Raw genomic sequence first — 56,178 nt, forward strand, 5'->3', positions numbered from 1 at the left:
ACTCGCATTCTCCGGCCCATTATGGGCCAGACTCAGCGTGTCCACCACTCAGGGTTCATCCCCCCCGCAAGGAATGACGAGAAGGCGAACCCGAACATCCCCGCGATCCCGATCTGCATGCAGTTGTACGCAATCACGGCGACCAGGGAAGCACCCACCCCGGTGGGCCGCCCGAGGCCTTTGGCGATGTAAGCGAAGAAGGCTCCGGCGTTGTGCACATGCTGCGACATCGCTCCGTAGCCGATCGAGAACAGCAGCAGGAGGACGCCGAGGACCACGAAGGACAGCGGAATGCCCAGCAGGCCGGTCACGGCGATATTGCTCGGGACCCCGCCGGCCATGACCGTCAACGGGGCCGAGGCGGCGACGATCGTGAAGACGAGCCCGGGGATGCCGATGCTGCGGGCGACCAGCGACTCTTCGGCGCTCGGCTCGCCCCGAGCGCCCCTGGTAGGGATGAGAGTAGCCATGGGATAGGTCCTCACTTCGGCATGTGATCTGTCCCATGGATTGTCCGCGTCGCCCGCCATCGCCGATTGCCCCTGAGCGAACAGGGCTTGACCGCGGGTGCACCCTCATCCGGCCTCCCGCCGCAGCCTGCCAGGGGCCACGCCGTAGCGGGCGCGGAAGACGCGTGAGAAGTGCGCCGGGTCCGCGAACCCCCATCGCGCGCCGATGACAGCCACGGGGCGATCCGCGCACCGTGCGTCCAGGAGCTCTTCGCGGCAGCGGGCGAGCCGTCGTTCCCGGATCAGCGCAGCCACAGTCTCCCCAGTGCCCTCGAACAGCAGATGCAGGGCACGCACAGAGATGAAGTGTGCTGCCGCGATACTCGCCGGCGTGAGGTCCGGATCCGTCAGATGCCGCTCGATGTGCTCGACGATCGCAGCTCTCTGCTTGGCGCGCACAGCCTCGCCGTGAACCGCATGCGTCGACCCCGTCCGACTCGCCTCAACCCCGAGAACGTCGCTGACGAGAGTGCCGAGCAGGTCAACCGCGTTGCGCGCCAGCCGCGCCTCCAGCGAGCCGGACAGGCCCGGCGCCAGATCCATGGCCTGGCGCAGAAAGGACGCGACTGCCGGCCCGAGGTGATGCTCTCCCTCCAATGCCGTGGCTGTCAGCTGGCGCGCCGACTCGGGAGCGACCCCCAGCCCGGAATGCGGGAGCATCAGCACGTGGGTTGAGAACTCGCCATCGAAGCTGAGCGTGTACGGGATCGAGGTGTCGTAGAGGGCCAGGCTCCCTGGCCCCAGCATGATCTCCCTGCCGTCCTGGATCAGCAGCCCGGTTCCGCTGCGCTGGAGGCTGAGCTTGAACCTGCCGAGCTCCTCCTTCCGGATCAGTTCAGGGGTCCTCAGCACGGTGTGCGGACCCGCCGTGACCGTGGCCATCTCGTTGGTCCGATCGCCGCACACCCCCACCGCGCCCCTGAACCCCGCCCCGCCCCTGCCGCCGGCTTCGATCTCGAGGGGCACGAACGCCTCGGACACCAGCCGGCGCCACGAATCGAAGTCCCGGACGACTTCACGTCGCTGCATGGTTGCCTCCGCCCTGGTTCAGGACTGTGACGCGCATCTCGATTCCGGACACTCTAGCGCTCACGCCATCCGCAGGAGGGGGCGGAACGTACGTGACGCGGCCACACCGGGGTGGATTGACGATCGGCGCACGATCCGACACCGATGCACGGATGACATATGACGTCCGTCACAGCCATTCCTAGAGTTGAGGGACCGTTCAGGGCCGAGGCCCTCACCGTTCTGCCCTCCCCGAAGAGCAATGAGCACGAGGAATGAGGACACCATGACCTCCCGAGACAAGACCACGGACAGCCGGATCGACGAGGGAGACTTCTCCCTGGCCAGCCGCGAGGAGATCGATGTGGTGGTGCAGGCGATGCGTGATGCAGCGTTGCTGCCCGAGAGCTCGCGGATCACCTATCTGGGCCTGCTCGACCCGCCTCGTGGAGAGCTTCGCGCCGAGATCTCGCACGATCGTCGTTTCCGTGCCTACATCCTGGACACCGAAGGCGGCCCCACGCTCGACGTGACCATCTCGGCCGCCCGCGGAGAGATCCTGCGAAGCGTGCAGGTGGATTCCAGCGAGAGCGGGGAGCAGCCCATCATGGAGGAGGAGTTCGAGGTCGTCGAAGCCGTCCTGGCACAGGACGAGCGCTGGCTGGCCGCCCTGGCCGCTCGGGGCCTTCCGGTCGAGGAGGTCAGGGTCGCACCCCTGTCAGCAGGTGTCTTCGAGTACGAGGAGGAGAAGGGCCGGCGGATCCTTCGCGGCCTGGCCTTCCATCAGCAGCACGAGACGGATTCGGCCTGGGCCCACCCGATCGACGGTCTCGTCGCCTACGTCGACGTCACGAACCGGTCCGTGGACCAGGTCCTCGACTTCGGGCCGGTTCCGATCCCCGAAGAGCACGGGAACTACACCGATCCCGAACTCACAGGCCCGGTCAGAACTTCCCAGAAGCCGATCCGGATCACTCAGCCGGAGGGTCCCTCTTTCACCGTTGAGGGAGGCAATCACGTCGAATGGGAGAAGTGGTCCCTCGACATCGGGTTCGACATGCGCGAGGGCCTCGTCCTCCAGAACATCGCTTTCGATGACGCACAGGGGCGTCGGCGCATTCTCGATCGGGCCTCGATCGCGGAGATGGTGGTGCCCTACGGCGATCCCTCCCCTGTGCGGTCGTGGCAGAACTACTTCGACACCGGTGAATACCTGGTCGGCCAGTGGGCGAACTCGCTCGAGCTCGGCTGCGACTGCCTGGGCGACATCACCTACCTCTCCCCATGGGTCGTGAACAACCGAGGAGAGGCGCGTCAGATCAAGAACGGCATCTGCATGCACGAGGAGGACTGGTCGATCCTCTCCAAGCACACCGACCTGTGGTCGGGGATCGCCTACACCCGGCGCAATCGTCGGCTCGTGATCTCCTTCTTCACCACGGTGGGCAATTACGACTACGGCTTCTACTGGTACCTCTACCTCGACGGGGCGATCGAGTTCGAGGCGAAAGCCACCGGCATCGTGTTCACCTCTGCGGTCCCCGACGGCACCACGGACTACGCCTCCGAACTGGCCCCCGGGCTCGGGGCCCCGTACCACCAGCACCTTTTCGGCGCGCGCCTGGACTTCGCGCTGGACGGCGGCACGTCCCGAGTCCTCGAGGAAGAAGCGGTGCGCCTCCCGTTCTCCGATGAGAACCCCCGTGGCAATGCCTTCACCCGCCGACGGACCGTCCTCGCCTCCGAACTCCAGGCTCAGCGCGATACGGACCAGTCGGCCGGGCGGAGCTGGGTCGTTCAGAGCGCCCAGCACACCAACCGCCTCGGCCACCCCGTCGGCTACCGACTGCTGCCTGCCGGACTGCCGACCCTGCTCGCGGCCGAAGGCTCCTCGATCCACCGGCGAGCGACCTTCGCGGCCAAGGCGCTGTGGGTCTCGCAGTATCACGAGGAGGAGCGCTACCCCACCGGGGACTTTCCGAATCAGCACTCCGGCGGCGCCGGGCTGCCGGAATGGACCCAGGCGGACCGCCCGCTGGACGGCGAGGACCTGGTCGTGTGGCACTCGTTCGGCCTGACGCACTTCCCCCGCCCGGAGGACTGGCCGATCATGCCCGTGGACCGTGTGGGCTTCCGCCTCCTTCCCGACGGGTTCTTCGACCGCTCGCCGGTGCTGGACGTCCCATCCCCGGAACCGGGATCGTGCCACGTCGGCGACGGGTCCGAGGCTTCGGAGTCCGATGATGGCTGCGGCTGTCAGCACTGAGTCGACCGCCCAGGGGATGACTCTGCCCTGGGCGTCCGGTGCCGCCGGTCTCAGCTTCGCCTCAGCGCCGGTGCATGTGTGGCTGCTGTTCACCCACCGGCACTCAGCCGTGATGGCCGCCGCCCTGTGCCTGATGACCGCGGCCTGCGCTCTGTGCGCCGTGCACAGCCTCAGAAGCAGGGCCGGCAATAAGACCCCCGGCCTGCGAGGTCTGCTGGTGATGGCAGATGCCATGGCCATCACGCATTCCCTCATGCTGTTCTCCCCCGGTGGAGCGGGACACGGACACCACGGCAGTCACGGGCCCCTCGTCTTATCGGCCTCGCCGAACACCGAATCCACCGGGGTCTCGCTCCTGCTCCTGGTCGGCCTGGAGCTGGCCGCAGCCATGTGCGCGGCGCTCGCGCTGCGGTCGCGTCGCCGCACCCTCGCTTGATCCCGGGAGTCGGCAGACCCGCCGGATCATCCCGACCCCATATCCCGATACGGAGAATCGCCATGAACACCGACACCTCGACCCGCCCATCCTCGGACTTCCTGGTGATCGGGGCCGGCTCCGCAGGGTGTGTGCTGACCCGACGACTGCTCGATGCAGGACATTCCGTCACTCTGGTCGAGGCGGGGGATCAGGACATCAATCCGGATATCGACGATGTATCACGGCTCGGGCTTCTCTGGGGATCCCCGGTCGACTGGAACTACTACACCGAGCCCCAGCCCGGTCTGGACGGCCGCCGTGTGCACCTCCCGCGGGGCAAGGTCCTCGGGGGGTCGCATGCGCTCAACGCAGCCATCTGGGTCCGAGGCGACCGCAAGGACTACGACGGCTGGGCAGACAACGGCTGCCCAGGGTGGGGGTGGAGCCAGGTCGAGCCGTACTTCAGGGCCATAGAGGCGTATCCGGACGGAGACCCCGATTCCCGGGGCCACGACGGCCCACTGGACATCACCACGCAGTACCCGCACCACCCGATCCAGCAAGCCATGTTCGACGCGACGGTTCAGGAAGGCATCCCCGAGAATCCCGACTACAACTCCGGAACAGTCGACGGGGTCGGATGGATGCAGCTCAATGTCCGCGACGGCAAGCGGTTCAACACCTGGCGCGCCAACCTGAAGCCGGTCGCAGATCACCCCCAGCTCAAGCTGGTCACCGGGGGCCATGTCCGCCGACTCATCGTCGAGGGCATGACGGTCACCGGTGTGCAGGTGACCGTCGAGGGCCAGGACATCGAGTGCTCAGCCGAGGAAGTCGTGCTCTGCGCAGGAGCCATCGGGTCACCGGAGCTCCTCCTGCGCTCGGGCATCGGCCCGGCAGCGCATCTCCGCGAGGTGGGCATCGATGCCGAAGGGGTCGGTCAGAACCTCCAGGATCATCTGCTGACGCCCGTCGTCTGCACCACGGCGCACCCGATGCCGACGCCGGAGGTGGCCGCTGCCCAGGTCCACTACTGGGCCAAGTCGGACGCGTCTCTGCCGACCCCCGACACCCAGCCCATCTTCTTCTCGGTGCCCATGTACACGACAACTGCCGGAGACCCGATGGCGGGCCCCGAGGAGGGCTTCTCCCTGCTCGCCGGCATCGTCCGCCCGGTTTCGCGAGGACGGCTCACCCTCTCCGGCCCGGGACGCGAAGACCCCGTGCGGATCGACCTCGGCGCCTTCGCAGCGGAGGAGGACATGCGGTCGATGCTGTTCTCGCTCCGGCAGTGCCGTTCGATCGTCCGCCAGCCTGCACTGGCGGAGCTGGGCGCGGCCGAGATCCATCCAGGCCCCTCGGTGGGTGATTCAGATGAGGAGCTCATGGCCTACATCCGAAGCACGACGACCACCTATCACCACCAGGTAGGGACCTGCGCCATGGGGCCCAGCGGCGGCGAGGCCGTCGTCGATCCGGAGTCCTTCCGCGTCCATGGTCTGCAGGGGCTGCGAGTGGCAGATGCCTCGATCATGCCGCGCGTCCCGACGGGCAACACCAATGCACCCTCGGTCCTCATCGGAGAGAAGGCCGCCGCCTCGATCACCGGCTCCGTGCCGTTCTGACGCGTCGCCAGACCCCGGCCTGACCTCATCCGAGGCGCCGGGGCCGCCGATCTTCTCCGCTCAGCGGGCTCGCAGGCCGCCCATCGCGATCTTCACGAGGGTGTCGGCGAGCTCGTCGGGGGTCCCGATGCCCTCGGGGCTGTACCAGTCCACGACGGAGTTGAGCATCCCCAGGACCAGGCGAGGGGCGGCCACGCCGCTGATGTCCGTCCGAAGGTCCCCGTCCTCCTGGGCGCGGACGATGAGCTCGCCGAGCTGCCGGGTGAAGACGCGGCGGCGCTTCATGGCCGCGAGCTCGACCTCCGAGTTGCCGCGCAGCCGCAGCAGCAGCGTCACATAGGGCATCTGCTCGACGAGCACGTGCACGGACCCGCGCAGGACGGCCTCGATGCGCTCCACGGCGGGCAGGCCGCCGCCCTGCACCTCCTCGAACATCGCCTCCAGGGCCCCCAGGGCGCGCTCGAGGGCGAGCTCGAGCAGCTCCTCCTTGGAGGAGACGTGGTGGTAGATCGCGGACTTGGTCACACCGAGCCGGTCGGCGAGGGCGCCCATGGACGTCGCGTCGTAGCCGTTCTCGTTGAAGACCTCCACGCACACGGACAGCAGCTGATCGCGGTCGTAGCCGGGCCGTCCGCGCTTGGCGGGACGCTGCGAGGACTCTGACATGGGGCCGCTTTCGACGGGGAGGACGACGACTGCCGCCCGTCGCCGGAGCGAGGAGCAGCGGGCGACCAGCTTACCGAGCCCCGGGCGAGCGGTACTCGGCCCGCGGCCCTGCGCTGCGGCCCGGAGGAGAGTGTGCCCCCTGCGCGTCTCAGCCCCGGTCGGTCGGCTTGGGGCGCTCGTCGTAGATGCGGCGGATCTTGCCCGAGGAGCGCTCCAGCGCCCCGGGCTCCTCGACGACGATCTCGGCCGAAGACCCGATCTGCGTCTTGATCTCGTGCTGCAGCGTGTGGGCGGCCTCCTGCGCGGTCTCGACGGAGACCGTCTCGCGGCGCTCGATGTGCACCGACATCCGGTCCATGCGCTCCGGGCGGGTGAGGCGCAGCTGGAAGTGCGGCGACAGCTCCGGGATCTTCAGCGCGAGCTCCTCGATCTGCGATGGGAACAGGTTCACCCCGCGCAGGATGATCATGTCGTCGGAGCGCCCGGTGATCCGGCCCATGCGGCGGTGGCCGGGTCGAGCCGTGCCGGGCAGCAGGCGGGTCAGATCGTGGGTGCGGTAGCGGATGATCGGCAGCGCCTCCTTGGTCAGTGCCGTGAACACCAGCTCCCCCGGGCGCCCCATCTCCAGGACCTCGTCGGTGAAGGGGTCGATGATCTCGGGGCGGAAGTGGTCCTCCCAGATGTGGGAGCCGTCCTTGGACTCCGCGGACTCGCCTGCCACGCCGGGGCCCATGACCTCGGAGAGGCCGTAGATGTCGGTGGCGGTCATGCCGCCGAAGGTCCGCTCGATCTCGCGGCGCATCTCCTCGGTCCAGGGCTCGGCGCCCAGCACGGCATGCCGGAGCGAGGTCTCGGCAGGATCCAGGCCGGCCCTCGTGAAGCCGTCGGCCACGGTGAGCAGGTAGGTGGGCGTCGAGAGGATGGCCTGCGGCTCGAAGTCGCGGATCATCTGGACCTGCTTCTCGGTCTGCCCGCCGGACATGGGGATCACGGTGCAGCCGAGGCGCTCGGCGCCGTAGTGGGCGCCGAGGCCCCCGGTGAACAGGCCGTAGCCGTAGAGGTTGTGCACCTTGTCGCCGGGACGGAGTCCGCTGAGCCGGAAGCAGCGGGCCACGAGCGTTCCCCAGGTCTGCAGGTCGTTCTCGGTGTAGGCCACCACGGTGGGCTGGCCGGTGGTCCCGGACGAGGCGTGGATGCGGCGGATCTGCTCCATGGGCACGGCGAAGCCCTTGAAGGGATAGGACCTCCGCAGGAACTCCTTGTCGGTGTACGGGAACAGCTTCAGGTCCTCGAGCTCTCGGAGGTCCTCCGGATGGACGCCGGCTTCGTCGTAGAGCTCGCGGTAGGCGGGGACGCTGTCGTACGCGTGGTGCAGTGTCCACCGCAGGCGCTCGAGCTGCAGCGACTCGATCTGATCCCGGCTCATGGTCTCCTCGGGATCCGGCGCGGTGCGGTCGTCGGGGATCGGGGCGGGCGCGTACGGGTTGCGGAGGCTCTCAGCGGCCATGGCGGACTCCTGTGCGGTCGGCGGGACGGGTACGGGGCAGGGCCGGGCCTTCAGCGCCGGTCGATGCGGCGGCAGCGCCCGCGGAACTCCGCGATGGTGCGCTCGCCGCTGCGCACGGTGATGTCGCAGAGGCCGCTGCGGCCGGCCTGGGAGATCAGGCGCCCCTCGGCCTCGAGGACCTCGCCCTCCCGGCTCTGCGCGAGGAAGTTGATGTCCACGCCGGTGGCGACGGTCATGGTGCCGTCGTCCTCCGTGGGGTGATTGCACGTCAGCGCGAAGCAGGTGTCCGCCATGGCGAACACCATCCCGCCGTGGGTGATCGCGAAGCCGTTGAGCATCTCCCGCTTCACGGTCATCCGGAGGATGCAGTGCCCCGGATCGGCACGGACCACCTCGATGCCCATCCACTGCGTCGCGTGGTCCTCGGCCAGAATGCGGTGCTCTGCCACCGTTCCTCCTTCGCTGCCGCCGGGCGTGCGCCCGGCGCGGACTGCGGACGGCGGAATTACCGAACGCATGGTCAGGAATCACAGCGAACCAGCCGGGCGGACCGCGTGTCAAGGGTCACATCCGGCCGGCTCGAGCCGTTGACCGCCCCGCCCCGCCGATCTATCCTGACCAAACGGTCAGTAATTGAGACGGACCCCGGCCGCCAGGCTCCGGGCCACGGAAGGACCCACCATGACCCAGCAGGAACCCCGCATCCACTCGGTCCCCGCGGGCTCCGACGTCGCAGAGGCCGCGGATCGCGAGGGCCAGGAGCACTTCGATCACCTCATCGGCCAGGACGCCCGCGTCGAGCCCCGGGACTGGATGCCCGCCGCGTACCGCAGGACGCTGACGCGCCAGATGTCGCAGCACGCGCACTCCGAGATCATCGGCATGCAGCCGGAGGCCAACTGGATCACGCGCGCCCCGTCGCTCAAGCGCAAGGCCATCCTCATGGCCAAGGTCCAGGACGAGGCCGGTCACGGGCTCTACCTGTACTCCTCCACCGAGACCCTGGGCACCCCGCGCTCCGAGCTCAACCAGCAGCTGCTCGACGGCCGCGCCAAGTACTCCTCGATCTTCAACTACCCGGCGCGCACCTGGGCCGACATCGGGGCGATCGGCTGGCTCGTGGACGGCGCGGCGATCTGCAACCAGGTCCCGCTGTGCCGCGCCTCCTACGGCCCGTACGGACGCGCCATGGTGCGGATCTGCAAGGAGGAGTCCTTCCATCAGCGCCAGGGCTGGGAGATCCTCTGGGAGCTCTCGCACGGCACCCCGGCGCAGAAGCAGATGGCGCAGGACGCGGTGGACCGCTTCTACGGCCCCGCGCTGCAGATGTTCGGCCCGCCGGACGCCGACTCCCCGAACTCGCAGCAGTCGATGGCCTGGAAGATCAAGCGCTTCTCCAACGACGAGCTGCGCCAGCGCTTCGTCGACATGATCGTCCCCCAGGCCGAGGCCCTCGGGCTCACCCTCCCGGATCCGGACCTGGAGTGGAACGAGCAGCGGCAGCACTACGACTACGGCGAGCTGGACTGGGACGAGTTCTTCGCCGTCGTCAAGGGCCGCGGTCCGTGCAACGTCCAGCGCATGCAGCGGCGCCGCCGGGCCCACGAGGAGGGCGCCTGGGTCCGCGAGGCCGCGGCCGCCTACGCCGAGAAGTCCACCCGCACGACCGCCGAGCTGAGGGGAGCCTGAGATGGCCGAGCAGAACGAGGGGCAGCAGCCGGGCAGCCCGCAGGCCCGCGACCAGTGGCCGCTGTGGGAGGTGTTCGTGCGCTCGTCGCGCGGGCTGTCCCACGTGCATGCCGGATCGCTGCATGCCCCGGACGCCACCATGGCCGTGCGCAACGCCCGCGATCTCTACACCCGCCGCAACGAGGGCACCTCGGTGTGGGTCGTCCCGTCCGAGGCGGTCACCGCCTCCGACCCCGATTCGAAGGGCGGCTACTTCGAGTCCCCGGCCGGCAAGGCCTATCGCCACGCCACCTACTACACCCGCAGCGAGGGGGTGAAGCACCTGTGAGCTTCGCATCCACCGACTCCGCGACCGTCCAGTCCGCCGGCGACGCCATCACCCCGGAGGACGTCGCCGCGCAGGACCGCCGCGCCGACGAGGGCATCGCCCGCTATGCCCTGATGCTCGGCGACGACGCCCTGATCCTGGCCCAGCGCCTGGGCCACTGGATCTCGCGGGCCCCCGAGCTCGAGGAGGACGTCGCCCTGGGCAACATCGCCCTCGACCTCCTCGGCCACGCCCGCTTCCTCCTGACCTACGCCGGCAGCGCCTGGGGGGAGACCGAGGACGATCTGGCCTACTTCCGCGACGAGGAGCAGTTCCGCTCGTGCCGCCTGGTCGAGCAGGAGAACGGCGACTTCGGGCAGACCATCGCCCGGCAGCTGATCTTCAGCGCGTACCAGAACGAGCTCTACCGCGGCCTGAGCGCGTCGACGGATCCGACGCTGGCCGCCGTGGCCGCCAAGGCGGCCAAGGAGGTCGAGTACCACCTGGATCACGCGATCCAGTGGACGCTGCGCCTGGGACTGGGCACGGAGGAGTCCGCCCGCCGCATGCAGGCCGGCCTGTGGGCCCTGTGGCCCTATGTCGACGAGCTCTTCCTGGACGTCGAGGCCGCGACCGGGCTCGGCGACCGGGCCGTGCTGCCGTCGACGCTGCGCGAGCCCGCCATGGCCCGCATCACCGCGGTCCTCGACGACGCCGGGCTGCAGATCCCGCAGGTCGAGCCGGCCTTCGGCTCCGATCGCACCGGGCGGTTCTCGGAGCAGCGCGGCTACATCCTCGCGGAGATGCAGGTGCTGGCGCGCCGACACCCCGGCGCGACCTGGTGACGGAGCCGTCGTCGACGGACCCCCCGATCGGCGGTCGGCATTTCGAAGGAGGCGAGCAGACCATGACCACCGCACCCCGCGACGAGCTCTTCCCGCCCGTCGTCGACCTGATCCAGGACCCCGACGCCCTCCCGCGCCCCACGGGCGACGACATCCCCGTGCGCAGCGACGGCCTGCGCCCGGAGGACGCCGAGTCCGCACGGGTCTGGGACGTCGCCGCCACGGTCGCGGATCCGGAGATCCCGGTGCTGTCGATCGCCGATCTGGGCATCCTGCGGGCGGCCCGGATCGACGACGGCGCGGCCGTCGTCGTCATCACGCCGACGTACTCCGGCTGCCCGGCCATGGACACGATCTCCGCGGACGTCCGCGAGGCCCTGGCCCGGGACGGCTTCGAGCGCGTGCGGCTCGAGACCGTCCTGGAGCCCGCGTGGACCACCGACTGGATGACCGACGAGGGCCGGGCGCGGCTCGAGGCCTACGGCATCGCCCCGCCGACCGGGCGCAGCGCGGCCGGCGGGAAGGTCGGGCTGTCGCTGTCCGTGCGCTGCCCGCACTGCGGGTCGCCCTCCACCCGGGAGCTGACCCGCTTCGGCTCCACGTCCTGCAAGGCCCTGTGGGTCTGCCGGTCCTGCCACGAACCCTTCGACCACTTCAAGGTGCACTGATGAGCGAGAACACCACGACCGCGCAGGACGCCCCCGACCAGGCCGCCGCGGCTCCCGGCCGCCGCCGCGCGACGTTCAACACCCTCCCCGTCTCGGAGATCCGCCGGCTGACGGCCGACGCCGTCGAGGTCGCCTTCGCGGTGCCCGAGCACCTCCAGGACGACTACGACTACGCCCCGGGCCAGTACGTGGCCCTGCGCCGCGAGATCGACGGCCGGGAGGTCCGGCGCTCGTACTCGATCTGCTCGGCCCCCCGGCGCGGCGAGGTCCGCGTGGCCATCAAGAAGAGCCTCGGCGGCCTGTTCTCGACCTGGGCGAACGAGCAGCTGCAGGTGGGCGACGAGCTCGAGGTCATGAACCCGCAGGGCGCCTTCACCTCCCGGGCGGCCTCGGGGACGACCATCACCTCGATGAACGACGCCGAGCGCGTGGCCGCCGAGGAGGTCGCCCGCAAGCAGGACGTGCACCTCGTGGCCTTCGCCGCCGGCTCGGGCATCACCCCGATCATGGCGATCGCCCGGGCCGTGCTCAGCGCCTCGGACACCTCGACGGTGGACCTGGTCTACGCCAACCGCTCGTCCGCCGACGTCATGTTCGCCGAGGAGATCGGCGACCTGAAGGACCGCTCGCCGGCACGGTTCGCGGTCCACCACATCCTCTCGCGCGAGCAGCGCATCAATCCGCTGCACTCCGGGCGGGTGGACCAGCAGCGCCTCGACAGCCTGCTCGACGAGGTCCTGCAGGCCGAGCGCACCGACGAGTGGTTCCTGTGCGGGCCGTTCGAGCTCGTGCAGATGTGCCGCGACGCCCTGGCCGCGCGCGGGGTGCCCGAGGAGAACGTGCGGTTCGAGCTGTTCACCACCGGGACCCCCGAGAACCCGCAGGGCCAGGCCGGACGCGCCGTGATCGCGGATCCGTCGGGCAAGCAGGTCTCGATCACCTTCACCCTGGACGGGCTGACCTCGGAGGTCGACTCCCCCGCCGCTGCCCACGAGACCGTGCTCAACGCGGCGCTGCGGGCTCGTCCCGACGTCCCGTTCGCGTGCGCCGGCGGCGTGTGCGGCACGTGCCGCGCCCAGGTCACCGACGGCGGGTTCGAGATGGCCGAGAACTACGCGCTGGAGAAGGACGAGATCGAGGCCGGCTACGTCCTGACCTGCCAGACCCGCCCCACGGGCGAGGCGCTGAGCCTCACCTTCGACGCCTGAGCCCGCCGCTGCCGAGCACCGCCGACCCAGGAGGACCCATGATCGAGCTGAGCATCCAGGACGACGTCGCCGAGGTCGTGCTGAGCGCGCCGCAGAAGATGAACGCCCTGGATCCCTCGGCCCTGGCCGAGCTCTCGGAGGCCTACCGGGAGGCCGCGGACGCGGGAGTCCGCGCCCTGCTGCTGCGCGGCGAGGGCCGGGGGTTCTGCGCCGGGCGCGACATCTCGGACATCGACCCGGCCACGGACGACGCCCTGGGCTATCTCGAGGGCCGGGTGACGCCGCTGCTGCGGCAGATGGCGGAATTCCCCGCGCCCACGTTCGCGGCGGTGCAGGGAGCCTGCCTGGGGGTCGGCCTGGGTCTGGCGATCGCGACCGATGTCGTCTACGTCGCCGACGAGGCCCGGATCGGCTCGCCGTTCGCGAACCTCGGGGCCACGCTGGACTCCGGCGGCCACGCGCTGTTCACCGAGCGGCTCGGCGCGCACCGGACCCTGGATCTGATCTACACCGCCGAGCTGATGTCGGGGGCCGAGGCGGTGCGCTCGGGGCTGTTCTCCCGCTCGGTCCCGCAGGACGAGCTGCTCGGCTTCACCCGCGAGCGCGTCCGGAGCGCGGCCGCCGGGGCCACGGGCGCCTTCCTCGCCTCGCGGCGCCTGGTGGCGCAGATCCGCGACGAGCGGATCGGGCTGTGGGCGTCGATGGCCCAGGAGAACCGGGCCCAGGACGAGCTGTGCCGCACCGCCGACTACGCCGAGGGCTTCGCGGCCTTCCAGCAGAAGCGCAAGCCCGAGTTCACCGGACGAGGCTGATCCGGCCGCTCCGACGGCGCGCTGCGCACCGGCGCCCCGCTCCCCCTGTGCCGAGCACGGGAGGAGCGGGGCGCCGTCGTTCACGGCCCCTCGCATGGCCGTCCGCTGTGACCTTCGCCGGTAAATGGCGGTGTTCTGTCGATGCTCCGTGGCGGCTTTAGTTGGTGGTACCGATGACAAGCGTGGTCTGGCCGTCCGTGGTCGAGAGTCCTGCCGCCGATGCGAGGGCGGCAGTGTCATCGTCAGCAGCTGAGGTGTCCTCGTCGACGTAGCCAGATCTCCAGGGGAATGGTCGTCAGTGGCGGTACCGCGGCGATGATCGAGAGAGCTGTGACCCGCCATGGCCACCGCAGGGTGATGGCGGTGATGAGCGCTATGGCGAGGTAGATGAGGAACATGCCGCCGTGCAGGGCGCCGAAGATGCTGACACCGACGTCGGTTGTGCCCGTCACGTACTTGAGGAACATCCCCGCGAGCAGACCAGCCCAGGTGAAGGCTTCGAGAAAGGCCGCGACGATGGAGACTCTTGCCACAAGCGGAAGTCCATAACGCTGCTGGGTGCTTACGCTCATTGGTTCGCCTCGTTGCTCGGGAGTTCGTCTGCGTCCGCGACGGAGCGGGCGAGGTGCTCTGCCAGCGCGGCGCGCAGCTTGTGGTGTAGTGGGATCGCGCCGACGGATTCGCTGAGCCAAAGACCGTCGGCAGCGAGGTAGGCGACCATCTTCTGCAGTGCCCGAGGGTCGGTCGGGTCGATGCTGGCGGGGTCGGGGACCCAGCGAGTGATGACTCGTTTCCACGGCTTGCTGAGCTCGCTGTCGGTGCTCGCTTCGAGCATAAGCAGTAACTCCGCGCCGGTGGCGCCGCGGGCGCTGACTCGGGCATAGGCGGCGAGTCGCTCATCCTGCGATGCCTCATCCGGGTCCTTGCCCAGTGCGTGGATCATCTCCTCGTCCCAGTGCTGGGCTTGATGTTCGTGCAGCGCGAGCATCATGGCGTCCTTCGAGGGGAAGTGGTAGAGCAGCCCGCCTTTGGTGAGTCCGGAGGCGGCGGCGACGGATTCGTACGTGAGCGCCGTGACGCCGTCGGTCTCGACAACGCTGAGGGCGGCCTTGAGGATCGTGTCCCGTTTACTGGTCCGCATGGGCGGTCCTTTTTCGGTCAGTGCTCGGAGTGCAGCTGTGACTGGGTGCCAGGCAGGTACCGGCGCAGAAGCACTCCGGTGATGACTGCGCCCACCGCGAGAACGACTGCGACGACCAGCATCACAACGAGGTAGGCGGAGTCGAAAGCCGTCGCCGCCGCCTGGAGGATCTCTGCGTCACCCTGCGCAGCAGCCTGTGCCTCAGCGATGCTGTTGCCAGCCGCGTCCGGGGCGCCGTCGGGTAGAACGACGCGGGCGCTGTAGATAGCCGTGAGCAGGCTCCCGAGCACGGACACTGCAATGAGGCTGCCGAACTCGTAGGAGACTTCTTCGATCGAGGCGGCCATGCCTGCTCGGCGCACCGGCACGTTCCCGATAATCGCGGTGGAGGCGACCGCCACGGCGGCTCCGATACCAGCTCCGGTCAACAGCAGTCCGAGGATCAGCACGCCGAAGGACGACTGGAATCCGATGACCGTCACCACGACGCCGCCGGTGGCGAAGGCGAGACCGCCGGTGATGAGCGCGAGCAGTCCGGTGCGGTGCAGGAACGCGCCCCCCAGGAGCGCTGTCGGCAACGCGCCCACGGCGATCGCGGCGACCAAGAGCCCAGCTTCCAGCGGGCTGAATCCGGCGACCTGCTGGAATCGCTGCGTGGTGACGAGCTGGATGCCCCCGATCGCGAACATCGCGAACGACGCGGCCAGCACTCCGGCAGTGAACGCCGGGTTGCCGAAGATGGAGAACTCCAACAGAGGTTGCTCCATACCTCGCTGACGGCGCACGAACAGCCAGAACCCGATGGCAGCAACGAGCAGCGCAACAATGATGGTCGTTGCCGAAGGCGGCGCGTGGCCGATCTCTTTGATGGCCATCACCGTTCCGACAAGCCCGATCATCACCAAGATCGAGGAGATGGCATCCCATCGCTTCGAGGGATCCGGGTCGTTGGCCGGGCGGATCAGCCAGGTAGCGACCAGCGCCAGCACCACAACGGGCACGTTGATCAAGAACACCGAGCCCCACCAGAAGAACTCAAGGAGTGTGCCGCCAATAATCGGGCCGAGGGCGAACCCGATGACCGACATACTTCCCCAGACCGCGATGGCGATATTGCGCTCACGCTCGACCGTGAAAGTGGTGCGGATCAGCGCCAGGGTGGCCGGCATCATCGCTGCCGCACCGACAGCGAGCACAGCACGCGCAGCGATCATGACCTCGGGTGACGGAGCGAACGCTGCCAGCAGGGAAGCCAGTCCGAAGATCACCAGACCGACAACAAACATCCGCGTGTGGCCGATGCGATCCCCCAGGGTTCCGCTGCCCAGCAACAGCCCCGCCATCACCAGGGGGTAGGCATTGATGATCCAGAGGTTCTGTGTGTTCGAAGCCTGCAGTTCCTCAGTCAGCGTCGGCAGGGCCGTGTAGAGAATCGAGTTATCCAAGGTGATCAGCAGCAGACCTGCTCCAACCGTCACCAGCAGCGACCAGCGTCGCCTCTTCGTCATCGCGGACATGCGCGTCTTCCCCTCGTCGTGAACGACATAACTGTACCAGATGGATGGTGTAGTTAAGTCGACGGAGGGAGAGACTCACGGCGCGCGCTATGCATGGCGTGCGGGCGGCGAAGCTTGGAAGGTTTTAGAGCGAAGGCGCGGCACTTCGATGCAGGCAAAACCGGACGAGCTGGTGCCTCAGTTGAGTACAGGTTTATGAGACTTTCAGCGGGTGGTCGGCCTCAGGTTCGCTTCCTGCGTGAACGCGCTCTCGGGATTGTCTTGCGAAGTCGTCTCGACGGAAAGTGCCTCAAGGCGGTGACTTCCAGGACTTTCTGCACCATGCTGGGGGTATGAGGCTTCTGGGATATACGCGGGTGAGCACGGCGACGCAGGACGCGCAGCTGCAAGTCGATGCGCTGGTGGAGGGCGGGGTGCAGAAGCGGGACGTGTTCTCCGATGTGACCTCGGGTAGCCGGACCGCGATCGAGCGACCGGGGATGAAACGTCTGCTGGACTACGCCGAGGACGGCGACACGGTGGTGGTGTGGCGCATCGACCGGCTGGGCCGGTCCCTGCTCGACGTCCTGAATACGGTCACGCTGCTGCGCGGCCAGGGCGTGAAGATCAGATCGGTCTCGGACGGGATCGACCCGGAGACGACGTCGGGCCGGATGATGCTGGGCATGCTCGCGACCCTGGCCGAGTACGAGCGCGAGCTGATCACCGAACGGGTCAATGCCGGGATCGCCGCGGCGAAGCAGAACGGCACCCGCTTCGGCCGACCCCCGGTCGACCCGGCCGTGATCGCGGAGAAGCTCGAAATCGCGGGCGATGCCCGCGCGAAGGGCCGCACCGCCGAGGACGCCGCCCGACTCGTCGGCTGGTCCCGGGCGACGCTCTATCGCCATCGGCAGGCGGCCCGTGCCCGCGAGGCCGTCGCCGAGCAGGTGTGAGGTGGACGGGCCGGCGCGGTGGCGCATCCTGCGGCTGCACGTCGAGGACGGTATCCCGCTGAGCGCCCTGGCCCGGGAGACCGGGATCAGCCTGCGCACCCTGGAGCGCTGGCACGCCCGCTACCGTGCCGACGGGTACGCGGGCCTGGAGACAGGCCAGCGCTCGGACGCCGGCGCCCACCATCTGCCCAGGGAGCTCGTGCGGTTGATCGAGGGCCTGGCGCTCAGCAAGCCCCGGCCTGCGATCGCCACGATCCACCGCAAGGTCACCGACATCTGCGGTACCCGAGGGTGGCCGGTGCCCTCCTACGGGGTGGTCCGCTCGATCGCGGGTGCCCTCGATCCGGGCATGGTCACCCTCGCCCTGGAGGGCGCGGCGTCCTACTGGGACAAGCACGAACTGGTGCTGCGCCGGCACGCCGAGCAACCGAATGCGATGTGGCAAAGTGACCACACGCTGCTCGACATTCTCGTGGTGGGCGCCGACGGCAAACCAGTCCGCCCCTGGCTGACGACGATCCTCGATGACTGCTCCCGCGCGATCTGCGGCTACACCGTCTTCCTGGGTGCGCCGTCCGCGATGAACACCGCCCTGGCGCTGCGGCAGGCTATCTGGCACAAGAGCGACCCCGCGTGGCCGATGTGCGGGCTGCCGGACGTGCTCTATGTCGACCACGGCAGTGACTTCATCAGCCGCCACCTCGCCGGCACCGCTGTTGACCTGCACATCCGGCTGATCCACTCCACCGTCGCCCGTCCCCAGGGCCGGGGCAAGATCGAGCGGTTCTTCGGCACCGTCAACACCGAGCTTCTCGCTGACCTGCCCGGCCACATCACCGAGGGCCATCCCGCGCCGACGCCGAAGCTGTCCCTGGCCGAGCTCGACAGCGCGGTGGAGGGGTTCGTGGCCACCTACAACGACCGGATCCACAGCGAAATCGGCACCTCGCCGCGCACCGCGTGGATCGCCGAGGGCTGGCTGCCGCGCATGCCCGAGAGCCTGGAAGACCTCGACGGGCTGCTGCTCACGGTCGCCCAGTCCCGGGTGGTGCGCCGTGATGGCATCCGCTTCCAGGGGCTGCGCTACGTCTCCCCGACGCTGGCCGGCTACGTCGGACGGTCAGTAGTGATCCGCTACGACCCGCGCGATATCACTGAGATCCGCGTGTTCGACCACGACGAGTTCCTGTGCAAGGCCGTCAACCAGGACCATCACGACGAGAAGATCAGTCTCAAGGAGATCCAGGCTGCCCGCAACGCGCGCCGTCGCGCCCTGCGCCAAGGCATCAATGAACGGATCGCCGTCGTCGCCGCGCACACCACTGAGACGCCATCGACAGCCGAGCCGCCGGCGCCGCGGCGGAAGTTGAAGGTCTACAAGGAGGACTTGAGGTGAGCCAGCGCTTCATCGTGACCAAAGAGCACCGCCGCTTCACCGAGTTCGCCGACGCTGTCCGCCGCGGCCACACCATCGGTCTGTGCTTCGGACCGGCCGGGGTGGGCAAGACGCTGTCCGCGCGCCGCTACGCCCACTGGGAGAAGGCCTATGACCTGCTGACCTATTGGGGTCCGCGCGCCGACAGCGACGCCAAGATCTACGCCGCCCTCGCTCGGAGTCGTACCGTGCTCTACACCCCCAGCGTGCTCACCACCCCACGGGTGCTGAAGGATGAACTCGACCAGGCGATCACCCGCACCAATATCTGCATCGAGCAGCATCTGGAGGCAGTCGGTCAGATCACCCCGCAGACGTGGGGCCGACGGCACGGCAGGAACCACGTGCAGCTGGTCATCGTCGATGAGTCCGAACGGCTCCGCCCCACCGCGCTGGAGCTGCTGCGCGATCGCTACGACCGCGACAACATCGCCTTGATCCTGATCGGCATGCCCGGGCTGGAGAAGCAGTTCAGCCACTACCCGCAGTTCTACAGTCGTGTCGGCTTCGCCCACCAATACCGGCCCCTGGGCACGGACGAGCTGCTGTTCGTCCTCCAGCGCCACTGGCGCTCCCTGGGCAAGACCCTCGACCCCGAGGACTTCACCGACGCGCAAGCCATCGCTTCCATCACCCGCATCACCCGCGGGAACTTCCGACTGCTGGAGCGGCTCTTCCCGCAGATCGAGCGCGTCCTGAAGATCAACGAGCTCGACACCATCACCAACGACGTCATCGAAGCCGCCGCCAGCACCCTCGTCATCGGCACCACCTGAACAAAGACCGCCACTGAGCATCGACAGAACACCGCCATTTAACAGCGAAAGTCACAGCCGTCCGCCGCGCCCGCATTTCGTACACGAAATCAGCGGCCATGCACGTGCTTCTTGCCGCGATCCGGCAGAGGGGTGTTCCGCATCACATAGAATCGTATATGGTTCGGGACATCGCTCCCGACCCCCGGCCCGTCCACGAGCTCGGCATCCCATCCGTCGTGGCCCGCACGGCCGGCACGACCCCAGGAGACACCATGTCCCACACCCCCGGAGCAGACTCCGCCGCGCCGCCCCCGCAGGACGCCGAGCGCTCGCCGGACCAGCGGCGCGAGGAGCGCAAGGTCCTGGCGGGGACCATGGTCGGCACCACGATCGAGTGGTACGACTTCTTCATCTACGCCCAGGCCGCCGCGCTCATCCTCGGGCCGCTGTTCTTCGAGCCGCTCGGCACCACCGGCGCCCAGATCGCCTCATGGCTCTCGCTGGGCATCTCGTTCCTGGTCCGCCCGATCGGCGCGATCGTCGCCGGCCACGTCGGGGACCGCTACGGCCGCAAGGTCGTCCTCGTCATGACCCTCGTGGGCATGGGCGCGGCCACCGTGCTCATCGGCCTGCTGCCCACGTACGCGCAGATCGGCGCCGCGGCCCCGATCCTGCTCGTGCTGCTGCGCCTGGTCCAGGGCTTCTCGGCCGGCGGCGAATGGGGCGGGGCGGCCCTGATGTCCGTGGAGCACGCGCCCTCGCACCGCCGCGGCTGGTTCTCCGGCTTCCCGCAGATCGGCGTCCCCGCCGGGATGGTGCTCGCCTCCCTCATGACCTTCGGCCTCTCCACGGTCATCTCGGAGGAGGCCTACTTCTCCTGGGGCTGGCGGGTCCCGTTCCTCATCTCCTTCGTGCTGATCCTCATCGGCCACATCATCCGCAGCACCGTGCAGGAGTCGCCGGTGTACACCGAGATGCAGAAGCTGAAGAAGGACGCCTCCGCCCCGCTGTCCACGCTCTTCCGCTGCCACTGGAGGACCGTGCTGCAGGCGGCGCTGATCTTCGCCGGCAACAACGCGGCCGGCTACCTCGTGATCTCCTACCTCTCGCGCTACGGCACGACCCACCTGGGCATGGAGCGCACGGACACGCTGATCGCCTCGCTCGTGGGCGGCATCCTGTGGCTCGTGTTCACCCTGTGGGGCGCTCGGATCACGGACCGGATCGGCCGCGTGCTGACCTTCCAGCTCGGCTACGTCCTGCTGATCCTGTGGGCAGTGCCCATGTGGTTCCTGCTGGACACCGGGGCGCTGCCGGTCTTCATCCTGGCGATCGTCGTCCTGACGCTGGCCCTCGGCCCCACGCAGGGCGCCCTCCCGGCCCTGTTCGCCGAGATGTTCCCGGCCGGCGTGCGCCTGTCCGGGCTGTCCATCGGCTACGCCCTGGGCTCCGTGATCGGCGGCGCGTTCGCGCCGCTCATCGCGGATCTGATCCTCGGCTCGACCGGCCAGGGCTGGCCGATCGGCCTCTACATCGCCGGCGTCAGCCTCATCTCGCTCATCGCCGTCTCGCTGGTCCCCAGGTCGCTCCAGGGACGCGACCTGCAGGCCGAGCGGGCCGACGAGTCGCCCCTCCACGACGGCTGACCCGCTCCCTCCACGTGCCGCGCGGAAGGCAGGGGCGGTGCGGGGGGGTCAGACCTCCTTCAGGAAGCATGTGACCCGGATCGTGGAGATCCGGCGCTGGTCCCTCTGCGCGCGCACCGTCACCTCGTAGGTGGCCACGGACCGCCCGAGCTGGAGGGCCTCGGCCGTCGCCACGACCCAGCCGCTGCGGGCCGAGGAGTGATGCGTGGCGCTGACCTCCAGCCCCACGGCCACCCGCCCCAGGGCGGCCCCGTGGATGAAGGAGCCCATGGAGCCCAGCGACTCGGCCAGCGAGATCGTGGCCCCGCCGTGCAGCAGGCCGACCGGCTGGCGATTGCCCTCGACCGGCATGCGCGCGATCACTCGCTCGGCCGAGGCCTCGAGGTACTCGATCCCGAGCTTCTCGCTGAGCTCCCCGCCGTGCGCATTCAGCGCGGCCGCCTTGTCCTCGGCCTGGGCGAGCCGGGCGAGCGCCTCGGGGATGCCCGCCTCCGCGAGCGCCCGCGCACCGGCCTCGGCCCCGCCGGCGCCCCTCGGGGAGACCCTGCGGGCATCCGGCGGGGTCGGATCCTCGTGGGCGACGGGCGCGGACTGCACGGGCTCGGCGGACGAGTGCGGCGCGGGCTCGGTCATGGCGGCTCCTCTGGGACGGGTCGGCGACGGGCGCCGAACGTGATCTGCTCCACACGGTACCGCCCGACTCGCCCCGGGCGCAGGGCCGGCGCCCGCGGATCGGCGACCGGCCGGACGTGCGCCATGTCATATCCGACGCGCTGGACAGCCGCTCCGGTCGCAATAGATGATGTATCACGTATAGTTGGCCGGGGACGGCCGGGAGACCTGAGGAGGCAGCAGTGAGGATCGGCATCATCGTGGGAAGCGTCCGGGACGAGCAGAACGGCGCGGCCGTGGGCCGGTGGGTCCTCGAGCACGCCCGCGCGAAGGGCGGCGCGGAGTTCGAGCTCGTCTCCCTCAAGGACTACGAGCTGCCCGTGCTCACGTCGGCGACGCTGCCCGCGATGGCCGGCAAGTCCTACGACTCGCAGCAGGTCCAGGCCTGGTCGGACGCGATCGACGCCCTCGACGGCTACATCTTCGTCACCCCGGAGTACAACCACGGCGTCCCCGGCGGGTTCAAGAACGCGGTGGACTCCCTGGGCCCCGAGTGGAACGGCAAGGTCCTGGGCCTGGTCGGCTACGGCGCCGTGGGCGGCGTCCGCGCGGTCGAGCAGTGGCGGCTGATCATGGCCAACTTCTCCCAGACCGTCGTGCGCGCGGCCGTGGACCTCAGCCTCTTCGTCGACTTCGCCGACGGGGCGGTCGTCGACTCGGACCCCAAGGTCGCGACCCTGCACGGCATGATCGACGAGATGACCGCCGCCCGCGCATGAGCCCCGCGGCGCGCGTTACGCGCACGGCGATGGCGGCGCCTGCGCCGTCGGCCCCGCACTAGCCTGGCGGTATGACCGACAGCACCGCCACGCCCGGACACGAGCCCGCCGATCCGCCGGAGGAGGCGCTGACCTCCCTCGACGCCACGACCTTCGACCGCACGGCCCGCCCGCAGGACGACCTCTTCCGCTTCGTCAACGGGCCGTGGCTGCGGGAGGCGCAGATCCCCGAGGACAAGGCGCTGATCGGCGCCTTCGTCGTGCTGCGCGACCGCGCCGAGGAGGCCGTGCGCGAGATCGTGACCGAGGAGCCCGGCGAGGACCCGGACCCGATCCGCGCCAAGATCGCGGATCTCTATGCGTCCTACATGGACGAGGACCGCCTCGAGGCCCTGGGCGCGCAGCCGCTGGCCGAGGACCTCGAGGCCGTGGACGCGGTCGAGGACGTCGAGGGGCTGAGCCGCCTGTTCGGCCGGCTGCTCTCCCGCGGCGTCTCGTCGATCCTCGGCGTGGACACCGATGCCGACCCGGGCGATCCCACCCGCTCCCTCGTGTTCGTGGGGCAGTCCGGACTGGGCCTGCCGGACGAGGAGTACTACCGCGAGGCCCAGCACACCGAGATCCGCGAGAAGTACCGCGAGCACATCGCGCGCATGCTCGAGCTCGCCGGGCGCAGCCGCGCCCACGACGAGGCCGAGCGGATCTTCGGGCTCGAGACCGAGATCGCGCAGCGGCACTGGGACAAGGTCGAGGTCCGCGATCTCACCAAGATGTACAACCCGAAGTCCATGGACCAGCTCCAGGAGCTCGGCAGGCGGCTCGACTGGCGGGCCATGCTCCAGGAGGGCCTGGGGCTGCCCGACTCCGCGGTCGAGACCGTCGTGAACCAGCAGCCCTCGTTCTTCTCCGAGCTCGATCCGCTGATCCACGAGGCGCGCCTGGAGGACTGGAAGTCCTGGGCCCGCTGGCGGGTCATCGACTCCCGCGCGGCCCATCTGTCGTCGGACTTCGTGGAGGCGGACTTCGCGTTCTACGGCACGGTGCTCTCGGGCACCCCCGAGCTCAAGGAGCGCTGGAAGCGCGGCGTCGGACTGGTCAACGGCGTGCTGGGCGAGGCCGTGGGCCGCGTCTACGTTCAGCGCCACTTCTCCCCGACCGCCAAGTCCCGCATGGACGAGCTGGTCCAGAACCTCCTGTCCGCCTACCGCCAGTCGATCGAGACCCTGGACTGGATGACGGAGCCCACGCGCGCGGAGGCGCTGCGCAAGCTCGCATCGTTCACGCCCAAGATCGGCTACCCGGAGCAGTGGAAGGACTACTCCCAGCTCGAGATCCGCGCCGACGACCTCGTGGGCAACATCGTGCGCACCTCCGAGTTCGAGCGCGCCGAGCTGATCCGCAAGGCCGGGAGGCCGATCGAGAAGCACGAGTGGCTGATGACCCCGCAGACGGTCAACGCCTACTACCACCCGCTGCGCAACGAGATCGTCTTCCCGGCGGCCATCCTGCAGCCGCCGTTCTTCGACGAGGAGGCCGAGGACGCCGTGAACTACGGCGGCATCGGCGCGGTGATCGGCCACGAGATCGGCCACGGGTTCGACGACAAGGGCTCGACGGCCGACGGCGAGGGCCGCCTGCGCAACTGGTGGACCGACGAGGACCGCGCGGCCTTCGAGGAGCGCACCGAGCGCCTGGTCAGCCAGTACGACGGGCTCGTCCCGGACCAGCTCGCCGACCGCCCGGAGCCCCCGACGGTCAACGGCCGCATGACCCTGGGCGAGAACATCGGCGACCTGGGCGGGCTGTCCATCGCCTACAAGGCCTGGGCGCTCTCCCGCGGCATCGTCGAGGCGGCCGACGACCCCGACGAGGCGCGCGACCACGTCTCCGCCGACCCGCAGGCCTTCGACGAGCAGGACGACGACGGCTTCACCCCCGCGCAGAAGCTGTTCCTGTCCTGGTCCTTCGTCTGGCAGCAGAAGGCCCGCGACGAGACCACGGCCCAGCGCCTGGCCATCGACGTGCACTCCCCCAACGAGTTCCGCGCCAATCAGACGGCGCGCAACGTGGATGCCTTCCACGAGGCCTTCGGGACCACGGAGTCGGACCTGATGTGGCTCGACCCGCAGGAGCGCGTGCGCATCTGGTGATCGCGCTCGCGGCGACAGCCCGCGGCGCGGCGACGACGGCGGCCCGCCCTCATGATCGAGGGCCGGCCGCCGTCGTCATGTCCTGAGGCTCGCCGCAGCCCCGGGGGCGGTCCCCGGGTCAGCCGGCGGAGTGCTGAGCCGCGGTCTGCCGGTCGGCGTCGGCGCCGAGCGGCTGATCGGCGAGCTCGCCGCTGCGGAAGCGGCGGTTGGCCAGCGACGGGACGGTCCGGCGGACCTCGTCGACCCGCTCGGGGTCGATCTGCGCGACGAGCAGCCGCTCCCCCTCCTCGACCCGGGCGGTGAGCCCGCCCAGCGGGTCGCGGACCTGGGAGTGCCCGACCGTGTGGTCGTTGGACGTGTCCGCCGCGGCGATCCAGAGGGTGTTCTCGATGGCGCGCGCGGAGAGCAGGGTCTCCCACTGGCGGACCTTGTCCTCGCCCGAGAACCAGGCGGCGGGCACGAGCACGAGCTGCGCGCCGTCGTCGGCCAGGTGCCGGTAGAGCTCGGGGAAGCGCAGGTCGTAGCAGGTGCTCAGCCCGATGCGCAGCCCGGCGACCTCGATGCTCGCGGCGCCGGAGTCCCCGGGGCGGATGCGCTCGGACTCCTGATAGGAGAAGGCGTCGTAGAGGTGCAGCTTGCGATAGGTCGCCAGCAGGCCGCCATCCGCTCCCACGGCCACCAGGGTGTTGTAGGGGCGGTGGTCGTCGGAGGGCTCGTAGGCCCCGGCGACGATCGCGATGCGCTGCTGGTGGGCGAGCTCCTGCAGCGAGGCGACGAACGTGTCCCACTCCTCGGCCACGATCTCGGCGAAGCGGTCCTCGACCCCGCTCTCCACGCCGAGCATGGACTCCTCCGGGAAGACCACGAGATCCGCGCCGCGGGCAGCGGCATCGGTGACGAGGCGTCGGATGGTCCCCAGGTTGGCGGCCACGGACGGCGCGGGGTCGGTCTGCGCGAGGGCGAGGCGCATGGCGGCTCCTCCTTCGTGATGGGCGTCGGAACCGAGCCTAGAGCCCCCCGCTGCAGCGCCCGCGCCCGTGACCTCCGGTTGCGCCCCCGCTGCCGGTAGCGTCGCGGGCATGAGCCGCAGCACCGACGACAGCGCACCGTCCGGACGCCCCGCCCTGTCGCTGCGGCTGCTCGGCGGCGGCCGCGAGCCGGACCCGCGCTTCACCCTGGCCAACGAGCGCACCTTCCTGGCCTGGATCCGCACCGCCCTCGGCCTGCTGGCCGGCGGGATCGCGCTCGAGGCCTTCGCCGGCGGGGCGATCCCCGCGCCCGTGCGCGTCGGCCTGGCGGCGGGGCTCATCGCGCTGTCCATGCTCGTGGCGGTCTCGGCGATCGTGCGCTGGCTGCGCGTCGAGCGTGCCATGCGCCGCGAGCGCCCGCTGCCGGTCTCCGTCATGGCCCCGCTGCTGGCCCTGGGCACGGCCTCCGCGGGCGGGGTCCTGATCGGCGTCCTGATCGGCCGATGAGCCGCGCCGCCGATGGGCCGATCCACGACGACCCGGGCCTGCAGCCCGAGCGCACGTCCCTGTCCTGGGCCCGGACCCTGCTCTCGCTCGTGGCCGCCTCGGCCCTGCTGCTGCGCTGGCTGCCGCAGCACGGCTGGGCGATCGCGCTCCCCCTGGCCGCGGCCGCCGTGCTGGCCCTGGCGATCTGGCTGCGCCAGGGCCGGCGCTACCGGCGCGGAGCGCGGGGCATCGCGGGCGAGTCGGCAGCGCCCGATCCGCTCGAGGTCCTGGGCGTGGGCGGGGCCGTCGTGGTGCTGGGCGCTCTGAGCCTGGCCACGGTCCTGTGGGCCTGAGACCCTCCCCGCCGATGCGCGAGGGCCCCGGTCCCCCGGGGCCCTCGCGCGCGGCGGCGGCATCGCAGCCGCGCGATCCGGCTCAGCCGCGCGAGAGATCCGCCCGGGCGGGGTCCACCGCGGGCTCCTTCGTCGTGGCCTTGTGCCCGATCCAGAAGGCCAGGAACAGCGGCAGCCCGATGTAGGACGACAGCAGCGCCACGGGCGTCACCGAGCCGGTCACGAAGGCCTCGTAGCCCTGGCCCAGGATGACGAGCAGGCACATGACGAGCGCGACGATCGGGCCCGCCGGGAAGAACCGGGAGCGGAACGGCAGCTCGGAGACCGACCGGCCCTGGGCCCGGAAGGCCTTGCGGAAGCAGTAGTGCGTCCAGGCGATGCCGGCCCAGACGATGAACCCGGCCAGCGCGGAGGCGTTGAGCAGCCAGGTGTAGGCCGCGCCCTCGCCGATGAAGGTCGTGAGGAAGGCCAGCAGGCCGAACGACGACGTGGCCAGCAGGGCGCGCATGGGCACACCGCGGCGGTTGACCTTGGCCAGGAAGGCCGGGGCCTTGCCGTCGGTGGCCATGGACCAGAGCATGCGCGTGGACGCATACAGCCCGGAGTTGCCGGCCGAGAGGATGGCCGTGAGGATCACGGCGTTCATCACGGAGGCCGCGAAGGCCACGCCCGCGTTCTGCAGCACGAGGGTGAACGGCGAGATCGCGACGTCCTCGATATCCGAGGCCAGCAGGTTCGGGTGGGTGTACGGCAGCAGGAAGCCGATGACGATGATCGCCAGGACGTAGAAGAGCAGGATGCGCACGAAGACGGTGCGGATGGCCTTGGGGACCGTGCGCTCCGGGTCCTCCGCCTCGCCGGCGGCCACGCCCACGAGCTCGGTGCCCTGGAATGCGAACCCCGCGACCATGAAGATCGCCAGGATCGACATGGGCCCGCCGACGAACGGCGCCTCCCCGGTGGTCCAGTTCTCGAACCCGGGAGACTCCCCGCCCATGATGCCGAGCACCATGAGCAGACCCAGGGCCAGGAAGACGACGACCGCCGCGACCTTGATCGCCGAGAGCCAGAACTCGCCCTCGCCGTACGCCCGCGTGGACAGCGCATTGAGGCCGAAGACGATGAGCAGGAACAGCGCCGACCAGATCCATGCGGGGACGTCGGGCAGCCAGTAGCGCATCACGAGGGCCGCGGCCACGAGCTCGGCGGCCAGCGTGATCGCCCAGTTGAACCAGTAGTTCCAGCCGATCGCGAAGCCGAACGACGGGGAGACGTAGCGCGCGGCGTGATCGCCGAACGAGCCCGAGGTGGGGCGCCAGGCCGACATCTCGCCGAGGGACTGCATGAGCAGGAAGACCATGATGCCGATCGCGGTGTAGGCCACGAGCGCGCCGCCCGGTCCCGCGGTGGCGATCGAGTTGCCCGAGGCCACGAACAGGCCGGTGCCGATCGCGCCGCCCATGGCGATCATGGTCATGTGCCGGGTCTTGAGGCTGCGGCGCAGCCCCTCCCCCTCGGACCGCGCCGAGGCGGGGTCCAGTCTGGTGCTCTCTGTGGACACGATCGGTCACTTCCGTCGACGGGGCCGTGCGGGCTGCGCCCAGGCCGCACGGTCAGGGGCCCCGGCAGGCGGCAGGGCGCATCACGCCGGGACGAATGGAGCGATGCTATCGGACCTGCGCCTCTTCCCCGCCCAGTGCAGGGCGGGCCTCGCCCGGATCGCAGCCGCCGCCGACGACGGCCTCAGTCGATCAGGTCGCGGACCTCGATGGTGTTCTCGCGGCCCGGGCCGACGCCGATGGCCGAGATCCGCGTGCCGGACATGTCCTCGAGCGCCAGGATGTAGTCGCGGGCATGGGAGGGCAGGTCATCGAGCGTCTGGGCCTGCGAGATGTCCTCGCTCCAGCCGGGGAGGGTCTCGTAGATCGGCACCGCGTGGTGGAACTCGGTCTGGGTCATGGGCATCTCGTCATGGCGCACGCCGTCGACGTCGTAGGCCACGCAGACCGGGATCTCGTCGAGCCCGGTGAGGACGTCGAGCTTGGTCAGGAAGTAGTCCGTGAACCCGTTGATGCGCGACGCGTGGCGGGCCATGACGGCGTCGTACCAGCCGGTGCGCCGGGGCCGGCCCGTGTTCACGCCGAACTCGCCGCCCACGGTGCGCAGCCGCTCGCCGGAGTCGTCGAACAGCTCGGTCGGGAAGGGGCCCGCGCCCACGCGCGTGGTGTAGGCCTTGATGATGCCGATCGAGCGGGTGAGCCGGGTGGGTCCGATCCCGGCGCCCACGCAGGCGCCGCCGGTCGTGGGGTTCGACGAGGTCACGAACGGGTAGGTGCCGTGGTCGACGTCGAGGTAGGTGGCCTGCCCGCCCTCGAGCAGGACCGTCTCGTCCCGGTCCAGGGCGTCGTTGAGCAGACGGGTCGAGTCGACGATCATCGGCGCCATGCGCTCGGCGTAGCCCATGAAGTAGTCGACGATCTCGTCGACCTCGAACGCGCGCCGGTTGTAGACCTTGAGCAGCAGCTCGTTCTTCTGCCGCAGCGCGCCCTCGATCTTCTGCCGCAGGATGGACTCGTCGAGCACGTCCTGGGCGCGCAGGCCCAGGCGGCCGATCTTGTCCATGTAGGCCGGGCCGATGCCGCGGCCGGTCGTGCCGATCGCGCGCTTGCCCAGGAACCGCTCGGTGACCTGGTCCAGCGTCTGGTGGTACGGGGCCACCAGATGCGCGTTGGCCGAGATGCGCAGCCGGGAGGTGTCCGCGCCGCGGGCCTCCAGGCCGTCGATCTCCTCGAACAGCGCCTGCGGGCTGACCACCACGCCGTTGCCGATCACGGGCGTGGCCCGCGGGGAGAGGATCCCGGCCGGCAGCAGCTTGAGCTCGAACTTGTCGCCGTTCACGACCACGGTGTGACCGGCGTTGTTGCCGCCGTTCGGCTTCACGACGTAGTCCGCCCGGCCGCCGAGGATGTCCGTGGCCTTGCCCTTGCCCTCATCGCCCCACTGGGCTCCGACGATCGAGATGGCTGGCATGCGACTGCTCTCCTGACTGGGCCCGCACGAGGTCTGGGGACTGCCGTGCGCCGCACCGGAGGGCGGCGACGACGGGACCCGCGCCGCAGGCCGAGGACGCTGCCGGTCCTGGGCGATCCTATCGCGCCGGTCGCGAGGACCCTCCGGCGCCGCCCGGGGGTTGACAGGCGAGCGAGGGTGCTGTGTGATCTGTCTCGCTATCTATCCAGAGCGACCGAGAGACCTGGCTCGCAGACGTCGCAGCAACCATCCCCGCACGGGGAACGGTGCTCCCGCCAGGACCGATGGAGCGTCCTTCCGACTTCCGTGGTCCACAGGATCCGTGTGCCCGCGCACCCGCGCCGGCGCCTGATCCGTGCGCGCCCCGTGGTCGTCCTCCATCGGGCTTCCACGGAAAGGCAAGACGGAATGCCCGATCATCACCCCACGGACCCCCGCCCGGGCCGGCCGCCCGCGCGGTCTGCGGCCCCTGCGCGGCGGGCGGCGGCCTCGCGCCGCGCGGTCCCCGCGCTGTCCTACGAGCTCTACCCGCCGCGCAGCGCGGCGAGCACCGAGTCCCTCCTGCGGACCATCGAGGCCCTCGCACCCACGGTGCCGGACTACGTCTCGGTCACGGCCGCGGTCGATCCGCAGCGCCGCGTGCAGTCCATGGCGCTGCTGTCCCACCTGATCTTCGAGACCCCCCTGCGCCCGCTGGCCCACGTCCTGTGCACCGGTGTCACCGAGGAGCAGCTGCGCGAGCTGATCGACGAGCTGCTCGAGATCGGGGTGCGCGGCGTCCTGGCCCTGCGCGGGGACCGCGACCCGTCCGCCGAGCCGGGCCCCGACGAGCTGCCCTTCGCCCGTCACCTGGTGGATCTCATCCGATCCGTCGAGCGCGAGCGGGCCGCCCGGCTGTGCGCCGGCAGCGTCTCGATCGGCGTGGCCGCCTACCCGGTCAAGCACCCCGAGTCGACCTCCGTCCACCAGGACCTCGAGGTGCTGCTGGCCAAGCAGCGCGCCGGGGCCGACTTCGCGATCACCCAGCTCTACCCCGACGCCGACGACTACGCGGCCTTCGTGTCCCGCGCCCGGCGGGCCGGCGTCGAGCTGCCGATCGTCCCCGGGATCATGCCGATCACGAGCCTGCGTCGATACCTGCGCATCTGCGCCCTGGCCGGGCTCGCGCCGGACCCGCTCCTGGCCCACGGGCTCGAGACGGCGTCCTCGCAGGCCGAGCGCCACCGCCTCGGCGTGCGCACGGCCGTGCGCAGCGCCCGGGCGGCCCTGGACGCCGGGGCTCCCGGGCTGCACCTCTACACGTTCAACGAGCACGAAGCCGCCCTGGACGTGCTCGAGCGCCTGGACCTGCCCCGCCCCAGGCCCTCGGCCGGCCTGGCCGGCCTCATCCCCGCATCCCAGCCCGCCGACGGGCGCCCCATCCGCACCTGCGAAGCATCCGCCGCCACTTCCGAGGAGAACCCCGTGACCATCTCGAACGACACCCCTGCCACGCAGCACAACGAGGCGGCCGCCTTCCCGTCCGCCACGATCCTGGGCTACCCCCGGATCGGCCCGCACCGCGAGCTCAAGCGCGCCCTGGAGTCGCACTGGGCCGGTCGCAGCGACCTCGAGCAGCTGGAGTCGACCGCAGCCGAGCTGCGCGCATCGACCGCGCAGCGTCTCGAGGACCTGGGCCTGGATCAGCCCTCGGCCGTCCCCGGCTCCTACGCCCTCTACGACCACGTGCTCGACACCCTGATCGCGCTCGGCGCCGTCCCCGCCCGCTTCGGCGACCTGCGCACGGGCTTCGGGACCGTGGACCGCGCCGGGGAGTTCGTGCTCGCCCGCGGCGACGACGCCCGTCAGCCGCTCGAGATGACCAAGTGGTTCGACACCAACTACCACTACCTGGTGCCGGAGATCGGCGCGCAGACGCCGTTCGCCGCCGCCCCCGGCCGCCTGCTGGAGCAGCTGGCCGAGGCGTCCGAGCAGGGCCGGAGCTTGCGCCCCGTGCTCGTGGGCCCGGTGACCTTCCTGGCCCTGGCCAAGGACGACGGCACTGCGGCCTCGCCCATCGAGCCGTTGGACCGCCTCGAGGAGCTGCTGCCGGTCTACGGGGAGCTCCTGGCCGCGCTGAAGGATGCCGGGGCCGAGTGGGTGCAGATCGACGAGCCCGCCCTGGTCGCGGACCACGCTCGGCTGTCCGGGGAGCAGCTGCGGGCGGCGGCCGAGCGATCGGCGGGCTTCCTGGCCCGGCTGCCCCGGCGCCCGCAGCTGCTGCTCACGACCCCGTACGGCGACGCCGGCCGCCTGCTCGAGCCCCTGGCATCCTCGGGGGCGGAGGCCGTGCACGTCGACCTGGTCCGCGGCGGCCTCGACGACGAGCAGCTCGGCCTCTTCACCGGTGCGGAGGCGCCGGTGCTCGTGGCGGGCATCGTCGACGGACGCAATATCTGGCGCACCGATCTCGAGTCGGCCCTGCGGCGCCTCGCATCGCTGCGGGAGGCCGGCGCCCGCGTCAGCGCCGCCACCTCGACCCCGCTGATCCACGTCCCCCACACCCTCGAGGCGGAGCCCGGGCTGGACCCCGAGATCCGCTCGTGGCTCGCCTTCGCCGACGAGAAGGTCCGCGAGGTCGCGGTGCTCGCGCGCGGCCTGGCCGGAGGCCGTCGGGCCGTGGCCGCCGAGCTCGAGGAGGCGACGGCCGCGCGCCGGTCCCGCGCGACGGCCGCCGGGGTCCGCATCGAGGAGGTCCGTGCCCGGGCGGCGGCCCTGACCTCGGCGGACTCGACCCGCGGCAGCGCAGCCGAGCGCCGCGCGGCGCAGGCCGAGCACTCGTTCGGCGGCGATCGCCTTCCCCTGCTGCCCACCACGACGATCGGGTCGTTCCCGCAGACGGGCGAGGTCCGCAGGGCCCGCGCCGATCATCGGGCCGGGCGGATCGACGACGCCGCCTACGACGGGTTCCTGCGCGAGGAGATCTCCCGGATCATCGCGCTGCAGGACGAGCTCGGGCTCGACGTGCTGGTCCACGGGGAGCCCGAGCGCAATGACATGGTCCAGTACTTCGCCGAGCACTTCGACGGCTTCGCGACCACGCAGAACGGCTGGGTGCAGTCCTACGGCTCCCGGGCCACGCGCCCGTCGATCCTGTGGGGCGACGTCTCCCGCGAGGGCGAGGGCCTGCGCGGCGCGGCGTTCACGGTCCCGTGGATCACGTGGGCGCAGCGGCAGACGCAGAAGCCGGTCAAGGGGATGCTCACCGGGCCGGTCACGATCCTGGCGTGGTCCTTCGTGCGCGATGACCAGCCCCTGGCCGAGACCGCCGATCAGGTGGCCCTGGCGCTGCGCGATGAGATCGCCGACCTCGAGGAGGCCGGGATCGGCATCATCCAGGTCGACGAGCCGGCCCTGCGCGAGCTGCTGCCCCTGCGCCGGGCGGAGCGCGCGGCATACCTCGACTGGTCGGTCGAGGCGTTCCGCCGGGCCACATCGTCGGTCTCGGACGCGACCCAGATCCACACGCACCTGTGCTACTCGGAGTTCGGCGAGGTGATCGCCGGGGTCGACGCGCTGAATGCGGACGTCACGAGCCTCGAGGCGGCCCGCTCCCGCATGGAGGTCCTGGCCGACGTCCGCGCGGTCGGCTTCGAGCGGGGCCTGGGCCCCGGGGTCTGGGACATCCACTCCCCGCGCGTCCCGGCGGTCGACGAGATCGAGTCGCTGCTGGTGCAGGCGCTCGAGCACGTGGACGCGCGGCTGCTGTGGGTGAACCCGGACTGCGGGCTCAAGACCCGCAGCTACGACGAGACCCGCACCTCGCTCGAGCACCTGGTCGAGGCCGCGCGGCGCGTCCGCCGGGGCCTCGGCGAGACTGCCGGCGAGGCCGGTGCCGCGTCGGTCGGGACAGCCGCCTCGCGGGTCTGAGCGCCGGGACGCCAAGCCGGCCCGTCCGGCGCCCAGGACCACGAACGGCGCGGCCGCACCGTCCGATCGGACGGTGCGGCCGCGTCGCTGCGCTCAGGAGCTCACAGGCGCTGCGGGGCTCGCAGCTCGCGGGAGCGGGGCCGCTCAGCGCTGGAGCTGCTCGGCGGCCTGCGGATCGGAGTCGTTGAGGAACTGCTGGATCCGCTGCGCCTCGTCGAGCTCGCCGATCGAGGCCGCGGCCTGCCCGAGAGCGGACAGCGCCCGCAGGAACCCGCGGTTGGGCTCGTGGCTGAAGGGGACGGGGCCGTGTCCCTTCCAGCCGCTGCCGCGCAGGGCGTCCAGACCGCGGTGGTATCCCACGCGGGCGTAGGCATAGCCCTCCAGCGTGCGGCCGTCCTCCAGCGCCTCCTCGGCCAGGATCGCCCAGGGCAGCTGCTCCTTGGGGAAGGCGCGGGCCAGGTCCTCGGCCTCGTCGCCGGCGTCGAAGCGCGCCGTGAGCTCCGTGTTCTCCTCCAGCAGGGTGGGGTCGGGCTCGCCCAGCAGGTTCTTCCCGATGTTCGACATCGGTGCTCCTCTCGTCGTGCTCGGGTCACTCCACGGTGACGGACTTGGCCAGGTTGCGCGGCTGGTCGACGTCGTAGCCCTTGGCCTCGGCCATCGCCGAGGCGAAGATCTGCAGCGGGACCGTCGTCAGCAGCGGCTGCAGCAGCGTGGGGGACTGCGGGACGCGGATCACGTGGTTGGCGTAGTCCTCGACCGAGGTGTCGCCCTCCTCGGCGATCACGATGGTCTCGGCCCCGCGGGCGCGGATCTCCTGGATGTTGGAGACGACCTTGGAGTGCAGCGTGTCGCGCCCGCGCGGGGACGGCACGATGACGAAGACCTTCTGGCCCGGCTCGATCAGCGCGATCGGGCCGTGCTTGAGCTCGCCGGCGGCGAAGCCCTCGGCGTGGATGTAGGCGATCTCCTTGAGCTTGAGCGCGCCCTCCATGGCCACGGGGAAGCCGACGTGGCGGCCCAGGAACAGCACGGACGTGGTCTCGGCGAAGTCCTGGCCGAGCTGGCGGATCTGATCCTCGCCGTCGATGACCGACTGGACCTTCTCCGGCATGGCCTGGAGCTCCTCCAGCACGTCCTGGATCTCGTCCGCGAACATGTTCCCGCGCAGCTGCGCCAGGTACAGGCCCAGCAGGTAGGCGGCGGTGATCTGCGCCAGGAAGGCCTTGGTCGAAGCCACGGCGATCTCCGGACCGGCGTGCGTGTAGAGCGAGGCGTCGGCGGCGCGCGGAATGGACGAGCCGTTGGTGTTGCAGATCGCGAGGACCTTGGCGCCCTGCTCGCTGGCGTGGCGCACGGCCATGAGGGTGTCCATGGTCTCGCCGGACTGCGACAGCGCCACGACGAGGGTCTTCTCGTTGACGATCGGGTCCCGGTAGCGGAACTCGTGGGCGAGCTCGACCTCGGTGGGGATGCGGCACCAGTGCTCGATCGCGTAGCGGGCGACCTGTCCGGCGTAGGCGGCGGTGCCGCAGGCGATCACGACGATCTTGTCCACGGAGCGCAGGACGGACTCGTCGATGCGCAGCTCGTCGAGGGTCAGCCGGCCGTTCTCGTCGAGTCGGCCCAGGAGGGTGTCGCGCACCGCGGCGGGCTGGTCGTGGATCTCCTTGTCCATGAAGGAGGAGAAGCCGCCCTTCTCCGCGGCCTCGGCGGACCAGTCGACCTCGAACGGGGTGCCCTGGGCCGGAGCGCCCTCGAAGTCGGTGATCTCGAAGCCCTCCGGGGTCACCGTCACGATCTGGTGGTCCGCCATCTCGACGGCGGACCTGGTGTGGTCGATGAAGCCCGAGACGTCGGAGCCCAGGAAGTTCTGGCCCTCGCCGACGCCGATGACCAGCGGGGAGTTCAGGCGAGCCGCGACGATGCGGTCCGGGTGATCGGCGTGGATGGCCAGCAGGGTGAAGGCCCCCTCGAGCCGGGCGCAGGCCAGCTGCATGGCCCGGGTCAGGTCCTGACCGGCCTCGTCGGCGTAGATGTGGCCGAGCAGGGTCGCGGCGACCTCGGTGTCGGTCTCGGAGACGAAGGAGTAGCCCTTGCCGGTCAGCTCGTTCTTGAGCTCGACGAAGTTCTCGATGATGCCGTTGTGCACCACGGCCAGACGGCCGTCGGCGACGACATGCGGGTGCGCGTTCTGATCGGTGGGCCCGCCGTGGGTGGCCCAGCGGGTGTGGCCGATGCCCAGGGGCGAGCGCGGAAGCGGGCGCTCGGCGAGCTCCGCGTCCAGTGCGGCGACCTTGCCGGCCTTCTTGCGGACGTCCATGACGCCGTCGGCCAGGACGGCCACGCCGGCCGAGTCGTAGCCGCGGTACTCGAGACGACGCAGCCCCTCGAGGACGACGTTCAGAGCATTCCGGTTCTCATCGATCTCGGGAGCGCGCCCGACGTATCCCACGATTCCACACATGCCGGGAATGCTACCGCAAACATGGATCGCCCCTCCCGGCGCTCCCCTCGGCCCTGCCGGCGCCGCCGAGCGCAGGCCGCAGCGCTCGGACACACGGACGGGCCGCCCTCCCGGCAGCGGGAGGGCGGCCCATCGCGGCGGTCGGGTCAGGCCGCCGAGCCGGTCACTTGACGCGGGTCCCGGCGGAGCCCAGGTTCTCGCAGGCCTGGACCACGCGGGCGGCCATGCTGTCCTCGGCCAGGGCGCCCCACACGCGGGGGTCGTACTTCTTCTTGTTGCCGACGTCGCCGTCGATCTTCAGCACGCCGTCGTAGTTGGCGAGCATGTGCCCGGCGACGGGGCGGGTGAAGGCGTACTGGGTGTCGGTGTCGACGTTCATCTTGATGACGCCGTAGGAGACCGCGTCCGAGATCTCCTGCTCGCTCGAGCCGGACCCGCCGTGGAAGACCAGGTCGAAGGGGCGGTCCTTGCCGTGCTTCTGGCCGACCTCGTCCTGGATCTGCTTGAGCAGCTCGGGACGCAGGCGCACGTTGCCCGGCTTGTAGACGCCGTGGACGTTGCCGAAGGTCAGCGCCGTGATGTAGCGGCCCTTCTCGCCCAGGCCCAGGGCCTCGACGGTCTTGAGGGCGTCATCGGTGGTCGTGTAGAGGGTGTCGTTGATCTCCCCGACGACGCCGTCCTCCTCGCCGCCGACCGCACCGATCTCGACCTCCAGGACGATGTGGGCCTTGCCGGTGCGCTCGATGAGCTCGGCGCCGATGCGCAGGTTCTCGTCGAGGTCGATCGCGGAGCCGTCCCACATGTGCGACTGGAAGATGGGGTCCTCGCCGCGGGCCACGGCCTTCTCGGACTCCTCCAGCAGCGGCAGCACGAAGCCCTCGAGCTTGTCCTGCGGGCAGTGGTCGGTGTGCAGCGCGATGTTGACGTCGTACTGCTTGGCGACCTCGCGAGCGTAGGCGGCGAAGGCCAGGGAGCCCACGACCATGTCCTTCTTGGAGGACCCGGACCAGTAGGCCGCGCCGCCGGTGGAGACCTGGATGATGCCGTCCGAGCCGGCGTCGGCGAAGCCGCGGATCGCCGCGTTCAGGGTCTGGGAGGAGGTGACGTTGATCGCGGGGTACGCGAAGCCCTTCTCCTTGGCGGTGTCGAGCATCTGTCCGTAGACGTCGGGTGTGGCGATGGGCATGCCAGGCTCCTTCTTCATCGGAGGAATCACCGGACGGCCGTTGCGCGCTGTCCGGCTCGTGCTCCCCCCATTCTAGGCGGTGCGGCCTCCCGGCGGCAGGGCGCCGGGCCCTGGCTCCCAGGCCGTCGCGCGCCGCGCTCAGCGGGGGATCTGGCCGTGGACGTGACGCCGGATCCAGGCGTGCATGGTCACCGCCGCGGCGGCGCCGGCGTTGATCGAGCGGGTCGAGCCGAACTGCTCGATCGCCACCGTCGCCTCGGCCGCCTCGAGGATCTCCGGAGAGACGCCGGGCCCCTCCTGCCCGAAGACCAGCGCGCAGCGCCGAGGGAGGTCGAAGGTCTCCAGCGGCCGCGAGCCCTCCACGTTGTCCACGGCGATCACCGCGAGATCCTGCTCGCGGGCCCAGGCCAGGAAGTCCTCGGCGCCGGGGTGGTGGCGCACGTGCTGATAGCGGTCCGTGACCATGGCGCCGCGCCGGTTCCAGCGGCGGCGCCCCACGATGTGCACCTCGCGGGCCAGGAACGCATTGGCAGTGCGGACCACCGAGCCGATGTTGAAGTCGTGGCCCCAGTTCTCGATCGCCACGTGGAAGTCGTGGCGATGCTCGTCGAGGTCCGCGACGATGGCCTCGAGGCTCCAGTAGCGGTACCGGTCGACGACGTTGCGCCGATCGCCGTCGCGCAGCAGCTCCGGGTCCCAGTGCTCGCCGGTCGGCCAGGGCCCCTCCCACGGGCCGACGCCGACCGCCGGCCGGTCCCGGTCCTCGGCTCCCTCCGCAGCCGGCGGGAGCTCAGTCAAGCCCGAGCTCGTCCTTGCCGAAGGCGTGGAGGCAGGGCACCCCGGCCGTCTCCTCGATCCGCTCCTCGGCGCCGGTGGCGCGGTCCACGATGATCGCCACGGCGACCACCTCCGCGCCGGCGCGCTGCAGGGCCTCCACGGCGGTCAGCGCGGACCCGCCGGTGGTCGAGGTGTCCTCGACGACGACGACGCGGCGGCCCTCGACCGAGGGGCCCTCGACCTGCCGGCCCATGCCATAGGACTTCTGGGCCTTCCGGACCACGAACGCGTCGACGGGGCGCCCGGCATCGCCCGCGGCGCGCATGATCGCCCCGCCCACGGGATCGGCGCCCATGGTCAGGCCGCCGACGGCCTCGAAGTCGATCCCGGCCTGGTCGAGCAGCTCGAGCATGACCTGCCCGACCAGGCGGGAGGCCTCGTGGTGCAGGGTCACGCGGCGCAGGTCGACGTAGTAGTCGGCCTCGATGCCCGAGGCCAGGGTGACCCGGCCGCGCACCACGGCGAGTTCGATGATGAGCTCGCGCAGCCGCTCGCGGGCGTCGGCGGGGCTCTGAGCGGCGTTCCGGGTCTCGGTGGTCATGCGGAGATTCTAGGCCGAGGCGCCGTCGTGGTCCGGATAGCGCAGCCCGATCTGCTCGCGGATCTCGTCGAGCAGCTCCATCTGCCGGATCGTGTCCGCCCACGGCATCACGGGTGTCTCCTGCAGCCCGGCCTGGATGCAGCGGGTGGCCTCGCGCATCTCGTGGCAGTACCCCGCGCCGACGATCTCGAAGCGCTCCTCGCGGCTGCGGCCCTGCGCGTCCGTGAGGACGAACGACGACGGCCGGTGCATGGGCGGGGCGATCTCGATCATCCCCTGCTCCCCGGAGATCACGGCCCGGCGGGGCCCCTGGGAGAACAGCGAGACGGTCAGCTGCGCCCCGCCGGCCTCGGACTGCACCGCGATCTGGGTGAGCCCGTCCACGCTGCCGCGCATGACGGAGGTCGCCGTGATCCCGGTCGGCTCGCCGAGCGCGAGCCACGGCCAGTGCAGGGCGTAGCAGCCCATGTCCAGCAGCGCGCCGCCGCCGGCGTCGACGCGCCACAGGCGGTGCTCGTCGTCGTCCGGCCCGCGGAAGCCGAGGTCGGCCTGCACCCAGCGGGGCCGGCCGATCTCCCCGGCGGCCAGGATCTCGGCGATGCGGTGGCGCACCGGGGAGAAGCGCGTCCACAGGGCCTCCATGAGGAACAGCCCGCGCTCGCGCGCCAGGGCCACCGCCTCGCGGGCCTGCGCCGCGTTCATGGTGAACGCCTTCTCGCACACGACGTGCTTGCCGGCCTCGAGCGCCGCCAGCAGATGCGCGTGGTGCTGCCCGTGGGGCGTGGCGATGTAGACGACGTCGACGTCCGGGTCGGCGAGCAGCCGGTCCATGCCGTCGTCGCCGCCGAAGGCCCGCTCGATCCCGTGCTCGGCGGCGAAGGACTCCGCGGCCGCGGCGGTGCGGGAGGAGACCGCGACCAGGCGGGCGTCGGCCAGGGCGGCGATGTCGGGGACCACCCTGCCCGCGATCGCCCCGGTCGAGATCACACCCCAGCCCAGGGTGCGGCCGGTGGGGCTCAGGACGTCGTCGGAGGTGCTCATGGCCCCCATGCTAGGGACGAGCGGGGCGGGCCGGCGCATCGGCCTCGGATCCGACGGCCCGGCCGGCCTCGAGGCGCACGGTGCGATGCGCCAGGGCACGGGCATCGCGGACGTCGTGGGTGACCAGCACGGCGGTGCGGCCCTCCAGGACGCGGCGCAGCAGCCTCCGCAGCTGCTCGGCCGCGTCCCGGTCCACCGCGGCCAGCGGCTCGTCCAGCAGCAGGACGTCGGGCTCCGCGGCCAGGGCGCGGGCCAGGGCCACGCGCTGGGCCTGGCCGCCCGAGAGCTCGCCCGCGCGCCGCTCGGCCAGATGCTCGGCGCCGACCTCCCTCAGCCACTCCCGGGCCCGCGCCCTCGCCTCAGTGCGAGGCAGCCCCGCGCATCGCGGGGCGAAGGCGGCGTTGTCCAGGACGGACAGCTGCGGGAAGAGCAGCGGCCGCTGGGCCAGCAGGGTGACCCGGCGCTCGTGCGGCGGCACCCAGGCCCCGCGGCCCCGGGTGTCCAGCAGCACCCGCTCGCCCAGCCGGACCCGGCCGGCATCGGGGATCAGCAGCCCGGCCAGGACCTCCAGGGCCGTGGACTTGCCTGCGCCGTTGGGCCCCATCAGCGCGATCGTCTCGCCGCCGCCGACGTCGAGGCCGAGGCGGACCGAGCGCGCGCGCACCTCGAGCCGCGCCTGCAGCGCGGGCCCGGCGGGCGCCCGGCCCCCGGGGGTGCGCGGCGCCGCCTCGCCGAGCGCCGGACCGCTGCGCGGCGGCTCATCGCGTCCCGGTGCGGGATCCGCGGCGGGGGAAGCGTCGGCGGCCCCGTCGTCACCCCGGGGGCGAGCGCGCTCGATCTGCCGCGGCGCGGACAGGCCCACGATCAGCACCGCGACGACGACCAGCACGAGCGCCAGTGCGATGGCCGCCTGCGGGTCCGACTCGCGCTGGAGATAGATCTCCAGCGGCAGCGTCCGCGTGACCCCCTGCAGCGAGCCGGCGAAGGTCAGCGTGGCACCGAACTCCCCCAGGCACCGGGCGAAGGCCAGCACGGCGCCCGAGGCCAGCCCCGGCAGCACCAGCGGCAGGGTGATCCGCCGCAGGACGGTCGACGGGGAGGCGCCGAGGGTCGCGGCCAGCGCCTCGTGCCGGTCCCCCGCGCTGCGCAGGGCGCCCTCGACGCCCACGACCAGGAACGGGAGGGCGACGAAGGTCTGCGACAGCACCACGGCGCTCGTGCTGAAGGTGATCTCGAGGCCGAGGACCTCGAGGACCCCGCCGAGCAGGCCCGCCCGCCCGAAGACGTAGAGCAGGGCCAGGCCGCCCACCACGGGCGGCAGCACGAGCGGCAGCAGCACGATCGAGCGCACGAACCGGTGCCCCGGGAAGCTGGTGCGGGCCAGCAGCAGCGCCATGGGGGTCCCCAGGACCACGCACAGCAGGGTGCTGACCGCGGCCGTGCGCAGGCTGAGCCCCAGGGCGTCGAAGGAGGCGGGGGACGTGATCAGCGGCCAGAGCCGTCCGGGCTCCACGCGCAGGAGCATCCCGAGCACCGGCAGCACGACCAGTCCGGCGCCCAGCAGCGCGGGCAGCAGCAGCCACCCCGGCAGCGCGAGCCGCGGCCGCCCGGGGCGGGGCGGACGGGATCGGCGGGTCGCGGCGCGGCGCACAGGGCTCACGGGGTGCCGAAGCCCTCCTGCTCGAGCCGCTGCCTCCCGGTCTCGCCGAGCACGAGCTCCGAGAACTCCCCGGCGAGATCCGTCTCCTCCGAGCCCTTCAGGACGGCGATCGGATAGTCGTTGACCGCCCGATCCGCCTCGGGGATCCCGACCTCCTCGACCTGATCCCCCGCCGAGATCACGTCGGTGCGGTAGACCACGCCGGCGTCGGCCTGCCCGGAGGCGACCTTGCCGAGGACGTCGGTCACGGAGCCCTCCTCGCTGACGGCCGCCGCATCGGCGCCGATCGCCTCCTCGAGCTCGGCCGTGGCGGCCCCGCAGGGCACGCGCTGCTCGCAGATGACGGTGTCCAGCTCCGGGGAGGACAGGTCCCGGAAGGATCCGACGCCGCCCGGATTGCCCGGCGGCACGGCGATCGTCAGGGTGTTGGTCGCGAAGATCCGCGGCTCGCCCTCGATCAGGCCGGCGTCGATCGCCTGACCCATCGTCCGCTCGTCGGCGGTCGCGAGGACGTCGGCGGAAGCGCCCTCCTGGAGCTGGCTCACGAGCGCGGAGGAGCCGCCCGAGCTGAGCCGGACCTCCACCCCCGGGTGCTCCTGCTCGAACCGATCGGCCAGGTCCTCGAAGCTGCCGGCCAGCGACGCAGCGGCGTAGACGGTCAGCGTGCGCCGCTGCTCGTCCTCGGCCGGGCCGGAGCATGCGCTCAGGCCCAGCAGCGCTGCGGCCGCGAGCGCCAGGGGGGCGGCCGCGCGGCGCCCCCGCCCTGCGGTCATCGGCCGTCCCCCGGCACCTCGACGACGACCTGGGTCGCCTTGACCGAGGCCGTGGCGATCGCACCCGGCTCGAGCCGCAGGTCCCGGACGGCCTCGGTGCTCATCAGGGAGACGACGCGGTGCGGACCGCACTGCATCTCGACCTGCGACATCACGGGATCGGAGCGGACCTCGGTCACGAGGCCCACCCAGCGGTTGCGCGCCGAGCTGGTCACCCCGGTGGGGTCCTGCGGAGCCGCGGAGCGCTCCTTGGCCAGCCGTGCGAGCTCGAGGCCGTCGACCGCGCTTCGCCCCGAGGCGTCGCGGTGATCGCCGAGCCGCCCGGCGGAGATCCACCGGCGCACGGTGTCGTCGCTGACGTCGAGGAAGCGGGCCGCCTGGGCCACGGTGAGCTGCTGCATGCCCTCGACCTTATGCGGGCACCCGCAGATGCGTCTCGATGTTGCCCCGGGTTCCGCAGATCAGCGCCCCTGGCGCCTCTGGGTCCCCGCTGCTCTTCATGCCGCGTGCGCGCCCGCTGGCTACGATGAGCCCATGCGCGAACTGCAGCAGGTCATCATCGAGGAGATGGGCGTCCGGCCCGAGATCGACCCCGCCCACGAGATCCGGCGCCGCATCGAGCTGCTGTGCGACTACGCGCAGGCCGCGCGCTCCTCGGGCTTCGTCCTGGGCATCTCGGGCGGGGTCGACTCGACCCTGGCCGGTCGGCTCGCGCAGCTGGCCGCCGAGCGGATGCGCGAGCAGGGCCGGGACGCCGCCTTCACGGCGGTGCGCCTGCCGTACCGCGTCCAGGCCGACGAGGACGACGCCCAGGCCGCCCTGCGCTTCATCGGAGCCGACGAGACCGTCACGCTCGACGTCGCCCCGGGCGTCGACGGGATCGATGCGGAGCTCACGCGCGCCCTGGGGGCGCGGACCTCCGACTTCAACCGGGGCAACATCAAGGCCCGCGTGCGGGCCGTGGCGCAGTACGCGATCGCCGGCGAGCGCGGGCTGCTCGTGCTGGGCACCGATCACGGCGCGGAGTCCGTGACGGGCTTCTTCACCAAGTTCGGCGACGGCGCAGCGGACGTGCTCCCGCTCCACGGCCTGGACAAGCGCCAGATCCGCGCGCTCGTGCGCCACCTGGGCGGGCCGGAGGCCCTGTGGTCGAAGGTGCCGACCGCCGATCTGCTCGACGACTCCCCGGGCCGCACGGACGAGGACGAGCTGGGCCTGGGCTACGACGACATCGACGACTACCTGGAGGGCCGGGAGGTCCCCGACGACGTCGCCGAGCGCATCGAGGCGCGGTGGCGGGCCTCGCGGCACAAGCGGACCACCCCGGCCACGCTGCTCGACGACTGGTGGCGCTGAGCCCCGCGGGCTGACGCGCCGTGGGCCGCGCGGCCCGCGGCCTCAGGCCCGGCGCAGCACGAGCCCCTGGTGGGCGCCGAGCACCACCGTCCCGCGCGCCTGCCGGCCGTCCGGGCCGACCAGCCCGTCGGGCACGGCCACGTGCCGGCGGCGCCGCCCGTCGGAGGCCAGGTTCACCACGGCCCAGCCGCGCTCGAACTCGCGGGACACCACGCTCACCACGCCCTCGGGCGGCCCGAGCGGCCGCCCGAGGTCCCACTGCATCTCGGGGATCCAGTGCGCCTGCGCGCCGTCCCCCGACCCCGCGCTGAACAGGCCGCGGCCCCCGCCCAGGATCCAGACCTGCGCCAGGCCGCACAGCACGAGCTGATCGATCTCGGTCTGGCCGATGCTCGGGCGCCGCAGCAGCGAGGCCGCGATCGGCATGTGCACGAGCACGAGCCGATCGGCGGGGACGCCCTCGGCGGCCTCCGGAGCGATCCGCGCCGCCTGCTGGCGGGCCGCCCCCGGGTCCAGCATCCGCCCGCTCGCCGTGGCCAGCCAGCGGGGCTCGCACACACCGCCCCACTCCGAGAGGGACCGCCATCGGCCCGGCGACCGGCGGGCGTCGCCGACGGTCGCGACCAGGATCCGGCCCGCCTCCGCGAGCGCCTCCCCGGCCTCGGCGACGAGGGCGTCGTGGGCGTCGCGCAGCTGCGACTCGGAGCCGAGGTCAGGCAGCGGGAGGTCGAGGGGGTGCGAGCCGAGATCGAGATCATCGACCAGGACGCCGTCGAAAGGGGAGCCGGCCAGCTCGCGCGCGACGGTCTCCGTCCAGGCCGCCCGGCACTCGGGGTCCCAGATCCGCAGCTGCCGCAGCCCGGGGCGGTCGTCCCAGGCGATGGTCCTGCCGGCGCGGTCCACGGCCAGCCACTGCCCGGTCGCGGCGGCCTGCTCCCAGCCCAACCCCGTGGAGCGCGCCGGGCCGGTCTCGCGCTCGTCGACCACGAAGGTGCGCTTGCGGCACAGCACGGTCAGAGTGGGCTCGGCCGCCTTCAGCCGCGCGGCGGCCTCGGTCTCCCGCGGCTCGAGCACGACGGCGCCGCAGGACCGCGCGGCGCGCTCGATCTCCTCTGCTCCGGGCGCCGGCCCCGCGGCGCCGCCCAGCCTCAGCCAGGCCCCCGGACGCCGCACTGCCCCTGCATCCCGGCCCTCGGCCGGTGACTGCCACATGTGACTCCCCCTCGTCGTCGGGTCGGCGCGAGCCGCGCGCGGCGACGGCCCACCGGCCGTGCGCCGGCGTCGGCGTCCCCGGATCCCCTGTCGGCGGCAGCCCCCGCTGCCGTCCCCGCCGCGGCGCTCCCCTTGCGCCGGCGGCGCCGTCGCGCCCTCGGATCGCAGACCCGGCGGACGCGGACCCGGCGGATTCCCGCACCGGACTCCCCATTGGAACCGACCGTGCATCGGAGCGGCAACGCGACACCCGTCCCCTCAACGGGCGCACCCGGGATGCGCGGGCCGCGGCCGGTCCCCGCCCCGACGGGCCCCGGACCCGCACACGCCCCTGCGCGGATCAGCATCCGCGCAGGTCAGGAGCCCCTGACGGAGCGTTCCGCGCCGGAGCCGCAGCCCCTCGCGCGCTCCGTCCCCGGGAGCCGGGGCGCGGCGCGATCGCCGATGTGACGGGCTGTGTCGCCGCCGGGTCCGGGGCCCTGGGGCTCAGGCGAGGGCCACCAGGATGATCGGCATGGCGATCACGGCCACCAGGATCGAGGACGACGCGATGAACGACGAGAGCTCGACGTCCCCGCCGATCTCGTAGGTGAAGCCCGGGACCATCGACGCCAGCGGCGCGAAGTACAGCGCGCACAGCACGGCCCGGACGGTCTGATCCAGCGGCAGCAGGTGCCAGGTGAGCAGGGCCGCGACCGCCGCCGTGCCGTAGCGCACCGCCAGGTGCTGGACCGCGGCGAGGTACTTGGAGCGCGGCAGGACGATCTGCAGCCCGATGCCGATCATGAGCATGGCCAGGAACGTGTTGGCCGAGGCCACGGTCTCGATCAGCGGCAGCAGCACCGCGGGCACGTGCAGATCCAGCAGGCGCATGATCACGAGGGCCACGTAGACGTCGAAGATCACCGACGAGAACATCCGCCGCACGAACGACCCGACGCCGCCGGCCCGCTCGGGGGCCGCCAGGGACATCGCCCACGCCCGCGAGGTGCCGGCCGTGTTCACGACGTTGCCGACGTCGAACATCGAGGCGTACACGACGGCCTGCGGCCCCGCGATGCCCGCCAGGTACGGCACCGCGAAGGCGCCCACGTTGTAGGAGCCCGCGTTCAGGACGCTGAAGGCCTGGTCGATCGAGGCGCCCCGCGGGCGCAGGAAGCGCCCGATCACCATCTGCGCGCCGCTGAGCACGAAGCCGATCACGGAGATCCCCAGCAGCGCGGCCGTCATGTCCACCTGGTCGAAGCTCACGATCAGCGCGGCCGGCAGCGTCACCTTGATGACGAGGTGGGAGAAGATCGGGAAGTGCTCGGCGCGGATCCAGCCGATGGCGCGGGTGAGCTGGCCGAGGCCGATGACGGCCACGAGCGCGAGCGCCTGCACGATGATCTCCACCCTCCCGACCCTATCCGCGCGGCGCTCGGCGCCGGGGCCGCGGCGTCGGAGCGCCCGGATACTGTGGGCGCCATGAAGATCGCCACGTGGAACGTGAACTCGATCCGGGCCCGCGCCGACCGCGTGGAGGCCTGGCTGGAGCGCTCGGACGTCGACGTCCTGGCCATCCAGGAGACCAAGGCCAAGGACGAGTCCTTCCCCTGGGAGGCCTTCGAGTTCTCCGGGTACGAGGTCGTCCACTTCGGGCTGAGCCAGTGGAACGGCGTGGCCATCGCCTCCCGGGTGGGCCTCGACGACGTCGAGCGGACCTTCGCCGGGCAGCCGTCGTTCGGCAAGGAGGGCCAGGAGCCCGTGCAGGAGGCCCGCGCGATCGGAGCCACCTGCGGCGGCGTGCGCGTCTGGTCGCTGTACATCCCGAACGGCCGCGGGCTCGAGGACCCGCACATGGCGTACAAGCTCGAGTGGCTCTCCGAGCTGCGCGACCGCGCCCGCGAGTGGCTGCAGGAGGATCCTCAGGCCCAGATCGCCCTGGTGGGCGACTGGAACGTGGCCCCGCAGGACGAGGACGTGTGGGACATGCAGTTCTTCCTGGACAACGGCATGACGCACGTCTCCGAGCCCGAGCGCTCCGCCTTCGCCGCCTTCCTGGAGGAGGGCTACCGCGACGTGGTCCGCGAGCGGCTGCCCGGCCCGGAGGTCTACACGTACTGGGACTACACGCAGCTGCGCTTCCCCAGGAACGAGGGGATGCGCATCGACTTCCAGCTGTGCTCCCCCGCCCTGGCCGAGCGCGTCGCGGGCGCCTCGATCGACCGCGACGAGCGCAAGGGCAAGGGCGCCTCGGACCACGTGCCGGTCGTCATCGAGGTGGCTCCGTGAGCCCGGCCGTCCGCTGCGGGCGCCGCTGAGGGGCCGATCATGGCCTCCCTGACCGGACTCGGCTCCGCCTGGCGGGCCGCCGTGGGCCCCGCCCAGAGGTTCTCGCTGCGCGTCTACGTCGCGCAGGAGGATCTCGACGGCATCTACCTGCCGCTGATCCCCCACGCCGTCTCCCCGGAGCAGGGCGCGCTCGCCCAGCTCGAGGAGCAGCTCGCGCGGCTGGCCGTCGCGGAGGACGGCCGGCTGCCGCCGCGCGTCGATGCCCTGTGGACCCTGCCGCGCTCGTGCGCACCCGCCGCACCCGCGGCGACGCCGGACACGCCGCTGTTCCACCCCTCGCAGCGGCTGCGGCGCAGCCTCCAGCTGTTCGCTGCCGTGGAGGAGGGTGCTCAGGAGGCCCCGCTGCTGCCGCTGCTGCTGCCCCAGGAGGAGGTCGTCGCCCGCGGCGAGAACGCGGCCCCCGAGCACTTCCTGCCGCAGTACGCCCGACAGGCCGACTGGACCGTGCCGCTGGCCTGGTTCGCGCTGTTCCGCGAGGACGACCTGGTGCGCACCCCGTTCCGCGGGCGGATGATCCACCGGCTCGTCGCCGATGCGGCCTCGGCCGCGCAGCGCGCGGCCCGTGCGGCCGAGGCCGTCGAGGCGATGGAGCGCGATGACGTCGCGGAGCTCGGCGAGGACCTGGCCCGGATGGGCCGCTGGGTGGGCTCGTTCCCCGCCGGGGCCCTGATCACCCTGGACTACGGCGCGATCGCCGATCGCCTCCAGCCGGACGAGAGCCCCCGCGACATGGAGGACGCCATGGCCTTCGTGGCCGACGGGGACCTGGACAGCGCGGCGATCGCGCTGCGGCGGCTCGTGCGCCGCTGGCTGCCGCTGGCCCAGCTCGAGCACGCGAGCTGAGCCGGCGGCGCCGTCGGCGATCCCCCGGAGGCGGGGCTCAGGCCCGCTCGGCGGCGCCCACGGCCGCATCCACCGTGGCCAGGAACCGGCCCGAGCGCAGGTACTCCTCCGCCTCGGCGAGCTCGGGGGCCAGGAAGCGGTCCGGTCCGGGCGCGCCCGTGCGCCCCTCGAGCTCGCGCAGCACGGCGGCGGCCGCCGGGCTCGGCTCGAGCGGGGCGCGCAGGGCGATCGCGCGCAGGCCCGCGAACAGCTCGATCGCCAGGACCCGGCGCAGGCTCTCCACGGACTTCCTGAGCTTCCGGGCGCCGTGCCAGCCCATGGACACGTGGTCCTCCTGCATGGCCGAGGACGGGATCGAGTCCACGGACGACGGGACCGCCAGGCGCTTGAGGTCCGAGACCAGGCCTGCCTGGGTGTACTGGGCGATCATCAGCCCGGAGTCGGTGCCGGGGTCGTCGGCCAGGAACGGCGGCAGGCCCTGGGAGCGGGCGGGATCCAGCATGCGGTCGGTGCGCCGCTCCGCCATCGAGGCCAGGTCGGCCACCGGGATGGCCATGAAGTCCAGCGCATAGGCCACCGGCGCGCCGTGGAAGTTGCCGTTCGAGGTGACCTGGCCGTCCTCGAGCACCACGGGGTTGTCGATCGAGGCGGCGAGCTCGCGCTGGGCCACCTGGCTCACGTAGTCCAGGGTGTCCCGGGCGGCGCCGGCGACCTGCGGGGCGCAGCGCAGCGAGTAGGCGTCCTGCACGCGGTCGTCGCCCTCCTTGTGGGAGGCGACGATCCCGGATCCCTGCAGCACGGCGAACATGGTGGTCGCGGAGGCCGCCTGGCCCGGGTGGGGGCGCAGCGGCTCGTGCAGCTCGGGGCGGAAGACCTGGTCCGTGCCCAGCAGCGCCTCGACGGAGAACGCCGCGGTGACATCGGCGATGCGCAGCAGGTCCCGCAGCTCCGCGATGGCCAGGATGAGCTGCCCGAGCATCCCGTCGGTGCCGTTGATCAGCGCCAGGCCCTCCTTCTCGGCCAGCACGACGGGCTCGATCCCGGCCTCGGCCAGCAGCTCGGGGACGGGCCGCTCGACGCCGTCGCGGTCGCGGGCGCGGCCCTCGCCCATGAGGACCAGCGCGCAGTGCGCCAGCGGCGCCAGATCGCCCGAGCAGCCCAGGGAGCCGAATTCGTGGACCACCGGGGTGATGCCCGCGTTGAGGACGTCGAGCATGGTCTGCAGGGTCTCCGGGCGGATGCCCGTGCGCCCGGAGGCCAGGGTCTTGGCGCGCAGCAGCATCAGCGCCCGCACCGTCTCGCGCTCGACCTCGGGCCCCATGCCGGCGGCGTGCGAGCGCACGAGCGACTTCTGCAGGTGCGTGCGCTTCTCCTGGGGGATGTGCTTGTTGGCCAGGGCGCCGAAGCCCGTGGAGATGCCGTAGACCGGCTGCGGATCCTCGGCCAGGCCGTCGATGTGCCTCCGGACCCCGGCGACCCGCTGCCGCGCGGACTCGGCGAGCTCGACCCGCGCCTCGTGGCGCGCGACCGCGATGACGTCCTCGATCCTCAGCCCCTCCGAGGACAGCTCGATCGCGTCCTGACCGCCTGCGCTGTGCTGCATGCTGCTCATCGGCTGCCTGCTCCTCCCGGTGCCGCCCGAAGCCTCCGGGGCACCCTCGCCGTGCGTGGATGCGGCCCATGCCACCATGCGCGCTCGCCCCGACCCGCCGCCTGGGGACCACGAGCGTCCGGGATCCCAGACCCGGGTGCGCAGCGGGGCATCAGTCCCGGGGCCCGTAGAGCCGCACGGACAGCCGGGCGGCGGCCTGCTGCAGCCGCTCGACGTACCGCCCGCGCAGCTCGTCGTCGACCTGCCCGCTCTCGTTGCGGAAGGTCAGCGCGATGCTGGCCACCGGCAGGCCCCGATGATCGAGGGCGGCCACGGCCACCGTGTCCAGCCCCGTGGTGACCTCCCCGGTCTCCAGTCCCCAGCCGCGGGCCCGGGTGCGCACGAGCTCCGCGGCCAGCTCGCTCGGCGTCGTGATCCGGTCCGCGCCGTCGCCCTGCACGGCGAAGGACTCCCGGCTCGGGTACAGAGCGCGCACCTGCGTGCGGGGCAGCAGCGCCAGCATGGACCGGCCGGAGGCCGTGCGGTGGGCGGGGATGCGCACGCCCACATTGGTGATCAGCGAGGGCCGGCGCGGGGCCCGCTCCTCGAGGACGTACAGGACGTCCCGGCCGTGCAGGGTGGCCAGGTGGGCGCTCTCCCCCAGGTCGTCGACCAGCCTGGACAGCACCGCCCGGCCCATGCGCGCCAGGGGGTCCTGGCGCACGTAGGCGGAGGACAGCTCGAAGGCCGCGACCCCCAGCCCGTAGAGATGCTCCTCCGGCAGCCACACGACGAACCCCTGGTCCTCCATCACCCGCAGGAGGTGATAGACCGAGGACCGGGGCAGCTCGAGGGCCCCGGCGATCGAGGCCGCCGCCACGGGCGCGCCCCGACCGGCCAGGTAGCTCAGGATCCGCAGGGTGCTGTGCGCCGCCGGGACCTTGGACGCTGCCATGTGATCGACCTCCGCTCCGTCGCTCGCGCTGCCTCGGCTGCCTGCCGGTCAGGCAGCCGGTCGGCGTCCGGTGCGGCGCGAGAGGCGCCCGGCGCGGCCGCCGCAGCCAACACTGTGCCAGTCCGCCCGGCCGCCGCGCGCAGGGCCTGCCAGGATGTCCTGCGGCACACGGTGCGGATCTGGCATCTCAGACAGGATCTCGGTCTGCGCGGCGCCGATCGCGGCGAAGTGCGCTTCGCTTCAGCAGGAGAGCGATCCACGTCACATCGGAGCGCTCGATCCGAGACGGAGGGCCCGCCCGCGGCCTCCGCGAGGACAGGACATCAGGAGACCCCATGACCCAGCATGACGCAGACGGGCCGCCTCCGGCGGCCGGACTCGCTCCCGGAGAGACCGGCACCGAGCTCAAGCGCGGTCTGACCAACCGGCACATCCAGTTCATCGCCCTCGGCTCGGCCATCGGCACCGGCCTGTTCTACGGCTCGGCCTCGGCGATCGCCATGGCCGGCCCGGCCGTTCTGCTGGTCTACCTCGTGGCCGGCTTCGCGGTCTTCATGGTCATGCGCGCGCTCGGGGAGATGGCCGTGCGCCACCCGATCCCGGGCTCCTTCGGGCAGTACGCGGCGCGCTACCTCGGCCCGTTCGCCGGCTACGTGACCGGCTGGACGTTCGTGTTCGAGATGGCGGTCGTGGCCATCGCGGACGTGACGGCCTTCGCGGTCTACATGAGCTTCTGGTTCCCCGAGACCCCCGCCTGGATCTGGATCGGCGCGGTCATCCTGTTCATCGGCGCGATCAACACCCGCAACGTGAAGACCTTCGGCGAGCTCGAGTTCTGGCTCTCGAGCATCAAGGTGCTCGCGATCATCGCGATGATCGTCGGCGGCATCGCCCTGATGATCATGGGCGTCTCCTACGCCCCCGGCGCCGCCCCCGGACCGCACAACCTCGTCGACCACGGCGGGTTCGCTCCCCAGGGCGTGTGGGGGATGCTCGCCTCGCTGTCCGTCGTGGTCTTCGCCTTCGGCGGCATCGAGACGATCGGCATCACCGCCGGCGAGTCCGACGACCCCGGGCGCACGATCCCCCGGGCGATCAACGCCGTGCCGTTCCGCATCCTGCTCTTCTACATCGGCGCTCTGGGCGTGATCATGTCGCTGGTCCCGTGGGACTCCATCGACGGGGAGACCAGCCCGTTCGTGCAGATCTTCGACGCCCTCGGCGTGCCGTGGGCCCCGTCGATCCTGAACATCGTCGTGATCACCGCCGCGATCTCGGCGATCAACGCCGACACCTACGGCGCCGGCCGCGTGCTCTTCGGCCTGGCCCGGCAGGGCCACGCGCCCAAGGCCTTCGCCTCCGTCTCGCGCACCGGCGTCCCGTGGCTGACGGTGATCGGCATGCTCCTGGTGCTCGCCCTGGGCGCGGTGCTCAACACGGTGATGACGAACGTCTTCCAGGTCATCGCCTCGATCGCGACCTTCGCGACCGTGTGGGTCTGGCTGATGATCCTGCTCTCGCACCTCGCCATGCGCCGGGAGATCGCGCTCAAGGGCCGCCCGGAGTCCGATTTCAAGGTGCCGCTGTGGCCGGTCGCGTCCTGGGCCGCCGTGGGCTTCGTCGTGCTCGTGATCGTGGTGCTGGGCATCGTCCCGGCGACCCGCGGCGCCCTGCTCGTGGGCGTCGTGTGGCTGCTGCTGCTGGGCGTGGGCTACCTGTTCATCCGCGGCCGCGGCCATGCCCGCCCGGACCTCGAGGACCACACCTCGACCCTGCCGCAGGTGCCGCCCCGCGGCTGAGCTCCGGCGCCGGGGCCCGGACGGCTCAGCGCGAGCTCTCCGGGCCCTGCCCGTTCTCGCCGGGCGCCCGGTCGCCCTGCTCGCGCTGCTGCTTCCTGATGACCTCGGTGTCGATCGCCCCGGTGATCGCCCGGTCGTCGGCCACGGACTCGCCGGCATAGCGCTCCAGGCGCTTCTCGTGGCCCTGGGTGTACGTGCGGCGGGGGTCCTCGCGCAGGGTCAGCAGCGCGCGGATGCGGTCGCGGCGGCCGGTCTCCCTGACGATCTGCACGCGGCGGCGCAGGGACCAGACCACGAACAGCGCGATCATGAACATCCCGACGTAGCCGATGACCGGGTACAGGTAGGACATCAGCGTCGAGAAGCCCACGAAGCTGATCGCGTACCCCGCCACGCAGACCAGCGGGAAGACCCAGCGGTAGTGCTGCGGGCGCTCGGCGGTCAGGCGGCGCCCCAGGGCGTAGAACATGCCGATCGCCGTGTTGAAGATCATCAGGAAGATGATCACGACCATGGTCGAGGCCGCGACCGGGTGGATCGACTCGAAGGTCTTCAGCATGGGGACGTCGGAGCCGGTCACCTCGGGGATGCGCAGGTAGAGCAGCACGGCGGCCATCACCACGAGCAGCGCGCACATCAGTCCGCCGAAGAAGCCGCCCCAGCGGGCCTCGCGGGTGTTCGGGAGGTTGCCGCCGATCACCAGGCTCATGGACACGGCCAGCATCATATTCATGCAGGCGTAGTTGATGCCGGAGAGCCACCAGGGCCGCACAGGCGTCTCGTTCTGCTGGGCGACCTCGTCGAACGCGGAGGTGTCCACGGGCAGCTGGAGCATCGTGTAGACGAAGGCCGCCAGGACCGCGATCACGATCAGCGGCGTCACCAGGGAGATGATGTTCGAGACGCGGTCGACGTCGAGCTGGCCCACCGCCAGCACGAGCAGGGTCATCAGCCCCGCTCCGATCCAGGTGGGGAGGCCGAAGTGCTGGTGGAGGGTGGAGCCGGCACCGGCCAGCATGACGAACCCCATCACGAACAGGGTGAACGTCACCGACCAGTCCAGGAACCGGGAGACCACCGGGTGGGCCACGTTGCGGAAGACCTTGTAGTGGTTCTCGGCCAGGAAGTAGCTGCCCAGCTGGACGATCACCATCCCGCCGACGGCCATGACCACCCCGGAGAGCACGGCGCCCACGATGCCGATGGCCCCGAAGGAGATGAAGTACTGGATCACCTCCTGCCCCGTGGCGAATCCGGCTCCGACCACCAGCCCCACGAAGGCCAGGGCGGTCATCAGGACGGTGCGCATGCGCATGGAGGGCTCCCGGGGAGGCGGTCGATCCGGCGCCTCGACCCGCTCGGATCCTCGCGGCGGGCGCCTCTGCGAACTCCACCGAGTGTAGGCACCGGGCCGCCCTGGGCCCCGTCGCCCCGGGACGCCGGGGCGGCCGTGTCCGTGCCGGCGCCTGCCGCCCCGGCGTCCTGCGCACCTCGGCCCCTACGGCTCCGGCCTCTGCCTCAGGGGCCCGCGGGACCCCCGTCCGCGCGCTCGCCGCGGGCCCGGGCCTCCTCGACGACCTCCGTGTCGATCGCCCCGGTCACGGCCTCCCCCTCGGCCGCGGACTCCCGGGCGGCCCGGGCCAGCCGCTGCTCGTGGCCCTCGGAGAACCGGCGGGCGGGGTCGTCGCGCAGGCGCAGCAGGGCGCGCATGCGGTCGCGGCGGCCGAGCTCCTGGGCGATCAGGCGACGGCTGCGGATCCACCACACGACGAAGACGGCGATCATCAGCATCCCGATGAAGCCGATGATCGGGTAGAGGAACGACATCAGCGTCGAGAAGCCCACGAAGCTCAGCCCGTAGCCCACCAGGCAGATGACGGTGAAGACCACGCGGAAGCGCTGGGGCGCCCGCACCGTGACGCGGCGCCCCAGGGCGTAGAACATCCCGATCGCGGTGTTGAAGATCATCAGGAAGATGATCACGACCATCACGGCCGAGACCGCGGGGTGGATCGCGTCGAAGAGCATCAGCATGGGGACCTCGGCCCGGCCGACGGTCTCGATGTTCAGGTAGAGCAGGACCGCCGACATCAGCACCAGGGCGGTGTAGAGCAGCCCGCCCAGGACGCCGCCGACTCCGGCCTCGCGCATGTTCGGGGTGCTCCCCCCGATCACCAGGCACATCGAGACCGCCACGAGCAGGTTCATGCCCGTGTAGTTCATGCCGGAGAGCCACCAGGGCCGGACCGGGGACTCGGCCTCCTGCGCGACGGCGCTCAGGTGCGAGAGGTCCGAGGGCAGCGTCAGCAGCGTGTGGACGAAGGCCGCCACGATGGCCAGGACGATCAGCGGGGTGACCGCCGAGATGACGTTCGAGACCCGGTCGACGTCGAGCTGGCCCACGAGGACGACGAGCAGCGTCATCAGGCCCGCGCCGATCCAGGCCGGCAGGCCGAACTGCTGCTCCAGGGTCGAGCCGGCCCCGGCGAGCATCACGAAGCCCACCGAGAACAGGGTGAAGGTGACCGAGTAGTCCAGGAACCGCGAGACCACCGGATGCGCCACGTTGCGGAAGACCGTGGAGTGGTTCCCGGCGAGGAAGTAGCTGCCGAGCTGGATGGTCACCCCGCCCGCGATCACCACGATGATCCCCGACAGCGCGGCCCCCGCGATGCCGATCGCGCCGAAGGAGATGAAGTACTGGATGATCTCCTGGCCCGTGGCGAATCCCGCCCCGACGATCAGCCCCACGAACGCCAGGGCGATCTTCACGGTGGTCATGGGTCTCATCGCGGGCTCTCCTCGCACTCGGCTCCGGCGCACCCCGGGGCCCGGCTGCGCGCCGGTGCGCGGGGACGCGCCCTTCCGCCCATGCTACGGAGGCCGGGACGCACGGCGGCCCGCGGAGCGCGTCCGCGGGCCGCAGGGCTCAGGAGGCCGTCGAGCTCAGGAGAGCGCCGGGCTCAGGAGACCGCGGTGCTGCCCCCCGCCGAGCCGCCGGGCTTGTCCGCGGCCTCGCGCGCCTGCTCGTCCACATCGTCGAGCTCCTCGACGACCTCCGAGTCGATGGCCTGGGTGAGCCACTCGCCCTTGGCGGGGGACTCCTGGGCCGCGCGCTGGATGCGCTCGTCGTGGCCCTCGCTGAACTCCTTCTCGGGATCGTCGCGCAGGCGCAGCAGCGCGCGCAGGCGGACGCGGCGGGCTGCCTCCTCGCCGAGCTCGGCGCGGTGCGTGATCCAGAAGAAGATCATGACGACGACCATGATCATGCCGATGTAGCCGATGACCGGGTAGACGTAGGTCATCAGGGCGTCGAAGCCCACGAAGCTCACGGCGTAGCCGATCAGGCACACGATCAGGAACACCGGGCGGTACTTCGACGGGCTGCGCGAGGTGAGGCGGCGGCCCAGCGCGTAGAACATGCCGATCGCGGTGTTGAAGATCATCCCGTAGATGATGAAGACCATGATCACCGCGAAGACCGGGTGGATGGTCTCGAAGAGCTCGAGCATCGGGACAGAGGCCTCGCCGACGGACTCGATGTTGACGTAGAGGACCACGGCCGCCATGACCAGCAGGACCGTGTAGAGCAGGCCGCCCAGCAGGCCGCCGCGGGCCGCGTCCCGGGGATCGGTCGTGCTGCCGCCGATCAGCAGGCACATGGACACGCCCAGGATCAGGGCCAGGCCGTTGTAGTTCAGGGCCGAGAGCAGCCACGGGGAGACGGGCGACTCGGCCTGCTGCGCGATCGCGCCGAGCCCGGAGGCCTCCGACGGCAGGTTGAACATCGTCCACGCGAAGGCGACGACCACCGCGACGATGATGGCCGGGGTGATCATCGAGATCAGGTTCGAGACCTTGTCGACGTTCAGCATCCCGGCGAGCATCACGAGCACGGTCATGATGAGCGAGCCCAGCCAGGCGGGGAAGCCGAACTGCTGCTCGAGCGTCGAGCCTGCGCCGGCGAGCATCACGAAGCCGACGGCGAACAGCGTGATCGTCACGGAGACGTCGAGGAACTTCGAGACCACCGGGTGCGCCACGTTGCGGAAGACCGCGTTGTGGTCGCGGGCCAGGAAGTAGCTGCCCACCTGGATGATCACGGCGCCCGCCGCGGCCATGACGAGCCCGGAGATCACCGCTCCCAGCAGACCGATCGAGCCGAAGGAGATGAAGTACTGGATGACCTCCTGGCCCGTGGCGAATCCCGCTCCCACGAGCAGGCCCACGAAGGCCAGGGCGATCTTGAAGGATCTCATCAGACTCACGGTGTGCGGGCTCCTCTTCGTCGTTCGTCGTCTCGGCCGGCGCCTCGCGCAGAGCCCGCCTCGGGGGCCGA

Annotated in this window: 50 protein-coding genes, 1 pseudogene and 1 riboswitch; of the genes and pseudogenes, 22 read left to right on the forward strand and 29 right to left on the reverse strand. The window is 71.3% G+C overall.

The window, feature by feature from the left end; genetic code table 11:
• Positions 1-32 precede the first annotated feature (32 nt).
• Positions 33-470, reverse strand: coding sequence for an APC family permease (locus FSY66_RS00005; RefSeq protein ID WP_313955523.1), 438 nt, complete (start codon positions 468-470; stop codon positions 33-35).
• A 105-nt stretch (positions 471-575) separates the two neighbouring features.
• Entirely contained in the window at positions 576-1,538 is a 963-nt protein-coding gene (locus FSY66_RS00010) for an AraC-like ligand-binding domain-containing protein (RefSeq protein WP_144790050.1), read from the reverse strand.
• Positions 1,539-1,803: 265 nt separating this feature from the next.
• On the opposite strand from FSY66_RS00010, the gene FSY66_RS00015 reads away from it, so the two are divergent.
• The 3 genes from FSY66_RS00015 to FSY66_RS00025 all read left to right on the forward strand — a co-directional run bounded on the left by FSY66_RS00015 (position 1,804) and on the right by FSY66_RS00025 (position 5,826).
• A complete protein-coding gene (locus FSY66_RS00015) occupies positions 1,804-3,783 on the forward strand; it encodes a primary-amine oxidase (protein ID WP_260853248.1) in 1,980 nt (659 codons plus the stop codon).
• Between the two features lie 16 nt (positions 3,784-3,799).
• A complete protein-coding gene (locus tag FSY66_RS00020) occupies positions 3,800-4,219 on the forward strand; it encodes a hypothetical protein (RefSeq protein WP_144790056.1) in 420 nt (139 codons plus the stop codon).
• Positions 4,220-4,281: 62 nt separating this feature from the next.
• On the forward strand, positions 4,282-5,826 hold the full coding sequence (locus tag FSY66_RS00025) for a GMC family oxidoreductase (protein ID WP_144790060.1): 1,545 nt from the start codon (positions 4,282-4,284) through the stop codon (positions 5,824-5,826).
• Positions 5,827-5,886: 60 nt separating this feature from the next.
• On the opposite strand, the gene FSY66_RS00030 is transcribed toward FSY66_RS00025, so the two are convergent.
• The 3 genes from FSY66_RS00030 to FSY66_RS00040 form a co-directional block, all read right to left on the reverse strand.
• Positions 5,887-6,492, reverse strand: a complete 606-nt coding sequence (locus FSY66_RS00030) for a TetR/AcrR family transcriptional regulator (protein WP_144790063.1) — start codon at positions 6,490-6,492, stop codon at positions 5,887-5,889.
• Positions 6,493-6,640: 148 nt separating this feature from the next.
• On the reverse strand, positions 6,641-7,999 hold the full coding sequence (locus tag FSY66_RS00035; protein ID WP_144790066.1) for an AMP-binding protein: 1,359 nt from the start codon (positions 7,997-7,999) through the stop codon (positions 6,641-6,643).
• Positions 8,000-8,049: 50 nt separating this feature from the next.
• On the reverse strand, positions 8,050-8,448 hold the full coding sequence (locus FSY66_RS00040) for a hotdog fold thioesterase (RefSeq protein WP_144790069.1): 399 nt from the start codon (positions 8,446-8,448) through the stop codon (positions 8,050-8,052).
• 232 nt (positions 8,449-8,680) lie between these two features.
• Between FSY66_RS00040 and paaA the strand changes: the two genes are divergently transcribed.
• The 6 genes from paaA to FSY66_RS00070 all read left to right on the forward strand — a co-directional run bounded on the left by paaA (position 8,681) and on the right by FSY66_RS00070 (position 13,528).
• A complete protein-coding gene (gene paaA / locus FSY66_RS00045; protein ID WP_144790072.1) occupies positions 8,681-9,688 on the forward strand; it encodes a 1,2-phenylacetyl-CoA epoxidase subunit PaaA in 1,008 nt (335 codons plus the stop codon).
• 1 nt (position 9,689) lies between these two features.
• Positions 9,690-10,016 (forward strand): 1,2-phenylacetyl-CoA epoxidase subunit PaaB, encoded by a 327-nt coding sequence (paaB, locus tag FSY66_RS00050; protein WP_144790075.1) that lies wholly within the window; start codon positions 9,690-9,692, stop codon positions 10,014-10,016.
• Complete coding sequence (gene paaC / locus FSY66_RS00055) at positions 10,013-10,840, forward strand: 1,2-phenylacetyl-CoA epoxidase subunit PaaC (RefSeq protein WP_144790077.1); 828 nt, start codon at positions 10,013-10,015, stop codon at positions 10,838-10,840. The genes paaB and paaC overlap by 4 nt, the downstream gene beginning before the upstream one ends.
• Before the next feature lie 62 nt (positions 10,841-10,902).
• Entirely contained in the window at positions 10,903-11,508 is a 606-nt protein-coding gene (paaD, locus tag FSY66_RS00060) for a 1,2-phenylacetyl-CoA epoxidase subunit PaaD (protein WP_144790081.1), read from the forward strand.
• On the forward strand, positions 11,508-12,716 hold the full coding sequence (gene paaE / locus FSY66_RS00065) for a 1,2-phenylacetyl-CoA epoxidase subunit PaaE (protein WP_144790085.1): 1,209 nt from the start codon (positions 11,508-11,510) through the stop codon (positions 12,714-12,716). The genes paaD and paaE overlap by 1 nt, the downstream gene beginning before the upstream one ends.
• 38 nt (positions 12,717-12,754) lie before the next feature.
• Positions 12,755-13,528, forward strand: coding sequence for an enoyl-CoA hydratase/isomerase family protein (locus FSY66_RS00070; RefSeq protein ID WP_144790086.1), 774 nt, complete (start codon positions 12,755-12,757; stop codon positions 13,526-13,528).
• 242 nt (positions 13,529-13,770) lie between these two features.
• Here the strand turns inward: FSY66_RS00070 and FSY66_RS00075 are convergent, their stop codons facing one another.
• Genes FSY66_RS00075 through FSY66_RS00085 form a run of 3 tightly spaced genes read right to left on the reverse strand, consistent with a single transcriptional unit; the run spans position 13,771 to position 16,186 of the window.
• Positions 13,771-14,100, reverse strand: a complete 330-nt coding sequence (locus FSY66_RS00075) for a DUF3817 domain-containing protein (protein WP_141211077.1) — start codon at positions 14,098-14,100, stop codon at positions 13,771-13,773.
• Positions 14,097-14,669: a TetR/AcrR family transcriptional regulator gene (locus tag FSY66_RS00080; RefSeq protein ID WP_094362961.1), complete on the reverse strand. Its 573-nt coding sequence runs from the start codon at positions 14,667-14,669 to the stop codon at positions 14,097-14,099. Before FSY66_RS00080 ends, FSY66_RS00075 begins: the two co-directional genes overlap by 4 nt.
• Before the next feature lie 17 nt (positions 14,670-14,686).
• Positions 14,687-16,186: an MFS transporter gene (locus tag FSY66_RS00085; protein ID WP_144790089.1), complete on the reverse strand. Its 1,500-nt coding sequence runs from the start codon at positions 16,184-16,186 to the stop codon at positions 14,687-14,689.
• A gap of 332 nt (positions 16,187-16,518) precedes the next feature.
• Here FSY66_RS00085 and FSY66_RS00090 point away from each other — a divergent pair, with 332 nt between their 5' ends.
• The 4 genes from FSY66_RS00090 (at position 16,519) to FSY66_RS00105 (ending at position 20,960) form a co-directional block, all read left to right on the forward strand.
• Positions 16,519-17,121: a recombinase family protein gene (locus tag FSY66_RS00090; RefSeq protein WP_017836496.1), complete on the forward strand. Its 603-nt coding sequence runs from the start codon at positions 16,519-16,521 to the stop codon at positions 17,119-17,121.
• Position 17,122: 1 nt separating this feature from the next.
• The gene (locus FSY66_RS00095; protein ID WP_144790090.1) at positions 17,123-18,517 is read left to right on the forward strand and encodes a Mu transposase C-terminal domain-containing protein; all 1,395 of its coding nucleotides are present in this window, start codon (positions 17,123-17,125) and stop codon (positions 18,515-18,517) included.
• Positions 18,514-19,332 carry an AAA family ATPase gene (locus FSY66_RS00100; RefSeq protein ID WP_017836498.1) on the forward strand — a complete coding sequence of 273 codons (819 nt, stop codon included), beginning with the start codon at positions 18,514-18,516 and terminating at the stop codon, positions 19,330-19,332. The genes FSY66_RS00095 and FSY66_RS00100 overlap by 4 nt, the downstream gene beginning before the upstream one ends.
• A 254-nt stretch (positions 19,333-19,586) precedes the next feature.
• Complete coding sequence (locus FSY66_RS00105; protein ID WP_144790755.1) at positions 19,587-20,960, forward strand: MFS transporter; 1,374 nt, start codon at positions 19,587-19,589, stop codon at positions 20,958-20,960.
• A 48-nt stretch (positions 20,961-21,008) separates the two neighbouring features.
• Here the strand turns inward: FSY66_RS00105 and FSY66_RS00110 are convergent, their stop codons facing one another.
• Positions 21,009-21,593: a PaaI family thioesterase gene (locus tag FSY66_RS00110; RefSeq protein WP_144790092.1), complete on the reverse strand. Its 585-nt coding sequence runs from the start codon at positions 21,591-21,593 to the stop codon at positions 21,009-21,011.
• Between the two features lie 221 nt (positions 21,594-21,814).
• Between FSY66_RS00110 and FSY66_RS00115 the strand changes: the two genes are divergently transcribed.
• Together FSY66_RS00115 and FSY66_RS00120 are read left to right on the forward strand one after the other, a co-directional pair.
• Positions 21,815-22,351 carry an NADPH-dependent FMN reductase gene (locus FSY66_RS00115; RefSeq protein WP_144790094.1) on the forward strand — a complete coding sequence of 179 codons (537 nt, stop codon included), beginning with the start codon at positions 21,815-21,817 and terminating at the stop codon, positions 22,349-22,351.
• Positions 22,352-22,422: 71 nt separating this feature from the next.
• Entirely contained in the window at positions 22,423-24,501 is a 2,079-nt protein-coding gene (locus FSY66_RS00120) for a M13 family metallopeptidase (protein WP_144790095.1), read from the forward strand.
• A gap of 118 nt (positions 24,502-24,619) precedes the next feature.
• Here FSY66_RS00120 and FSY66_RS00125 read toward each other — a convergent pair whose 3' ends face one another.
• Positions 24,620-25,471: a carbon-nitrogen hydrolase family protein gene (locus FSY66_RS00125; RefSeq protein WP_144790097.1), complete on the reverse strand. Its 852-nt coding sequence runs from the start codon at positions 25,469-25,471 to the stop codon at positions 24,620-24,622.
• Positions 25,472-25,580: 109 nt separating this feature from the next.
• On the opposite strand from FSY66_RS00125, the gene FSY66_RS00130 reads away from it, so the two are divergent.
• Together FSY66_RS00130 and FSY66_RS00135 are read left to right on the forward strand one after the other, a co-directional pair.
• A complete protein-coding gene (locus tag FSY66_RS00130; RefSeq protein WP_144790099.1) occupies positions 25,581-25,976 on the forward strand; it encodes a YidH family protein in 396 nt (131 codons plus the stop codon).
• The gene (locus tag FSY66_RS00135; RefSeq protein WP_144790101.1) at positions 25,973-26,308 is read left to right on the forward strand and encodes a DUF202 domain-containing protein; all 336 of its coding nucleotides are present in this window, start codon (positions 25,973-25,975) and stop codon (positions 26,306-26,308) included. The genes FSY66_RS00130 and FSY66_RS00135 overlap by 4 nt, the downstream gene beginning before the upstream one ends.
• Before the next feature lie 82 nt (positions 26,309-26,390).
• Here the strand turns inward: FSY66_RS00135 and FSY66_RS00140 are convergent, their stop codons facing one another.
• Positions 26,391-27,869: an amino acid permease gene (locus FSY66_RS00140; protein WP_144790103.1), complete on the reverse strand. Its 1,479-nt coding sequence runs from the start codon at positions 27,867-27,869 to the stop codon at positions 26,391-26,393.
• A gap of 182 nt (positions 27,870-28,051) precedes the next feature.
• Positions 28,052-29,338, reverse strand: a complete 1,287-nt coding sequence (locus FSY66_RS00145; protein ID WP_144790105.1) for an adenylosuccinate synthase — start codon at positions 29,336-29,338, stop codon at positions 28,052-28,054.
• 198 nt (positions 29,339-29,536) lie between these two features.
• A riboswitch (SAM riboswitch) is annotated at positions 29,537-29,629 on the forward strand.
• Positions 29,630-29,746: 117 nt separating this feature from the next.
• Between FSY66_RS00145 and metE the strand changes: the two genes are divergently transcribed.
• Positions 29,747-33,247 carry a 5-methyltetrahydropteroyltriglutamate--homocysteine S-methyltransferase gene (gene metE, locus FSY66_RS00150; RefSeq protein WP_144790107.1) on the forward strand — a complete coding sequence of 1,167 codons (3,501 nt, stop codon included), beginning with the start codon at positions 29,747-29,749 and terminating at the stop codon, positions 33,245-33,247.
• Between the two features lie 144 nt (positions 33,248-33,391).
• Here the strand turns inward: metE and FSY66_RS00155 are convergent, their stop codons facing one another.
• The 10 genes and pseudogenes from FSY66_RS00155 to FSY66_RS00195 form a co-directional block, all read right to left on the reverse strand.
• A complete protein-coding gene (locus tag FSY66_RS00155; protein WP_144790109.1) occupies positions 33,392-33,811 on the reverse strand; it encodes a DUF3151 domain-containing protein in 420 nt (139 codons plus the stop codon).
• A 25-nt stretch (positions 33,812-33,836) separates the two neighbouring features.
• Positions 33,837-35,711, reverse strand: a complete 1,875-nt coding sequence (gene glmS, locus FSY66_RS00160; RefSeq protein WP_144790111.1) for a glutamine--fructose-6-phosphate transaminase (isomerizing) — start codon at positions 35,709-35,711, stop codon at positions 33,837-33,839.
• Positions 35,712-35,874: 163 nt separating this feature from the next.
• On the reverse strand, positions 35,875-36,897 hold the full coding sequence (gene fbaA, locus FSY66_RS00165) for a class II fructose-bisphosphate aldolase (RefSeq protein WP_144790113.1): 1,023 nt from the start codon (positions 36,895-36,897) through the stop codon (positions 35,875-35,877).
• A gap of 138 nt (positions 36,898-37,035) precedes the next feature.
• A complete protein-coding gene (locus FSY66_RS00170; protein ID WP_144790115.1) occupies positions 37,036-37,695 on the reverse strand; it encodes a TrmH family RNA methyltransferase in 660 nt (219 codons plus the stop codon).
• On the reverse strand, positions 37,688-38,275 hold the full coding sequence (gene pyrE / locus FSY66_RS00175) for an orotate phosphoribosyltransferase (protein ID WP_144790117.1): 588 nt from the start codon (positions 38,273-38,275) through the stop codon (positions 37,688-37,690). The genes FSY66_RS00170 and pyrE overlap by 8 nt, the downstream gene beginning before the upstream one ends.
• Positions 38,276-38,284: 9 nt before the next feature.
• On the reverse strand, positions 38,285-39,316 hold the full coding sequence (locus FSY66_RS00180; RefSeq protein WP_260853254.1) for a Gfo/Idh/MocA family protein: 1,032 nt from the start codon (positions 39,314-39,316) through the stop codon (positions 38,285-38,287).
• A 10-nt stretch (positions 39,317-39,326) separates the two neighbouring features.
• A complete protein-coding gene (locus FSY66_RS12715) occupies positions 39,327-40,178 on the reverse strand; it encodes an ATP-binding cassette domain-containing protein (RefSeq protein ID WP_396350867.1) in 852 nt (283 codons plus the stop codon).
• Positions 40,155-40,967: pseudogene (locus FSY66_RS12720) on the reverse strand (ABC transporter permease); the annotation flags it as partial. The gene FSY66_RS12715 and the pseudogene FSY66_RS12720, both read right to left, overlap by 24 nt.
• Before the next feature lie 5 nt (positions 40,968-40,972).
• Positions 40,973-41,749, reverse strand: coding sequence for a molybdate ABC transporter substrate-binding protein (gene modA, locus FSY66_RS00190; RefSeq protein ID WP_144790123.1), 777 nt, complete (start codon positions 41,747-41,749; stop codon positions 40,973-40,975).
• The gene (locus FSY66_RS00195) at positions 41,746-42,150 is read right to left on the reverse strand and encodes a TOBE domain-containing protein (protein WP_144790125.1); all 405 of its coding nucleotides are present in this window, start codon (positions 42,148-42,150) and stop codon (positions 41,746-41,748) included. The genes modA and FSY66_RS00195 overlap by 4 nt, the downstream gene beginning before the upstream one ends.
• Positions 42,151-42,283: 133 nt before the next feature.
• Here FSY66_RS00195 and nadE point away from each other — a divergent pair, with 133 nt between their 5' ends.
• Complete coding sequence (gene nadE / locus FSY66_RS00200; RefSeq protein ID WP_144790127.1) at positions 42,284-43,105, forward strand: ammonia-dependent NAD(+) synthetase; 822 nt, start codon at positions 42,284-42,286, stop codon at positions 43,103-43,105.
• A gap of 42 nt (positions 43,106-43,147) precedes the next feature.
• On the opposite strand, the gene FSY66_RS00205 is transcribed toward nadE, so the two are convergent.
• The gene (locus tag FSY66_RS00205) at positions 43,148-44,317 is read right to left on the reverse strand and encodes a putative glycoside hydrolase (protein WP_186304324.1); all 1,170 of its coding nucleotides are present in this window, start codon (positions 44,315-44,317) and stop codon (positions 43,148-43,150) included.
• 486 nt (positions 44,318-44,803) lie between these two features.
• Positions 44,804-45,712 carry an AEC family transporter gene (locus FSY66_RS00210; protein WP_144790131.1) on the reverse strand — a complete coding sequence of 303 codons (909 nt, stop codon included), beginning with the start codon at positions 45,710-45,712 and terminating at the stop codon, positions 44,804-44,806.
• A 72-nt stretch (positions 45,713-45,784) separates the two neighbouring features.
• On the opposite strand from FSY66_RS00210, the gene FSY66_RS00215 reads away from it, so the two are divergent.
• Positions 45,785-46,591: an exodeoxyribonuclease III gene (locus FSY66_RS00215; protein WP_144790133.1), complete on the forward strand. Its 807-nt coding sequence runs from the start codon at positions 45,785-45,787 to the stop codon at positions 46,589-46,591.
• 39 nt (positions 46,592-46,630) lie between these two features.
• Positions 46,631-47,494 carry a DUF8083 family protein gene (locus tag FSY66_RS00220; RefSeq protein WP_144790135.1) on the forward strand — a complete coding sequence of 288 codons (864 nt, stop codon included), beginning with the start codon at positions 46,631-46,633 and terminating at the stop codon, positions 47,492-47,494.
• 37 nt (positions 47,495-47,531) lie between these two features.
• On the opposite strand, the gene hutH is transcribed toward FSY66_RS00220, so the two are convergent.
• Together hutH and FSY66_RS00230 are read right to left on the reverse strand one after the other, a co-directional pair.
• Complete coding sequence (gene hutH / locus FSY66_RS00225) at positions 47,532-49,106, reverse strand: histidine ammonia-lyase (protein WP_396350856.1); 1,575 nt, start codon at positions 49,104-49,106, stop codon at positions 47,532-47,534.
• A gap of 151 nt (positions 49,107-49,257) precedes the next feature.
• Complete coding sequence (locus FSY66_RS00230) at positions 49,258-50,040, reverse strand: IclR family transcriptional regulator (protein WP_144790137.1); 783 nt, start codon at positions 50,038-50,040, stop codon at positions 49,258-49,260.
• Positions 50,041-50,375: 335 nt separating this feature from the next.
• Between FSY66_RS00230 and FSY66_RS00235 the strand changes: the two genes are divergently transcribed.
• On the forward strand, positions 50,376-51,839 hold the full coding sequence (locus FSY66_RS00235) for an amino acid permease (protein ID WP_144790139.1): 1,464 nt from the start codon (positions 50,376-50,378) through the stop codon (positions 51,837-51,839).
• A gap of 25 nt (positions 51,840-51,864) precedes the next feature.
• Here FSY66_RS00235 and FSY66_RS00240 read toward each other — a convergent pair whose 3' ends face one another.
• The 3 genes from FSY66_RS00240 to FSY66_RS00250 form a co-directional block, all read right to left on the reverse strand.
• Entirely contained in the window at positions 51,865-53,154 is a 1,290-nt protein-coding gene (locus tag FSY66_RS00240; protein WP_186304325.1) for a YkvI family membrane protein, read from the reverse strand.
• Positions 53,155-53,357: 203 nt separating this feature from the next.
• Positions 53,358-54,620 (reverse strand): YkvI family membrane protein, encoded by a 1,263-nt coding sequence (locus FSY66_RS00245; RefSeq protein ID WP_260853255.1) that lies wholly within the window; start codon positions 54,618-54,620, stop codon positions 53,358-53,360.
• 182 nt (positions 54,621-54,802) lie between these two features.
• Positions 54,803-56,098, reverse strand: a complete 1,296-nt coding sequence (locus FSY66_RS00250; RefSeq protein ID WP_260853362.1) for a YkvI family membrane protein — start codon at positions 56,096-56,098, stop codon at positions 54,803-54,805.
• Positions 56,099-56,178 lie beyond the last annotated feature (80 nt).

Origin of the sequence: Kocuria palustris, assembly GCF_007666205.1 — a bacterium.
GTDB lineage: Bacteria > Actinomycetota > Actinomycetes > Actinomycetales > Micrococcaceae > Kocuria > Kocuria palustris_A.

What these genes read in the sequence shown, in the direction of transcription:
- FSY66_RS00030 (WP_144790063.1), bottom strand. Translation starts at nt 6,492, where the DNA reads ATGTCAGAGTCCTCGCAGCGTCCCGCCAAGCGCGGACGGCCCGGCTAC.
- FSY66_RS00130 (WP_144790099.1), top strand. Translation starts at nt 25,581, where the DNA reads ATGAGCCGCAGCACCGACGACAGCGCACCGTCCGGACGCCCCGCCCTG.
- FSY66_RS00135 (WP_144790101.1), top strand. Translation starts at nt 25,973, where the DNA reads ATGAGCCGCGCCGCCGATGGGCCGATCCACGACGACCCGGGCCTGCAG.
- FSY66_RS00250 (WP_260853362.1), bottom strand. Translation starts at nt 56,098, where the DNA reads ATGAGATCCTTCAAGATCGCCCTGGCCTTCGTGGGCCTGCTCGTGGGA.
- FSY66_RS00010 (WP_144790050.1), bottom strand. Translation starts at nt 1,538, where the DNA reads ATGCAGCGACGTGAAGTCGTCCGGGACTTCGATTCGTGGCGCCGGCTG.
- FSY66_RS00240 (WP_186304325.1), bottom strand. Translation starts at nt 53,154, where the DNA reads ATGCGCATGCGCACCGTCCTGATGACCGCCCTGGCCTTCGTGGGGCTG.
- paaA (WP_144790072.1), top strand. Translation starts at nt 8,681, where the DNA reads ATGACCCAGCAGGAACCCCGCATCCACTCGGTCCCCGCGGGCTCCGAC.
- FSY66_RS00020 (WP_144790056.1), top strand. Translation starts at nt 3,800, where the DNA reads ATGACTCTGCCCTGGGCGTCCGGTGCCGCCGGTCTCAGCTTCGCCTCA.
- FSY66_RS00085 (WP_144790089.1), bottom strand. Translation starts at nt 16,186, where the DNA reads ATGTCCGCGATGACGAAGAGGCGACGCTGGTCGCTGCTGGTGACGGTT.
- FSY66_RS00080 (WP_094362961.1), bottom strand. Translation starts at nt 14,669, where the DNA reads ATGCGGACCAGTAAACGGGACACGATCCTCAAGGCCGCCCTCAGCGTT.
- FSY66_RS00145 (WP_144790105.1), bottom strand. Translation starts at nt 29,338, where the DNA reads ATGCCAGCCATCTCGATCGTCGGAGCCCAGTGGGGCGATGAGGGCAAG.
- FSY66_RS00015 (WP_260853248.1), top strand. Translation starts at nt 1,804, where the DNA reads ATGACCTCCCGAGACAAGACCACGGACAGCCGGATCGACGAGGGAGAC.
- FSY66_RS00125 (WP_144790097.1), bottom strand. Translation starts at nt 25,471, where the DNA reads ATGCGCCTCGCCCTCGCGCAGACCGACCCCGCGCCGTCCGTGGCCGCC.
- FSY66_RS00195 (WP_144790125.1), bottom strand. Translation starts at nt 42,150, where the DNA reads ATGCAGCAGCTCACCGTGGCCCAGGCGGCCCGCTTCCTCGACGTCAGC.
- FSY66_RS00205 (WP_186304324.1), bottom strand. Translation starts at nt 44,317, where the DNA reads ATGTGGCAGTCACCGGCCGAGGGCCGGGATGCAGGGGCAGTGCGGCGT.
- FSY66_RS00155 (WP_144790109.1), bottom strand. Translation starts at nt 33,811, where the DNA reads ATGTCGAACATCGGGAAGAACCTGCTGGGCGAGCCCGACCCCACCCTG.
- modA (WP_144790123.1), bottom strand. Translation starts at nt 41,749, where the DNA reads ATGACCGCAGGGCGGGGGCGCCGCGCGGCCGCCCCCCTGGCGCTCGCG.
- FSY66_RS00005 (WP_313955523.1), bottom strand. Translation starts at nt 470, where the DNA reads ATGGCTACTCTCATCCCTACCAGGGGCGCTCGGGGCGAGCCGAGCGCC.
- FSY66_RS00235 (WP_144790139.1), top strand. Translation starts at nt 50,376, where the DNA reads ATGACCCAGCATGACGCAGACGGGCCGCCTCCGGCGGCCGGACTCGCT.
- fbaA (WP_144790113.1), bottom strand. Translation starts at nt 36,897, where the DNA reads ATGCCCATCGCCACACCCGACGTCTACGGACAGATGCTCGACACCGCC.
- paaD (WP_144790081.1), top strand. Translation starts at nt 10,903, where the DNA reads ATGACCACCGCACCCCGCGACGAGCTCTTCCCGCCCGTCGTCGACCTG.
- FSY66_RS00245 (WP_260853255.1), bottom strand. Translation starts at nt 54,620, where the DNA reads ATGACCACCGTGAAGATCGCCCTGGCGTTCGTGGGGCTGATCGTCGGG.
- FSY66_RS00110 (WP_144790092.1), bottom strand. Translation starts at nt 21,593, where the DNA reads ATGACCGAGCCCGCGCCGCACTCGTCCGCCGAGCCCGTGCAGTCCGCG.
- FSY66_RS00120 (WP_144790095.1), top strand. Translation starts at nt 22,423, where the DNA reads ATGACCGACAGCACCGCCACGCCCGGACACGAGCCCGCCGATCCGCCG.
- paaB (WP_144790075.1), top strand. Translation starts at nt 9,690, where the DNA reads ATGGCCGAGCAGAACGAGGGGCAGCAGCCGGGCAGCCCGCAGGCCCGC.
- hutH (WP_396350856.1), bottom strand. Translation starts at nt 49,106, where the DNA reads ATGAGCAGCATGCAGCACAGCGCAGGCGGTCAGGACGCGATCGAGCTG.
- glmS (WP_144790111.1), bottom strand. Translation starts at nt 35,711, where the DNA reads ATGTGTGGAATCGTGGGATACGTCGGGCGCGCTCCCGAGATCGATGAG.
- FSY66_RS00230 (WP_144790137.1), bottom strand. Translation starts at nt 50,040, where the DNA reads ATGGCAGCGTCCAAGGTCCCGGCGGCGCACAGCACCCTGCGGATCCTG.
- nadE (WP_144790127.1), top strand. Translation starts at nt 42,284, where the DNA reads ATGCGCGAACTGCAGCAGGTCATCATCGAGGAGATGGGCGTCCGGCCC.
- FSY66_RS00090 (WP_017836496.1), top strand. Translation starts at nt 16,519, where the DNA reads ATGAGGCTTCTGGGATATACGCGGGTGAGCACGGCGACGCAGGACGCG.
- FSY66_RS00025 (WP_144790060.1), top strand. Translation starts at nt 4,282, where the DNA reads ATGAACACCGACACCTCGACCCGCCCATCCTCGGACTTCCTGGTGATC.
- metE (WP_144790107.1), top strand. Translation starts at nt 29,747, where the DNA reads ATGCCCGATCATCACCCCACGGACCCCCGCCCGGGCCGGCCGCCCGCG.
- FSY66_RS00035 (WP_144790066.1), bottom strand. Translation starts at nt 7,999, where the DNA reads ATGGCCGCTGAGAGCCTCCGCAACCCGTACGCGCCCGCCCCGATCCCC.
- pyrE (WP_144790117.1), bottom strand. Translation starts at nt 38,275, where the DNA reads ATGACCACCGAGACCCGGAACGCCGCTCAGAGCCCCGCCGACGCCCGC.
- FSY66_RS00070 (WP_144790086.1), top strand. Translation starts at nt 12,755, where the DNA reads ATGATCGAGCTGAGCATCCAGGACGACGTCGCCGAGGTCGTGCTGAGC.
- FSY66_RS00220 (WP_144790135.1), top strand. Translation starts at nt 46,631, where the DNA reads ATGGCCTCCCTGACCGGACTCGGCTCCGCCTGGCGGGCCGCCGTGGGC.
- FSY66_RS00075 (WP_141211077.1), bottom strand. Translation starts at nt 14,100, where the DNA reads ATGAGCGTAAGCACCCAGCAGCGTTATGGACTTCCGCTTGTGGCAAGA.
- FSY66_RS00180 (WP_260853254.1), bottom strand. Translation starts at nt 39,316, where the DNA reads ATGAGCACCTCCGACGACGTCCTGAGCCCCACCGGCCGCACCCTGGGC.
- FSY66_RS00215 (WP_144790133.1), top strand. Translation starts at nt 45,785, where the DNA reads ATGAAGATCGCCACGTGGAACGTGAACTCGATCCGGGCCCGCGCCGAC.
- paaE (WP_144790085.1), top strand. Translation starts at nt 11,508, where the DNA reads ATGAGCGAGAACACCACGACCGCGCAGGACGCCCCCGACCAGGCCGCC.
- FSY66_RS00105 (WP_144790755.1), top strand. Translation starts at nt 19,587, where the DNA reads ATGTCCCACACCCCCGGAGCAGACTCCGCCGCGCCGCCCCCGCAGGAC.